Consider the following 54,319-nt stretch of genomic DNA (forward strand, 5'->3'; position numbering starts at 1 on the left):
CATTCAGGGCTCGGTTATCGACCGCCGCTCGAAGTCCTCGACGAATGGTTCGATAATCAGTCGGTTGCGTGATAGAGTCGACCATATAGTTCATTTGGGACGTGTCCGGAAAACGCCGGGCTCCTCACTACCGACCAGCGGACGCCGTTTCGCTTGGTCTTGGCCACGTCGAGGATGCGGCGCGCTTCCTCGCGTGACAGCGGCTCGATTTCCGTTTCCGCTGCCGTGGGTGCTTCCACGAGCGTGGTTACGTTCCGGGTGATCTTGCCACGGCGCACGGCTATCTTGAGCGCTCGCGAGAGGATCCGATGCACCTTCAGTACGGTGCTCGTGGATCGGCCCTTGGCCAGCATCGTCGTGTACGCCGCGTCGAGATGTTCGGGAGCGAGTCGGTTCAGCCGGTGTCGGCCGAGGAGGGGCACGATCCAGTGACGGTTCTTGGAGCGGTAGTCGGCCAGCGTACGCGGCGCCATCTTGCCTGAGGCGACCAGACGTTCACAGATCACATCGAGGTACTCGGTCATCCACTCGGCGACGGTCGGTACGCGACCAGGCTTGATGACTTGTCCGCTCTCGCGGTTGCCCTCCAGTTCGCTGACCTTCTGGGTTACTTCGGCCTCTGTCTTGGCCATCCGGTGACGACGATCAGGGGAACCATCGGGCTTGATACCCACGGTGACCCAGCCGTGCCAGTAGCCGTCCTTGCCCAGGTAGATGGAGGATCGCCCGTTCGGCTTCTTCGCCATCACGCCGCATCCTCCGTTCCGGCCAGGCCCGCCTTGGCCTCCAAGGCACGGGCGAATTCCCTCAGAGCCCACCGCGGCACGAGGCGGTAGCCGTTTTCCTTGATCGACTTGAGTTCACCGGTCTTGATGAGCCGGAAGACAGCCGTACGGCTCATGCCGAGAAGCACGGCCGCATCCTTGGGGCGATAGAACAGAGGGTCCATCACGCTGCCTCCTCTCGAATTGCCGAAAGATCTTGGCCCTCTGCTTCGGCTTGGAGTCGGGCCATGTGGGCGCGCCAGCGTCGTCGTTCGGCGACGGCGCGGAGAAGGCGTACGGCCAGTGGGGGCACGTTGGCGTCTCCGGCCGGGACGGGCTTCCAGACGTAGCGGTGTGGGTCGGTCGGTTGGTCTGTCTGGCCGAGGGCTTCCAGGACCCATGTGCGTCGGTCCTGCTTGTGTTCGGCGAGGGTCTTGTTGCTCCACTTGCGGGAGACCAGGACGCGACGGCCTGCGTAGCCGAGGTGTTCGGGCTTGTGGGCCTTGGAACGGCAGCGGCCCGGAGCCATGCCGGCCTTAGCGTCCTTGGGCTGCACGCCGTACCGCAGCCAGTTCGGGCATGTCGGCGAGCATGGCTCGTATCGAAGAGCTTCGACGAAGCGGGCTGCGTGGTCTCTCTGGGCTTGGCTGTCGAGGGCTTCGCCGAGGGACTTGGTCAGGTACTTGGACAGGTAGCGGATGCACTGGTCGGCGTCCGGGGTGCCGGCGAGCACGCCCTTGACGTCCACTTGTTCCCCGAAGCGGATCATGTGGAGTGGCCGAGCGTCCTCGTCGGCGTCGAGCTGGTCGAGAGCTTCGTCCCAGGTGGGCAGCACCTCTCCCGTGTCGGGGTCGAGGTAGCCGGTCCCTTGCTCCCATACCGGCAGATGCTCGCCCTCGAACGCCGCATGGTCGGCCTGAGGCCACCAAACCTGGTGGTAGGTGGCCGCCGCTATCTGCTTGATCTCGACGCGTGGGAGGGTGCCCCGGACGGCCATGTGCAGGTGCGGCGCGAGCCGCTTCTGAAACTCCACCGAGGCGAAGTACTGCACGTCATAGCCCGCGACACGGCGGAGGTTCTGCACGAAGCGATCCACCAGCTTGGAGAAGTGCAGCGCGTCCCGGGCAGCCCGCGCGTAGTCGTAGGTGCCGGGATCGATCGGTATCCCGTTCTTGATCTTGCCGTAAGAGGGCAGGGTGAGCGTGACGAAGAGCGAGGGCCGGTAGACCTTGCCGTTCCGAGCCTCGAAGGTTTGCCCCAGGGTCGTGGCCGTCATCTTCCGCTTGGGTAGGTCCGGGGCATCCTGTCGTCGCCTGGTCGAGCGGTTGCGCTTGGGCACCGCACCGCCCAGAACGTTGCCCCGCATGCCCGCCGCGTTGATCTCCTCATTAAGACCGGTGATGACCGCGTCCAGGTCGGTGGTGTCTTCGCCCGCCTGGAGGGCATGATCACGCTGGGCTTGCATGTCGGCGCGGAACTCGACGAGCCAGCGCTGCTCCTCGCTGGGTTCATCCGGCGTGATGGTCGGTTCGTGTTCGAGGTGCCAGCCTTCCCGGCATTGCGCCATGCGAAGCTGCCGGTTGCGCTTGGCACACGGCGGGCAGACGGCCTCCAGCGTTGCCCCGCACGGGACATCGATGATCTCGCTCTGTCCGGTGTGGATGTCGAGGCGCTTGAGCGCGACGGGCCGAATGCAGACGCCGTGCTCCTTAGCGACCTCTCGGGCCACGTCGCGTGCTCTGGGCATGCGCTGACGTTCGGCGCGAGGCAGGGAGCGGTCGTAGGTCACGGCTCCTCCCCATCGTCGTTGAGGATGAGCGCCCCTTGGCCGCATTCGCGGCACTCGACCAGGCCCGCCGCCAGGTCCATCCAGAGCGTGTTCTCGGTCAGGCAGGATGAGCAGCGCAGCCCATCGAGGAGGTAGGCGAGCTCACGCATGGTCGTTCACCTCTGTCTCGGTCAGGTCGGCGCACAGCCGGTAGCGCTCCTGGTAGGGGTGACGCAGCACGTGCGGGTGAAAGACCTCGAAGACCCTCAGTCGCGGCAGGTCGCGGGCGGTCAGCAGGACCAGCATGGGGCGGCCTGCGACGAGCGCGATCTCTTCGGCCGTGCCGTGGAAGCAGACCCGCATCACGCACCACCTTCGGAAGCGAAGGTGACGGCCATGGCGCGGATGTCGGCGTCGGAGACGTAGGCCGCGCGGACCCGGATCGGATCGGGACTGGTTTCCAGCCGGACGTAGCCGACGCCTGCGCCGAACTCGGGAACGGGGGAGATGTGATCGGCCAGCGCGCCGCGATCTCGTGCGCCGTCGCCGAGCACCATGTCCACCTGTTCGGACTCGTCGAGCCGGAGGGCGATCTTGTCGGGGAACAGGTTGCGGATGTTCATGACCTCCTTGCGGGGGTCTTGGAGCGCCGCCAGCACGCCGACGCCGACCGCGCGCCCCTGGGTAGTGAGCGTGGCCAGGGCAGCGGCGATGCGCCGCCTGAGGTCCTTGTCGGACTGGTAGGCGGTCAGGAACGCCACCTCGTCGACGACCACCAGGACGAACGGGTCATCGACGGTGGGCACGTGGGAGCGCTGGAGTCCGGCGAAGCGCGCCGCCCGTTCCTGCATGACCTGGACCGCCCGGTCGAGCAGGTCGGCGCAGTCTCCCGGGGTGGCCGCGTAGCGAGGGCCGAACAGAGCGCGGCCGTAGGACAGCTCCATCAGCTTGGGGTCGAGCGCCCACAGCTCGACGAGGCCCGCCCGCGCGGCCGGGAGGAGCCCACGGATGGTGGACCAGATGATCGAACCCTTGCCTGCCCCAGTGGCGCCGGCGACCAGGATGTGTGTGCCGTGCATCTTGAGCAGCCAGGGCCGCCCGTCCTCCTGCTTGCCGACCTCGACCGCGCCCACGCTCGGTTCATCGGGCAGGGGGCGGGCCGGGATCGGCACGGCCAGCGGATCGGTACGCGGGAACGTCAGCGTGATCCGGCCAGCCTGAGACAGCGCCACTCGGCAGGAGGTAGCGCCGAAGCCTTGGGCGAGGTGGTCGATGCGGTCGGCCCAGTCCTTGACCGCCTGCCCCTTGAGCATGCGCACGCTGACCAGGTCGGCCCAAGGCGTGCAGGTGACCTTGCCGAGGCGAGGCAAGTAGTCGCGGCCTCGGATGTGCCGGCCGAGCCCGGAGACGATCATGACGGGTTGCCAGTGCCGCCGGTAGACCCATACCAGCCGCCACCAGGCGAGCAATCGCCAGCCGATGAGGCGGGCGAAGGAGGCCCGGTTGGTGAGCGCGCAGGCGATCAGCCCGGTCGGGACCGGCGTGGACAGCAGGAGGGCGACGCGCCAGCCGTACAGAAGGGTGAGCACACCGGGCATAGCGATGGCGAGCATGGCGATGGGGTGCCGCCACGTCATCCGGATGAGTCCGGCCAGGATGCGTCCGGTGAGGATGATCAGGGTGAGGATGGCGGGGGTGGTGACGACGGCCGGGCGGAAGACGACGGCCGTGTCCGGCGTGGTGGTGACCAGGTCACGTGCCTGGTCACCGGGAAGCCGCCTGAACATAAGCTTGGAACCTCTCGTGATGTGGAAGTCAGGGGAGAAGAACGGGGGCCGCCGGAAGTTGGCGCTTCTGGCGGCCCCGCCTTACCTGTCAGGCCGCCGTGTCGTCGGCGTCCTTGCTGGTGGCCGACGGTTCGACGTGCAGGCGCTCGCAGTCGGCCAGGTAGCGAGCGGCGGCGTTGAAGATCTCGCGTGCGGTGGCCAGGTCGGCGTCGGTGACCGGTCCGGCGGCGGTGGTGGAGATGTGCACGTCGGCCTCACTGGAGCTGAACTCCAAGTACGGCCGCGGGTTGCTGAGCAGCATTCCGGCGCTCACCCGAAGTCCGGGCGTGTGGAACGAGACGCCCACATGCGGAGCGGAGTCCGGCCGCATGGACAGCGTGACGTAGGTGTAGGGGCCGGAGCTCATGCCGCGGCCTCTCGACCGGTGGGCGCCTGCTGCTTGGGACGGGCCGGGCGCATGCCGGTGGCCCGGTAGGAGTAGGCCAGCCGTCCGGCCGGGTTGACGTACGGGGTGACGGTCATGCCGGTGAACTCCACCGGAGCGATCGGCAGGCCGGCCAGCGGAGGCGGCGCGACGGGCGCGGTCTGGGACAGGAGCTTGACCGCGACCGTCTTCTGAGCGGCCTTGAGGGTGGTGTCGCCGTCCATGACGGGGACCTGCCAGATCGGCTCACCGGTGGTCTTGTCCTTGGCGTAGACGGTCTTGCCGTTGGTGGATGCCTCGAAGTTCTTGACCTGCTCGACCTGGCCGACCAGGTAGCAGCCGTGCGGGAACGCCTGCTCGAAGGTGATCGGGATGGGGCCTTGGAGTGCCATGGGGTTCCTCTCACTCGGGACGCGCTCTTCGTTCGCTCGTCCACTTGTCCGCATAAGTTGAGCGTAGATGACGGCAACTCGTCCGCACAAGTGGCTGAGCCGAAGGGGTCGGGTAAGAGTTAGCTCACCTTGAAGACATCCTCAAGCTCATGCAGGCTCCCCGGCAGAGCCACGCTCACGACCATCAGCACGGCGCCGGCCGGGTCGTGCACGGTGGCGAGCACGCCGAGCACCGGGTTGGACGAGCCGAGCAGCTCGGCTTCCTCCTTGGTCGGTTTGCGCGCGGTAACCCGTTCCGTGATGTGATCGAAGCGCAGTTGCTTGACCGCCTGGAGATGCTGCCGGATCCCGCGTCGCAATGGTTCGGGCTTGTCCAGGTCGGTGCCAAGCGCATACTCCAGCGGTACCCAGAACGTCTCCACCGCCGAGACCACATCTGCCTGCCGCGCCACCCGCTTGCGCATGATCACGGGGGTCCGCTCGGTGACACCCAACAGACGCGCCACGTGCCGGGGAGCCGGAACCCGTCCGGCTTCCACCACGGCATCAGGGCTCTCGCCCTGCTCGGCAGTCGTCTGACTGGGGCGCACCCGATCGGCCGCGCTCTCCGGCCGTCCCTTCACGAACGAGCCCCGTCCATGCTCGCGCTCGATCCAGCCCTGCATGGCCAACGTCTGCAAGGCTCGCACCACGGTGGTACGGCCGACGCCCAGCTCGCGCACCAACTGCGTCTCGGACGGCAGCATGTCGCCCGGGGCGTACTCACCCGACTCGATCCGTTCCTGAATGGCTCGCATCACCTGGGCGTATTTCGGTGGGGCGAAATCCATGCTCATCTCAACCGCCCGTTCACTCTTGCACTCGTGCGCATAAGTACAGTACCGGTTGAGAGCGCGCTTGTCAGGACCCACCCGGGCGCAGGCATAGCAGCCACAAGGCGGTTTCCATCAGGACCCGTCGACGAGCGTGACACAGTTGGGGCAAGCGTGAGCCGCGTTGGGCGAGAAAGGCAGCGACCAGCCGCAGAACGGCAACGGCCCGACTGGCGATGAGCACACGGCCGCCTCCGTTCCAGACAGCACGGCGTGCTGCTCCACCTTGCCGTCGCCTTTGGTGAAGCCTGCCACGTACATCGGGTCAGCCACATCGGACACGCGCGCCGGTTCTCCTACGTCAAGGTCGTCCCAGGCCACGGCCCATCGTCGCGCCCCCGCCGGCAGGTAATAGGAATCGTCGAGTTTCAGGAGGGCGAGATTGTCGTTGCGCAGCACGGCCACCACGACGCCTTCACGGCCGATCAGCAGCGAGCGGTAGGCGCGTGTGGAGGGTGGGCTGTGGTCCATGGTCATGATCGCGGCTCGGCATCCGATGCGCGCCCATGCCCAGCTCATTGCGGCTCCACTGAGGACGCCCCGTGTCGGCCCGCCGCACGAAAGTCGATGGCACGTTGCTGGGCGCGTACTTCGGCGTACCGCATGGCGATACGGCGAGCCGCCCGAAAAGGATCAGTCGCTGGGTGCCACGCATAAATGACGCGCCGACGATCGGCATTCCAGCCAGTACGCCACCAAAAGCGCCCGCCGTCACACCACACGACCAGGCCCACCCAGACCGATACCAACGCCAGCCCATAACCGTCATGGACATCGGTGTTGATTCCGTCCCGACGCAAAGCCTCCTGAAGAAGATTGGCCGACCCGCAGGGATCCACGGTGATCGTAATAGGGGAGATCATTTGACCACCCGCTCGAACCGCACCGATCCCGCCGGATCCAAGAACGCGCGGAAGATCTCGCGACTCGACCAGCCATCCGCAGCCGCGCCGAAGTCGAAGACCTTGTGCGCGATGCTGCCCCGGACCGCAGCTTCCTGCGGCATACCCCGCAGCGCCCTCCGCAGCTCATCCATCGCGGTGGCCTGGAACGCGCTGGATCCGCACGGCCCCAGCGCCTCACCCTGCCCTGAGTCGATCCGGACTTCCCACTCAAACCGCTCTTGGGGCGTCTCGGCCGGACCCGGGCAGTACAGGCATTCCTCTTGCGCAGATGCCGCCAGACCCAGCCCCGAAGCCGTCACGTGGCCGCGCCGCGTGACGATCTTCCAGCCCCGTCCATCGCACTCTGTGCATCTGACTGGCGTTGTCATGCCGGACAGCATGATTGCCGATACTTTTCTTACCTATCCCACGCTGATATAGCACGAGGGCATATATGCTCCGCGCGATGGCAATGCATCATCCCGGCATGAGAAAGCCGGAGGTCAGCAATGCAGAATGGCGCGTTTGACCCAATTGAGCTACCCGCTGCTGTCTGGGACCAAGAACAAAACCGGGAAATGCTCAGAGAGCGCGACATTGCCGGACTTTTCGCTCTTGCGGCCAAATACGGCGCCAGTCAGGTCCGCATCGGCACTGCCACCGGCCTCGGCCAACCCCGCGTCAACAAGATCCTTCACGGCGGCGGAACGATCAAAGAACTCGCCGTCATCGAACGCATCGCCACCGGCCTACGCCTCCCCGACCACGCGCGCATGCTCCTCGGCCTGGCCCCACTGGACATCGCCTCTCCCACAGGCGACCGCGAAGAGGAGCACGAAGAGCAGACCAGCGAACTGCTCACCCGCCTGGACGCCGCCGCGAGCATCGACCCGACCACGGTCATGATCCTTCACACCGACACCAACAACCTGCGTTTCTTGGACCGCAAGCTCGGCGGCCCAGCCATCGCCGACAAGATGCGCGCCCAGATAAACCAGATCGAACGCGCTCACCGCCATGCCATACGACATGGCATCCGCGCCCAACTCGCCCACCTACTCGCCGAAACCACCTCACTGGCCGGCTGGCAGGCCATCAACACCCTCGCCCTCAACGACGCCTGGACCCACTACGAACACGCCAAAGCAGCCGCCTACGAGGCCGAAGACCCTTCCTTACTCGCCTACGTGTCGGGCGAACAGGCCTACGTCCTGACGGAACTCGGCCGCCCCGCCGAAGCCACCGCCCTCATCCAACACGTCCACGCCCAACACCACGTCCGCCTACCGGCCCGCCTGCGCACCTGGCTCTCACTCGCCGAAGCAGACGCCGCCGCCATCCTCGGCGACGAACCCACCTGCCGCCGAGCCCTCGACCAAGCCGCCGCCCTCCTCCCCGAAGGCGATGCCGACCCAGACATGCCGTACGTCTTCATCAACGCCCACCACCTGGCCCGCTGGCGCGGCAACTGCCTCGTCCGCTTCGGCGACCCCGCCACCGCCGACGACCTCCGCTCAGCCCTGGCCGGCATGGACGGCACCCACAACAGAGCCGAATCGGGTGTCCGCTGCGACCTCGGCCACGCCCTCCTCGCCGCCGGCGACCCCGAAGCCGCCCAACCCCACATCCACCGCGCCCAGCAGCTCGCCACCATGACCGGCAGCCGCCGCCAACGCCGCCGCATCGACGAACTGTCGAAAGCCGTCAACCGCGCCCTCGGCCGTTGAGCCACACCTGAGCCTGAAGCAACCCGATCAACGTCCCCGACGTCCAGATATCCCCGCGGGCAATCATTCCGGGAATCTCCGCCATCGGAACCCACTCGATCCGATCGGCCTCCACCTCACCCTCAGGCGTGCCCATCAGTTCGGCCCCCCGCGCCACGAACAGAATGTGCTCCGAATCCACCATGCCGGCCATCGGCTGATAGCTCACCAGATGCTCAACGTTCTTCGGCCGATATCCGGTCTCCTCCTCCACCTCCCGAATAGCGGTCGCCATCGGATCCTCACCCGCATCGACCAGCCCACCGGGAAGCTCCCACCCCCACCGATCGAACACAAACCGATGTCTCCACATCAGCAAGACACGATCCTGCTCATCCAGCACAACCGCGATCGCCGCCCGATCCAGATGCACCACATGATGCTCGAACCGCTCCCCACCCGGGATCTCCACATCGGCCAGCCCCAACCGAATCCACCGGTTGTCGTAGATCAGCCGTTCCCCATGCAAAACCCATCGCGTCAGCTCAGCGTCATCAGCCACACCGCGAAGCTACCGTGTTGCACATCTGCGGTACACGGCTTCCAGCCGAGAGCCGAGAGCCGAGACAGCGACATCACACTGTGCCGGAGCCCAGAGCGTGAGTTTTCTCTGCACCATCACGGCGGCGCGCGCTCTCAGCTGCCAGGGAATCTTGGGAGCCTCGTGTCCTACAGCAGCTGATCGTTCCTTCCACGCCGGGTTGTCGGATGGAGCCCGTAACCTCGAAGATGATGTCGGCAACGGGAAGGCTCACCATGGAGACAACCGTATCGGCGGACCCCATCATTCTCGTCCTAGCCGAGGGCGACTCTCCGGGTGCTGTGCGGAACGCTAGGGGACACCTTTTTGAGGAGTTCGCTGGTCGCTTGCTGGAACTTCACGGCTATGAGGAGCCTCAACCTCAGCGACTGAACGTCACGTCGGACGGCATAGAGCTTGACCTTAGCGTTAGGCATCGACTAACCCGCCATCGGGCAGTCGTCGAGTGCAAGTGCTACTCGACGCCGGTCAAAGCACAAGCCGCGACATCGTTCTTTGGGAAACTGGCAAAGGAGCGACTCCGGGATAAGGACGTTCACGGCTTCCTCATTGTAACGCCTAGACTTTCACCGGACGCTGACGAGTTCGTCCGGGAAGTGCAAGAATATGACACGAGCTTGACCGTTCTTGCATCGCGAGAAATTGTCAAAATTCTTCGCGACAATGACCTAATCCCGGCAATCTCGCGCCGGAATGTCCTTGTTACCGACAATGCCTTGATTGTCACGGAACATGGCTTATTTGTTGCCGGTAAGGAAAATGACCCCAACACACGCACCGCAATACGCGTGTTGGTGAAGAGCGCTGCAGGCCCCGTTCCGAAGCCCACTATTGATCTTATAGCTGGCTCCCAATACTCGGAAGAACTGCCGGTCATCGACGAGGTCGGTCCACCAGAGCCCGTCACATCCTCAGTTGAAGAGCCGGTCATCGCATTAGTGCGAGGCAGCCGGTCCGATTTTGAGTATCAGTTCCCCGCATCGCCAGAGTTCTTCGTCGGTCGCAAGCTGGCACTCCAGGCTGTTAACAACGCTCTTTCGGAGGCACCCGGAGTTGTTGTACTGAACGCGCAATCAGGGTGGGGCAAGAGCTCCTTGGCTTTGAGAATGGCAAGCAGCGCCCATGAACGCGGCGGTCATGCTGTCGTGATCGATGCTCGCACCGCAACAAGCAGACGTTCCTTTGTCAGCGCAGCTCTTAGGCGAGCCGCTATCGAAGGCCAGGAGCGCGGTCTCCTGACATTGCCAGATAGCACGTCATGGGCAAGCCTGCCATCAGCTCTAGCCACGATAGCTGCGGCAACCTGGAGGCGCACCGCTCCGCTCCTCGTGTTCTTTGATCAGTTTGAGAATGTCTTCCGGGATGACGAGCTAACACGAGATTTCCGCGATCTGGCGCTGCTGGTTCTTGAGGCCAAGAATCCTCTAATCGTTGGCTTTGCATGGAAGACCGATTACATCGGCTGGACTGAGGATCATCCGTATAGGCTTCGGGACGAGATTCGCAGTGTTGCGAAGGTAGTTAATCTCGACCGCTTCGGCCCTCGCGAAGTTGATACACTAATGCGCCGGCTGGAACGAGAACTCGGAGAGCGACTCTCTCAGCAGCTACGTCGCGGACTGCGAGAGTACTCGCAAGGGTTGCCCTGGCTATTCAAGAAGCTAGCCGACCATCTGATCGCGGAAGTTAGAGGCGGTGCAACACAAGAGCACCTCCTCGCCGAGTCCTTAAACGTTCAGAGCCTTTTCGAGGCGGATCTGGCAGTGCTGAATGCCCAGGAGCAAGAGGCACTAAGGTTTGTTGCCCGCTTCGCTCCGGTCTTAGCGACCGAAATCATGGATCGGTATCCAGCTCAAATCGTCCGCGGCTTGATTGATCGTCGATTGATCGTTCAGATTTCCGAACGATTCGACACGTATTGGGACATCTTTAGGGACTTCCTTAACACTGGCCGCGTACCAATCGAGGACTCGTACATCATTCGGTATGCGCCCGTTTCCGTCTCCCGGGTGCTTCAGGAGCTTGAGCGCGACGGCGGAACTTCCAATGTTCAGGAGGTTGCGAGCCGTCTCCAAACCAGTGAGAACTCGATCTGGAACCGGACCCGAGAGTTGCGTGTCCTCGGTGTCTCATTGTACGAGCCTAACCATGTACGACTGATTGACGAGGTGTAGCACAGCGAAGACCGTGAAGAATCGCTCCGTCGCCACGTAACGGCAGCGTTGCGAAGACACCGGGCCTATTCCACCTTGCGTTCGCTGGCGGAACGGTCAAGCAATCAGGTAAGCTTAAGCCTATTTGCCCAGACCTTGCCGAACGCCTTTCCGGCGGTTGAAGTTGCGCCCCAGACCTGGCACTCTTACGCCCGGGCATTTGTTCAGTGGTTTGAGTACGCTGGCATTGCCCGATTCAAGGGACAGTCCATCCTGGTGCTTCCCGAAGGATCGGCGGGCATGGGAAGGCTATTTGGCGCACGACTGCCTATCAGGACGAAGGGCGTGTTTCCGCAGGAGCCGCCCGGGCCGTGCATCGCACTGCTAGTTAAGTTAGTCAATGGCCCGCTCAAAATATCAGCTCTCGATCGCTACGAACGCGATTCTCTTCGACAACTGCTTGCTTTGGGTGCGGTCGAGCCCGACTCTGCTGAGGCCTTCCGCCTTGCTCGGCCGGATTTAATCTCCGATGGCAAAGTTTTGCAGGCCGTCCTCATGGAGTTGCTGCGGAGGGTGCCCGGCGGTAGCGACGCCCTTGACTTGCTCATTCAGAATCCCGCAGCCAGTCCAGTGGACGTCGGTCGTATCTTCCACTCAGCTCATTCCGCCGACTGGAAACCAGCTACGACACAGTCGGTCGGCAAGCATTTTCGCGCCTGGGCGAGACATGCTGGCATATCAACGCGGGTGAGGCGGCAGCCCGACGCCGACATGATGAGTGCCACAACACGGTTAGACACGCTCTTCGACATCTAAAACCTGGTGTAGTTGCGGCGGGCCTAGGTCATGCCCATGGCTATCCAGCAGTCATGTACAGCAACGGCGGCTCTCAACTATCTGTGCCATCACCACGGCTGTAAGCTGCGTCCAGGGTCCTGCCGACAGTTTGCAAAGCCAGCCCAATAGCACTGGACGCTTGTGTGTAGTCAGCACACTGCCGAATAGTTCTTGTAGGTATCAAGCGGCGGCGCGGCGCGCCGCCGTACCCCGGCCCTCCGCCCGCCCGCCGTCCGGGCGTGCGGCCTGGGGGCCGGTCCCGGACTGCGGCGGGACACCGGGCCGGGCACCGCACGCCAGCCCCGCCGTACTTGCCGAACGCTCCGACCGGGGTTGCCACGCCGCCGCACAGATGCAGCCCTACGATCGCCACTGCATGGCCGGCCGCCGTAGATTGCTGGGGGCGATCGACGATCCGTGCTTCGTTCCTCAGCACGGCTCACTGAGCAGGGTTGTTGCGGTCCAGCTCCATGCCGAGGGCCGCTCCAGGGCCTGGGAACTACTTGGTGAGCTTGCGGTCAAGAGAGCCTCGGGGAGGCGGCGGTTCTACGGAGAGTCGCCTCGTACTGCTGTCTGTCGAAGACAAAAGGACCCAGTGCACTGAGATCCCAGTTGTGACGGCGGCCGTTACGGAACCCAGACCAGGTGACGGTCTGCTCGGTTACCTCGACCTGCGCGGTCAACGGCCAGCATTCCCACTCGCGGCATTCGCAGCCCAGCAGCACCGTATCTCCGTCGGAAAACCATTGGAGATGAGGTGCTCCGAGGAAATGGGTGCTTGGCCAGCAGATCAAGTCTCGCTCCAGTAGCCCCGCATAGGCGCCTGCGATGCTTGGGCTGGATTCCAGTGAGGCCAGTGGTAGTTCGACGACGCGCGCGAGTTCGATGAGATTGATGCCGTCGATCAGGATGTCCATATGCGGATAGACGATGGGGGCGACCGGCCCTTCAACGCGGAACTCGATCACATTCACGGGGACACCTTATGCCCTAAGTTAAGATGCTTCGCCACTTTCGGACGGTCACGAACGTCCCTGGGACACCAGGACAGGGCCGAGAGTCAAGGTCCGGGATATGCGCGGGATGAACAGCGGACTGTCGGTGCCGCAGCCGATCAGAAGTGCAGGTCGTAGAGTACTCAGCGTTCGAACCGTCAGCCCGCTGTAAACCCGCCATGCCTGCGGTGAGGGCACTCGGCTCCGGGGTGATCGCCAGCCTGGCGACAACTTCCCGTACTACGATCCCGGATCCGCCTTCGCCTCAAGCACCGTCCTTGCGAAATCGACGACCTTCCCTGCCAGCTCTCGAAGTTCGTCGTCGGTCGGCGGAGTACCGTGCAGATCTTCCCAGTCGTCGATAAGAAAGATCAGTTCCCGAATCTCCTGGGAAGTCAACCATCTGTCTCCGAGCTCAAGGAGCAGGAAGTCACCGCCCGTGCCGATGGGCAGTGTGCCGTCCACAATGCCCTGCGCCACACCCTTGGCGACCGCCCACGGCGTGCGCTGCAGATCGATAGGCGGGTAGCCACTTTCCACCAATACCTGGCGAACCAGCGGCTCGACGTCAGACATTGGCCCGACGGACAACGTGTGGCCCGCAAGCTCCCAGACCGCGGCCGTATCGAGACCGGCCTCGATGAGCTCACACGCCAACCATCCGGCGTCCGGGGCCGTCCCAGGAAGCCGGCCCCAGAGGAGTTCGCCTCTAAGTTCGGCTAGACGATTTCTGAGTGCCGGAAGCGGATCCACCGGGCCAGTATCCCGCGATCGATAGACAGGATGATCAGCAGGATGAGGTGTGCGCTCCGCTACAAGGCACGATCTCCTCGCTGAGGACCACGCACACGGTGGGGATACCGCTGTGCGTCTCTATTTGCAGGGCGACGGTGGCGGCCAGCCCGTCGCTACGCACGCCTAGTTGCAGTTCTAGTTGCAATCCAGCGCCGTACGGCGCCGTTCCAGGCGGACCGCCGAGCCCTGTTGGTCCAGGTTGAACCGATCGGGACGGGCAGGATCAGAGCTGCTAATGCGGTTTGGTGGCAACACCATCCGGGGTTCAAATCCCCGATCCTCCGCACGTGAAAGGCCCTCTTCCTTTGTTGGGAAGAGGGCCTGTGTGATCTCCGAGGGCATCAGGGTTGCAGTTGGCCCTCAGACCACTTCGATGCGTGGTCCGCGGCCCCAGTCTTGCGCAGTGAGATGACTGTCCTATCTGCAGAAACCCACGTCATGGGCGCGGGTAGGTGCGGTCAGAGGGTCTTGACCTGGCCGCCGTCTAGGGTGAACTCGGCGCCGGTGATATTGGCGGAGCGGACGGAGGCGAGGAACAGCACCAGGTCGGCGACCTCGCCGGGCTCGGTGATCCGGCCGGTGCTGATGCCCATGCTCTGCGGCACGACCTCGTCGAGCGCCTGCTGGGCGGTGACACCGGCGCCGGCGGCGACGGCGTGCGCGAAGCCGCCCGGGTCGGTCCAGAACGGGGTCCGCACCGGGCCGGGCGCGACGGCATTGACCCGCACGCCGCGCGGTGCGAACTCCTCCGACAGGGCCTTGGTCAGGTTGGCCACCGCGGCCTTCGCCGCGGAGTAGTCGACCACCATCGGGAACGGCAGCCGGGCGTTGATGCTGCTGATGTTGACGATCACTCCGCCGGTGTCCAGCAGAGCGGGCAGGGCCGCCCTGCTGGTGCGCACGGCGCTGAAGAACGTCACGTCGAACATCCGCGCCCACTCGGCGTCGTCGATGTCGAGGAAGCTCGACCGGACACCGCCGATGCCAACGTTGTTGACCAGCACATCCAGGCGCCCGTACGTCGACAGCGCGGCGTCGACGAGCCGCTGCGGGGTGCCCGCGTCCGTGATGTCGGCCAGCACCACGGTGGCGCCACGCGCGACCAAGGCGTCGAGCTCGGGGGTGCTCGTGCGGCTGCTCGCCACCACGTGCCCACCCTCCCCGATCAACGCCGCCGCGGTGGCCAGACCGATGCCTTTGCTCGCGCCGGTGACGACGGCGACCTTGCCCTGCAGTTCGAGATCCACTACAACTCCCCGTTGTTGACTGATCGGTTCCTAATTCGGGTAGCAAAAAGTCAGTCGAGCGCGCCCAGGGCGACCTCAACGGCGTTTTCGAGGAACGCGCGATCCGCGCGAGCCTTGCCCATCACCCGCAGACCCTGCAGGAACGTGGTGAGGAACTGGGCCAGCTCCCGTGGTTTCTTGTCCGCTGCGATGTCCCCGCGGACCCGGGCCCGCTCCAGGGCTCCGGCCAGGGCCGACTCAATCTGGCCCATCGTGTGGGAGACCCGCTGCACCGTGTCGGGGTGCGCCGAGCGCTCCGTGGCCGCATTGACCAGCAGGCACCCCCGCTCCGGATCGGCCAGGTCGGCCTCCACTAACTCCATGAGCACCGCCCGGATCGCCGGACGCACCTGCTCCGCCCGGTCCAACATCTCGATCAGCCCCACCGCGTGGCGCTCGCAGTAGCGGCGAAGCGCCATCGCATAGAGCTGCTCCTTGGAGCCGAACGCTTTGTAGAGGCTGCCCCGGGTGATTCCGAGACCCTCCACGAGATCCTCCGTCGAGGTCGCCTCGAACCCCTGACGCCAGAACAACTCCATCGCGCGGTCCACCGCCGCGTCGATGTCGAACGTCCTTGGCCTGCCCATACGACGACCCTAGCAGTAAGGAACTGATCAGTCCACAACTGTGAACTCACTTCGCAGGTATCCATGGAAGAGGGAGAACGGGCTGTATCTTGACTGCATGGAACGGCTGTCCCCTACCCCAAAACCCGGTACCGGGTCGCCGCCATCCTCGAAGAGGACGAGTCGTACCTTTGGCCGGATGCCGTTGACAAGGCGTCGCTCGTGGGAGCTGAGGTGGTCGCCTCCTATCCACGCCGCAGCGACGTGGCGTTCGCCGACCTGTTCCTGACGGAGGAACATCCCGACTGGCTGCCGACTCTGGCCGGCAAAGCGAAAGCGGGTGTGCGAGTGCGACTGCTGCTCGGCGACCCGCACGGGCCGCGGAACCGTACATCGGCTAGCGCCGGCCGAACCGACCGCGGACTCCTCCTTTGCGTCCGCAGCGCGGGCACGGGCGGTACGCCACGGCAGCACCCACGAGCGCAGCACCTCGCCACAGGCCCGTTGTAACCCCATTTCCTCACCACCTACGTTCGCTGGCCTGGCGTTTGCCTGACGGCGATGAGGTAGAGACCGATCTCTCGAACTGAGATAGGAATACGCCTCTAGCGGGCACTCCGGCTCCGGGATGATCACTAAGGCGCGTCAGGCCGCCTCAGGCTGCGCGCCTTGCGCCCAAGTAGATGCTTCCACACCCGCTATGGCCCATTACGATCAGCTGGCATGGGCCTTGAGGTGTTCCTTACTCGCTACATCGACGGCGAGGAGACGAAGATCGATAGTGATCGCCTTCAGGAGATGCTGCGAGAGTTCACGATCGAGGTGAACGGCAAGTTTCGGACACTGCGAGCACGGGATAGCAGCGAGGCGGAGGTCTACATCGGCGATGAAGGAGACTGCAGTTTCAACGACTCGACCGGCGGGGAGATCGACGAGTTCATGATCCGTGTCGCCCGTGAATTCAAATGTGCACTAGTCCCCTCGTATGGTCCCGTCATGGTCCTTGACGAAGCGCAGCGCCGTCACCTACCGGAGCGATTCTCCAGGGACGCCGTGGTGATCGAGTCGGCGGCAGACCTGGAAGAGATCATGGCCACCGAGTACGACGATGAGGACGAGTAGGCCGCTGACCGGTTGCCTCAGCGGCATGAACGGCGCTGAGCATTTGCATGTAAAATGAAGGCATGCCTAGGAACATGCAGATCCGCGATGTTCCCGACGACATCGCCGACGAAATCGCAGCGCGAGCCCGTGCGAAGGGGCAGTCCGCGCAGGCCTACATGCTGGGCCTTCTGGTGGCGGACGCGCACCGTTCCCGCAACATCGAACTCATCGCCCAGTTCGAGGGGCGTGACGACGGTATGCACAGCGCTCCGGGACAGACCGGGGAACTTGTTCGCCAGGCACGAAGCGAGCGGGAAGAGCAACTCGCTGAGACCACCGGAGACTGCCGGTGCTCGTGATCGACGCTTCTGTCATGATCAACGCTCTGGCTGACGACGGAGAAGCCGGCCAGGCCGCACGCAAGGCAATCATGACGGATCCTGCCTGGATCGCGCCTGGCCACATGCCGAGTGAAGTCGCCCACGTCATCACCCGCCTCGTCAGGCAAGAACTGATCACCCAAGCGCGTGGGCGGAGCGCCTTCGAAGCGCTGGCCCGGACCGAGATCGAGCTGGCAGACATCCGCCCTCTCCTACCTCGCATCTGGGAATTGCGCGGGAACATCAAGGCCTACGATGCCGCCTACGTCGCGCTGGCCGAGGCTGAAGCCTGCACCCTGGTAACCGGTGATGCGAAGCTCGCCAGCCTCCCGGTGGGCATCGGTTGCGACATTCGTTTGGTCTAGCGCCTCGAGCGAGGCGGCGTGGCGAAGGTCGGACGATCGCGGTGTCGGGGATGACCTTGATGGGGGTGGCCCCCGGCCCTGCCCCTCCGCGGGGGACAGGGCTCCCAGCGGTCGTCGGCATTTTCGCGATCGGCGTCCTGGGCCTGCCCGTGGGCCTTGGTTTCGCGGATGGGGTTCTTTGCGATAGGACTGGCGATCAAGGGTTGATCGGCCGGACTGGGTTGAGGGCGGGTGGGCTGTGGGAAAGGGAATCGCCCGATTAGAGATCGGGTTGATGGTGGCGGGACTGATCGCGATCGCAGTTCTTCGTCCGCACGGCCTGTGGGGTGACGGCGGGGGGCGCTACCTCAATCTCACCGAGTTGCTAACGACCGGCGAGGCGCCCGACGGAAAGTATTCGCTGATCGGTCCGTTGTTCTCAGCCCCGATGTGGCTGGTCGGTCAGTGGTGGAACGCTCGGGAGGCGTGGGTCGCGCACTACAACGGCGTTGTTTTCGCGCTGGGTCTGCTGGCGTTCTATTGGATGTTGCGCGACAGGATGCCTCGCGAGGTTCTGCGTACGTTCCTGCTGTTGCTGGTCTTCGCTTCGATGTTCGCCAAGCACCTCACCCTTTACTACGGTGAGGTGTTCACCGCTGTTCTGGTGGCAGTTGGCACCATCGCCGTGGTCACCGAGCATCGTGGTGGGTGGGTGGCGATCGTCGCGGGGGTGGCCAACACGCCAGCCTCCCTGGTCGGCTTGGGGTTTCTGGCCATCAGGCGAGCGTGGGACACCCGTCGGGCATGGTGTTTGCTGGCGGTCTTCGCGGCGGTCGCTGTCGTGATGGCCGAGGCGTGGATACGGCGCGGCAGCCCGCTTCTCACGGGTTACGAGAACGGAAACCGGGGCCACCGCACGATCATGCCGTATTCGGGACTGGCCGGCTTCAGCTATCCGCTGATCTTCGGGCTGCTGTCCCTCCTTCTGTCCTTCGGCAAGGGACTCGTCTTCTTCGCGCCTTCCTTCTTCTTGCCGGTCCGGGAGAGACTGAAGGACCTGCGAACCAGTGCCGACCTGGGCGCGCTCTACGGCATGTGGATGGCTTTCACCGTGGGGTTGCTCCTGCTCTACGCCAATTACTGGGCCTGGACCGGGGCGCACTTCTGGGGGCCGCGGTATCTCCTGTTCGCATCCCTTCCAGCCTGCCTGGTGCTGGCGGTGCGCATGCACCGTCCCTACGACGCCCTCCTCCCTAATGTGCTGACCTTGGCGGCTCTCGGGCTGTCGGTCTGGGTGGGGGTGAGTGGAGCCGTGTTCGGTGACAGCGCCGCCACGTCGGCCGGTTGTCTGGTCGAGGGGCCGAAGTACGAGGCACCGCTGTGCTACTACACCCCGGAGTTCAGCGCACTGTGGTACCCGTTCGTCGAGCCGCCACCCCTGGATGCGGCCCAGGTGGCCTACCTGATCTTCGGGCTGACCGCCGGTGCGTATTTGCTGGCACGCCCAGCACTCGTCGTGTTCCGCCAGTTGTACGACCGAATGACCCCTAGCGCAGGTGACGACGCCGCAGGCGACACGGGTCACCCCGCTGGATCCATATCTCTCGGTCCAAGACGTCGACGGTGATCGTGGGGCTCAACGGGCTGCGACTGCTGGCGTAGGTCGATCGGACCGCGTATCCGCGGTTCAAGCGGGTGGTGTCGGCGAGGGAGCCGGCGGAGGCGTTCAGCCTGACGGCGAACGAGCTGGGATGGGCGCGCTATTCGGTTCCCACCCCGGGGGAAGGACCTCGCGGTGTGCCGTTCAACGAGGAGACGCGGCAACCCGTACGCGGTGGCTCTCGTTGTCGGAGAGGAACGCCGCCAGTGCCCGCCCCTGCTCGGCGACGGTGGTGCGGTCGGCTCGGGAGAAGCGGCGCAGCGGGGTGACGATCACGGTGCCTGCCTCAACGTTCCAGGTCGCGGCGACCCGGCCGTCGACCAGCACCACGCGCGCGCCGGCGACCGACAGGCCGCGGTGGGCGTCGTCGATGATGCGGCTGCGGTCGTGGTAGCCGAGGATCGCGTTGTCGAACGCCGGCAGGAACCGCACCGGGGCGGGTGTGCCGGGGTCGGGGCGCGGCGCGTCGGGGAGGTCGAACAGCTCGCGGCCGCGTTCGTCGCGGAAGGTGACCAGCTCCTCGCGTATCGCGGTCACAGCGGCTGGCAATCCGGCCAGGCCACACCAGGCGCGCAGGTCGGCCGCGGCGGCGGGGCCGAACGCGGCTAGATAGCGCCGTACCAGCGCCTGGCCGACCGGATCGGCGCCCTCCGGGGCCGGCGGGTCGATCTCGCGACCCAGCCACGAGGAGAGCAGCACGTTGCGCACTCCTGCCCTCGTGCGCCACAGCCCGCGCGGTGGCAGCTGCGCCACCGGGACGAAGGCGGCGATCAGCATTTCACCCAGTGCCCGCGGTCCCGGCGCCGGCCAGCGCTGAGCGAGCGCCCGCCCGAGCTCGGTCATCGAGCGGGGCTTGCCGTCGGCCATCACCGCCCGGCCCGCCGCCGCGAGCTCGTCGAGAGCCACCCCGTCGAGCTCGCGGCGGTAGGTCCCGAGTACTCGCTGGCGCAGCATGGTGTCGTGGCGGGCCCGCCAGGCCAGGGCGTCCTCGGCGGTGAGGAGGTGAACGGTGCGGCGCATGAGGTGGGTCCGCACCACGCGCCGCCCGGTCAGCAGGTCAGAGAGCACCGCCGCGTCGAACGCGCGCAGCCGCGACCAGAGCCCGACGAACGGTTCCTGCGGTTCCTGCGCCTGCAGGCCGCCGAGATGCGCGACGGCGTCGAGGACCGGCACGTCGGCGCGATCGAGCAGCAACTGCCGGGCCAGCGTCGCGCGGTTGAGCGCCCGGGTGTCCAGAACGGTCATCGGGTCACGCCGCGGCACGCTCGTCGGCGTAGTGCCGTGCGGGTGATGGCCGGCGGGGCGTAGGACACGTCGAGCGGGCCGAGGTCGGTTCCGGGCGCCACGATCTGGTCGAGATCCGTCACCGCTCAGGTTGATTTCTGCCCGTCGAGCGTCTCGCGCAGGATGTCCGCGTGCCCGGCGTGCTGGGTGGTCTCGGCGATGACGTGCAGCAGCACTCGGCGCACGCTGCGCACCGCTCCCGGCTCGTGCCAGGGCGCCTCCGGCAATGGGTGCGTCGCCGACAGGTCGGGGAGGGCGGCGATGACCTCCTCGCTCCGGGCAGCGACCTGCTCGTAGCGCTCGACGACCCCGGCCAGCGTCTCACCGGGCAGCATCCGGAAGTCGTTCTGGTGGTCGATCGCCCACTGCGGGAACTCGCGTGCGGTACCGGCCATGAAGTCGGCCCAGGTGACACCCTCGGGCAGGTCGTAGTGCATCGCCGGCGGGCCCTCGACCACGAACCGCATCCACCCTTCCTCCATGGACGCCACGTGCTTGATCAGACCGCCCAGGCACAGCGCGCTGACCGTCGGGCGCTCGCCGACCTGCTCGTCGGCCAGCCCGCGCGTGGTGTTGGTCAGGGCCGATCGCGCGGTCGCGAGCTCGGCGAGCAGGTCGGCCCGCTCGGCGTCGAGAGTGGAGGGGGGCGTGGTGGTGGCGGTCACGGCGTTCGGGCCCTTCGGGTTGTTGTCGTTGACTGGCATGTGACAACAGTCGCAGGAGAAGCGGACAGGGACTGGCCGCTTCTCAGGGCAATATGGGGATCATGCCGAAGACTTCAGCGCGACTGCTGGCGTTGCTCTCGCTGCTCCAGGCGCGCCGGGACTGGCCGGGGGCGCTGCTGGCCGAGCGGCTGGACATCAGCCCGCGCACCGTGCGCCGTGATGTCGACCGCCTGCGCGAGCTCGGCTATCCCATAGTGGCCGTCAAAGGGCCCGACGGTGGGTACCGGCTCGACGCCGGCACGGAACTGCCCCCGTTGCTGTTCGACGACGACCAGGCCGTCGCCCTCGCCATCGCACTCCAGATCGCCACCACCACCGGTGCCGGCATCGAGGAAGCTGCGGCGCGCGCGCTGAACACCGTCCGACAGGTCATGCCCGCACGGCTGCGCCGCCGCATCGACACCCTCCAGGTCACCGCCGTCGAGCGGTCCGCGACCCGACCGAACCCACAGGTCGACAGCAGCGTGCTCATGACGCTCAGCACCGCTGTCCACGTCCGCGAAGTGCTGCGCTTCGACTACACCCCCGCATCCCCACCGGGAGCCGGCGACGACGACCCCGCCGCGACTCCACCGCGCCGGGTGCAGCCCCACCACCTCGTCACCTGGGGCGGGCGCTGGTACCTCGTCGCCTGGGACCTCGACCGCGACGACTGGCGCACCTTTCGCGCCGACCGGATCACCCCGCGCACCCCCACGGGGCCCCGCTTCACCCCGCGTGAACTGCCCGGAGGGAACGTGGCCGCCTTCGTGACCAGCAAGTTCCAAGGCTCCGTCGGCTGGCCCTGCCGCGGCGAGGTGATCCTCGATCTCCCCGCCGCCGTCGTGTCCTGCTACACCCGCGATGGAGTCGTCGAGGAACTCGGCCCGGACCGCTGCCGGCTCGTCCTGGGCTCGTGGTCATGGCCCGGCCTGGCCGCCACCATCGGCAGGTTCGACGCCGACATCGAGGTCATCGGGCCGACCGAACTCAAAGCCGCCTTCGCGCACCTGGCCCGCCGCTACGCCAACGCAGCGACCGACGGACCCACCACACTCACCACGCCACCCTCAAGCCGCTTCGGCGGGTTGCCGCGGGCAGAGTAGCGTCCGCCGGAAAATCCGTTCCGATCATTGCCGCGGTGCCTCTACTGTGGCGCGGTGGTGACTCAGGTGATTGTTCTCAATGGTGGCTCCAGTTCGGGGAAGTCCGGGATCGCCCGGTGTCTGCAGGCGGTCTTGCCGGAGCCTTGGCTGGCCTTCGGCGTTGACACACTGATCGAGGCGATGCCCTCGTCAATGCGGACATCGGATGCCGGAATCGTGTTCGCTGCGGATGGCGAAGTTATCGTAGGGCCGGAGTTCCGGACGCTGGACACCGCGTGGATCGAGGGGGTCGCCGCGATGGCGCGTGCTGGCGCTCGAATCATCGTCGATGAGGTCTTTCTCGGTGGAGCGGCGTCCCAGCAGCGGTGGCAGAAGGCTCTTGGCGGACTGCAGGTGCTGTGGGTGGGCGTCAGGTGCGAGAGCGCGATAGCCACAGGTCGGGAGGTCGCGCGAGGTGATCGGGTCACCGGGATGGCCGTGTCGCAGGCGGATGTGGTTCACCAGGGCGTGTTCTATGACCTGGAGGTGGACACGACGCATCGCGAGTCGATGGAGTGCGCGCGGACCATCGCCGATCATGTCACTTGATCGACAGCGTAACTTGGTCTCATGATCGACATCACCGCTGATCTCGTACGCAGCTTGGTCTCCGAGCAGTTTCGTCAGTGGAGCGACCTGCCGGTTAAGTCCGTTGCCCGGCAAGGGTGGGACAATCGGACCTTCAGGCTTGGCGATCAGTTGGCCGTACGCCTGCCCAGCGCCGAAGGCTACGTAGCCGGCATCGAGAAGGAAGACCGTTGTCTGCCTGTCCTGGCCAAGGATCTGCCGTTGCCCGTACCGGCGCCGGTGGCGACCGGACGCCCGGCGGCGGGTTACCCGTTTCCCTGGTCGGTACGACGCTGGCTCCCCGGAGACACTGTCGAAAGCGCCATGGACGTCGATCGGACCGAGCTGGCGCGCGATCTTGGGAGCTTTCTGACCGCGCTCCGGGAAGTTCCCCCGCTGCAAGGGATGGCAGCCGGGCGTCATTCCCATTTCCGAGGCTGTCACCCCAGCGTCTACAGCGACCAGGTCGAGTGCGCCCTCGACAAGCTGGGGGATGTCGTCGATGTCGCCGCCTGCGAGGCCGTCTGGGCCAGCGCGCTGACTTCGGCCTGGCCGTTCCCGTCGACGTGGTTCCATGGTGACGTCGCCGCCGGCAACCTGCTCGCCACAGGTGGAAAGCTGTCCGCGGTCATCGACTTCGGCACCTGCGGCATCGGCGACCCCGCCTGTGACCTCGTCATGGCCTGGACCTACTTCGTCGGCGACGAGCGGAAGGTCTTCCGGGAGGCCGTCGGCCTTTCCGATGACACCTGGCGACGAGCACGCGGGTGGGCGCTGTGGAAAGCCCTCGTGACCATGGCCGACCTGTCCAGCCCCGACCCCGAGAGCTTCCAGAACCGCGTCCTCGTTCAGGTCCTCGAGGACCCGGTCGCCCTCGGCTAACCTGGTGTTGACCAGCGTCGGCGTGGCGGGGAACAGTAGCGCGCAGGCGCGCGGGCCGGCCCGAAGGGCCCTTCCCACGAACGCGGGAAGGGCCCTTTCGCCTACTGCTCCTGCAGGACCGACAAGACGTTTCCCGCCGGGTCCGTGAACCAGGCGATCGGCGGGCCTTCCTCGCGGAAGACGCCTTTCTCGTCCGTCTTGAGGCTGTCGTACCGCTCGAAACGCACCCCCCGCGCCGCCAGCTCGTCCACCGCCTTGTCGATGTCGTCCACGGGGAAGTTGAGAATCGTGAACGTGGCCGGCGTGTGGTTCTCCTTCGGGTAGACCAGGATGTCGTTGCCGCCCGCTATGTGCAGCGTCAACATCCCGTGGTCCTCGGAGATCCGAAGTCCGAGGGTCTCGCCGTAGAACCGCTTCGCGGCCGCGATGTCGTTCACCGAGAAACCGCTGAATGCCTTTGTCTGGCTGAACATGATCGCCTCTCCGGTCACATGGCCGCTCGATGCGCCTCGCTGAGCTGGATGATCTGTACGTAGTTGCCGTCCGGGTCGATCGCGGTCGCGAACAGGCTGCCGTCACGGTCTTCGAGCTGGGCCAGCCACGAAACACCCGCGTTCTCCATGCGGGTCGCGATGGCGCGGGCGTCGGCCACGTCGAAGTTCAGTATCACCCTGCCGGGCTCGGGATTCTTGTCGGCCACGTCCGCCCGCGTGTCGATGAGCAGGTGGAAGTCGCCGAACTTGAGCACCCGGTACTCGTTGACGTCGGTGTTCTCCTCGGGATCGAGGGCGGCGGCGTACCAGGTACGCAGCCGTTCCGGGTCGGTGCTGGACAGCAGCAGGCTGCCCAGGATGGGTCGCTTCATCGCGAACTCCTCTGTCGTTCACGTGCTTTCAGAACGACAGACTCGACACAAGCGGAAAACTCATCGCCACGCGGAAAAATCAGGCGCCGCGGCCGATGACGGTGTCGAGGGCGGCACCGGCCGCCTGGAGCCGGGCGATCGCGGTGAAAGCCGCGCAGCGTGCCCGGCCGGTGGACACGCTGCGCGGGTTTGGGTCAGCCGGTACGGAGCGCGAGCCCGTAAACGCTCAAGATCTCGTTGACCGGCTGGTGGTACGTCGTGCCGCCGACGCTGCAGTTGCCCGAGCCGCCGGACGTCACACCCTGGGCCTGGTTGCCCGAGATGAACGAGCCGCCGGAGTCGCCCGGCTCGGCGCACGCGCTGGTGCGGGTCAGGCCGGAGACGGTGCCCTGCGGGTACGTGACGCTGGCGTTGTGCTGCTGGATGAGGCCGCAGCGCCAGCCGGTGGTCGAGCCGGAGCGGCAGATGGACGAGCCGACCCCGGCCTGGGTGGAGCCGCGGACGATCACGGTCGAGCCGCCCGAGCCGCGTACCCACGGCTGTGCGGTGTTGCCCGGGGCGGCGACCCAGGCGTAGTCGTTGCCGGGGAAGGACGAGCCCTGGAAGGTGCCCGTCGGGTTGGTGGTCCTGGAGCCGGCCCGGCCGCAGTGCCCGGCGGTGACGAAGCCGGGCGTGCTGCCCCTGGTGATGGAGAAGCCGACGCTGCAGCGGCTGGAGCCGATGTAGTAGGGGGCGCCGCCGACGATGTCGATGAACGTCATCGGCCGCTCGGCGGTCGCCGACACGGTGACCGCGCTCTTGTCCACGCCCGCGGCCGTGGCGAGGGCCTCGGCGGCCTCCACCGTGGGCGCCTGGACGGCGACGGTGTTCGACTTGACGTCCACGTACCAGAGGGCCGCCGCGGCCCTGGCCTGCTTCGGGGCCTGGTCGAGCTGCTGCATGACCGAGTTGAGCTGGGCCATCGAACGCGGGACGACCACGGGCTGCGCGCCCTGCGACTCGATGGTGGCGGTGGTGCCGGGGTCGGTGGTGGCGACCAGGAGCTTGGAGGCGTCGTCGTTCAGCCAGGCGCCGCCGAACGAGGCTCCTAACGAGGTGGTCAGGTTCGACTCGACGGCCGCCGCGCGTTCCTCGTTGGAGAGCCGGGTGACGACCTGCGCCTCGGAGAGGCCGAGGTCGCGTTCGAGCGCGTCGATCACCTGCGGGGGAGCCGTGGGGGCGGCCGCTTGAGGAGCCGGATCAGCTGCTGCGGGGCTCAGAGGGGTGGCCAGGCAGGCGGCCAGGATGACGGCACCTGCCACCGCCGAGCGTTTACTCAACATGTGCACTCCTCGTATGGGGGTGCTGTCAAGTTAACGGTTTGTGCGAATCCTGCTTAGATACCAAAGAACCCCTACTTCGGTGTTATGGCGCCGGTACGGCGGTGCCGGCCACGCCGTTGAGCGCGGCCGGCGTGTCCCGCTACTGACCTCTTGTCTTGGGGGCCGCCAGGACGGCGATGGCCACGTACGGCAGGACCAGGAGGGCGAACGTCATGCCGTGTGACAGGTGAGACGAGGCCGCCCCATAGGTGACATAGACCGCGAGCGTGACCAGGTTGACGCCCAGGCCGGCGACGGACGTCACGGTGGCCCGCGCCGCGCCGGTGATCCGCTCCTGGAGCCGCACGTCGGCCACCACCCCGGTCAGCTGGAACGCCCCGAAGGCCACGGCGATCAGCAGGAACCCGGCCGGGTGGCCGCTGATCGCCCCCGCGGCCATGGCCAGTGCCGCCAGCCCGATCGTCAGGGCGTACCAGCGGGCGGGCAGGCGTTGCGCGGCCCCTGACAGCAGGCCGCCCGCCGTGGCGCCGATCCATACCACGAGGATCAGCAAGGGGATCGCCGTCTTGGCCACCCCTGTCTCGGCCCCCAGGAAAGGGACGTACTCCTCCAACGCTCCCCAGATCGCCGTCACGAAGGAGACCAGCAGCAGCGCGTTCAGCACTCCGCGATCCGTGCGCGCCTCCCTGATTCCCGCCTTCAGGATCGCCAGGTAACCACCGTCCGTGCCGCCGCGCGTCCTGTGCTCGGGCAGCGCCAGCGCCGTGGCCGCGCACAGAACGCAGGCCAGTACGCTGGCCGCCCCGATGGCGAGGTAGCCGCCTGCCGCGAAGACGGGCACGGCCAGGCCGATCGCCGCCGCGTTGGCGACGAGGCCGACGGAGGTGGCCCGGCCCATGACCGTGGCGTAGCGGCCCTGCTCGCCGCGCCGCTCCAGCTCCTCGTAGGCGAGGGCCTCGTACGCGCCGGAGACCAGCGCCCCCTCGGCGCCCCAGAGCACGAAACCCAACGCGAACGCCCAGTAGGACGGGAAGGTCAGCCACAGCGCGTAGCCCAGGCCGGCCAGGAGCGGGCCCAGGCAGAGGATCAGGCGTCTGGACACCGCGTCGGCCCAGGCGCCCGACGGCACCTCCAGCACCATGCCCGTCACCGACCAGATGACGAACAGGGAAGAGGTCTCCGCGACCGATAATCCGGTGTCGATGAACAGCAGCGTGTAGACCGGATAGAGCAGGATGAATTCGCCGAGGAACGTGTAGACATACAGCGTCACGACCAGCATGTGAGGCCTTCCAGGGGGACGAGTAGGGGACTCCGAGTGCTGGTCGCCTCGGAGGCCCGCGCGTCCCGCGCCGGCCCCTGGTTATGGATCAATGTCGCCAGGTCATGCCGAGAAGTCTAACGATCCCGGGCTGCGTACTCTCCAGGTTTTCCACGCGCCGATCGCCCTGGCCAGGTCGCGGACGAGCCCGCCGCCACGAGTGAGCTAGGCGGACTTGGCCTCCGGCAGCGGGATCCACTTGTGCGCCCACGTCACCAGCTCGTCCAGCACCGGGCGCAGCTCCTTGCCCATCTCGGTCAGGTGGTATTCGACCCGCACCGGCGACGTGGCCAGCACGCGGCGCTCGATGAGCCCGGCGTCCTCCAGCTCGCGCAGGCGCCGGGCCAACATCGTGTCGTTGATGCCGGGAATGGCCGCCTTGAGGTCGGCGTAACGGTGGGCGCCCTTGAAGATCATGTGGATCACCGCTCCCGACCAGCGGGCGCCGATCAGCTCCAGGGCGGTGTGGAAGCGGACGCAGACGGAGGTGAGGCTCACGGGTCCGATCCTAGCATTTGCTAAGGAATGTTTAGTTACTCAATAATGTTGAGCAGCTACCTCACGAGCATCTAGGAGCAGTCATGGACAAGCCCGTTCTGCAGATCATCGTCGCCAGCACCCGTCCGGGTCGCGCGGGGCCTACCGTGGCCGACTGGTTCCACGGCAGGGCCGTGGAGGCGGGCGGCTTCCAGGTGGAGCTGATCGATCTGGCCGAGGTCGGGCTGCCGTTCCTCGACGAGCCCAACCACCCCAGGCTCAAGCAGTACGTGAACGCCCACACCAAGGAGTGGAGCACCACCATTGACCGGGGCGACGCGTACGTGTTCGTGACCCCCGAGTACAACCACAGCTTCAACGCCGTGCTGAAGAACGCCCTTGACTACCTGCACCAGGAGTGGCAGCACAAGGCGGCCGGCTTCGTCAGTTACGGCGGGGTCTCCGGCGGCACCCGCGCCACGCACAGCCTGCGCCAGGTCACCAGCACGCTGAAGATGATCCCGGTGCTGGAGGCGGTGAACATCCCGTTCTACGCGCAGTTCATCGGCGAGGACGGCACCCTGCAGCCCAACGACGTGATGAACTCCGCCGCCGACGCCATGCTCGCCGAACTGGCCAAACTCACCGGCGCGCTGCGTCCCCTGCGGGTCGCCTGAGTTGCGCTGCCGGACCCGGGCTAGCCGCTCTGACCGGGCCGGTCGTCGTCATCGTCGAGCGCGTGCATGACACGCTCGAACGCGTCGCTGACCGGGCGCAGCGCCTGCGAGAACGCGTTGACGAGCGGACCGAAGATCTCGGTCACCTCGGACATGAAATCGGGACTCTTGTGCTCGGGAGGCGCCCACCGCATGGCGTCGGCGCTCAGCGTCTCCCACTCGTCGACCACGCCGTCGATGGCGTCGAGCACGTGATCAGGATCGCTTGGCATGACCGTTCTCCGTGAAAGCTCTCCGTGGTGGTTTCCGTGGAAGCTTCTGCGTTTACAGCTTTTGCGTTGAAAGTCTCCGTGGAATAAAGAGCTACTGCCCACGGTACCTTCAGGCCGGGATCGACACGCCGACGCCGCCCCTGGTCTGGGCGCCGTACCTCTCCTTGTCGGCGGTCAGGTCGAGCGGGCGGATGCTGGACCGCGCGGCGAGGACCTCGTCGGTGAGCAGCGAGGCCGGCACCAGCCACGACACCTCGAACTCCAGCCCGTCGGGGTCCTTCGCGTACAGCGCCTTGGTCGTGCCGTGGTCGGAGGCGCCGACCAGCGCGCCGAGCTCGGTCAGCTTGGCCGCGACGCGCTCCAGCTCGTCCAGGGTGTCGACCTCCCACGCCAGGTGGTAAAGGCCGACGGAGGTGCGCCCGGCCGGCGAGGGAGCCGCGTTCGCGCCGATCTCGAACAGGCCCAGGTCGTGGTCGTTCGACGAGCCGGGAGCCTGCAGGAAGGCGGCGCCCCGCATGCCCATGACGACGTCGAAACCGAGGGCCTCGCGGTAAAAGGTGACGCTGCGCTCCACATCACGGACGTAAAGGACCGCGTGGTTGAGCCGCTGGACGGGCATGGCGTCCCCTTTCGACGGAGTCCCAGCTCAAGTATATGAGGGTTCAACTAATTTGCGGGGTTCGATCCGCTGACGCCTGAGCGGGTACGTCGATTTGCCCGGCGGTCAGGAACACGCTGGAGGGGTAGCGCGAAAACTGTCGGGCCGAGGCCGTAGCGTTCTCCGGGTACCCGAACAAGGAGATGCCGATGCACGACACCGAAGAGGCGCTGTTCAGGGCGGTCCACGGGATCGCGGGCCGGTTCGCGGGCCAGCCTGTGCCGGTGGTGATGGACGCGTTGCTGCGCCACCTGCCCAAGGCTCCCGGCCTCGAGGTGGCGGAGATCCGCAAGATCGCCGAGGAGATCAGCGTCGGGCGCGATCCCTCGGGCTTGTGAACAACTGATCACCAGGGGAGCATCAAGATATGTACGAGCCAACCCCTGACGATCGATTCACCTTCGGTCTGTGGACGGTCGGCTGGCAGGCGCGCGATCCTTTCGGGGACGCCGCTCGGGCGCCACTCGACCCCGTGGAGAGCGTGCATCGGCTGGCCGAGCTGGGGGCCTACGGCGTCACTTTCCACGACGACGACCTGCTGGCGGTCGAACCAGATCGCGACCGGGCCATCGCGGCGTTCAGGAAAGCGCTTGCCGAGACCGGGCTGAAAGTGCCCATGGCCACCACGAACCTGTTCACCCACCCCGTCTTCCGCGACGGGGCCTTCACCAGCAACGACCGTGACGTGCGGCGATACGCGCTGCGCAAGGTCATGCGCAACCTCGACCTGGCCGCCTCGCTGGGCGCCGGCACCTACGTGTGCTGGGGCGGCAGGGAGGGGGCCGAGTCCGACGCGGCCAAGGACGTCCGCTCGGCGCTCGGGCGCTACAAGGAGGCCATCGACCTGCTCTGCGGCTACGTGCGCGAGCGCGACTACGACATCCGCTTCGCCATCGAGCCCAAGCCCAACGAGCCCCGTGGTGACATCCTGCTGCCCACGATCGGGCACGCGCTGGCCTTCATCGGCGAGCTGGAACATCCGGAAATGGTGGGACTCAACCCCGAGGTGGGCCACGAGCAGATGGCCGGGCTCAACTTCGTGCACGGCATCGCGCAGGCGTTGTGGCACGGCAAGTTGTTCCACATCGACCTCAACGGGCAGCACGGGCCCCGGTTCGACCAGGACCTGGTGTTCGGGCACGGCGACGTGCTGAGCGCCTTCTTCCTGGTGGACCTGCTGGAGCACGGCGGTTACGACGGGCCGCGGCACTTCGACTACAAGCCGTCGCGCACGGAGGACCCCGCCGATGTGTGGGTGTCCGCCGCCGCTAATATGCGGACATACCTGATTCTTCGCGATAAAGCACGAAATTTCCGGGCTGATCCGGAGGTTCGGGAGGCGCTGCGTGCCTCCCGCGTCGACGAGCTCGGCCTGCCCACGCTCAACCGCGGCGAGACCCTGGCCGACCTCGCCGGAGACGACTTCGATCCTGAGGTGGCGGCCCGGCGCGGCTACCACTTCACCCATCTCAACCAGCTGGCGCTGGAGCACGTGTTAGGAGTTCGTGGGTGACGCTGGTCGCTGGGGTCGATTCCTCGACGCAGAGTTGCAAGGTCGTCATTCGGGACGCGGAGACGGGCGCGCTGGTGCGCCAGGGCCGGGCCGCGCATCCCGACGGCACGGAGGTGCACCCGTCGCACTGGTGGGCCGCGTTTCTGCGAGCCCTCGAAGAGGCCGGCGGCCTGGACGACGTGGCGGTCATCAGCGTGGCCGGCCAGCAACACGGCATGGTCTGCCTGGACGAGGCCGGAAACGTCGTACGCGAGGCCCTGCTCTGGAACGACACCCGCTCCGCCCAGGCCGCACTCGACCTGACAGCGGAGCTGGGCGGGCCGCAGGCGTGGGCCGACGCGGTGGGCCTGGTGCCCGTGGCGTCGTTCACGGTGACGAAGTTGCGCTGGCTGGCCGAGCACGAGCCGGAGAACGCCCGGCGCACGGCGGCGGTGTGCCTGCCCCACGACTGGCTCACGTGGCGCCTGGCGGGCGCGCTGGGTTCGGGATCCCCGGATGCGTCGTCCTGGGTAGACGCGCCGCTGCCACCGCTCGACCACCTCACCACGGACCGGGGCGACGCCTCGGGCACGGGCTACTGGTCCCCGGCGACGGGCGCCTATCGCACGGACATCCTCAAGGCCGCGTTCGGGTCGGTCCCGCTGCTGCCCCGGGTGCTGGGACCGGCGGACGAGGTCGGCGCCGCCACCGGGGGTGCCGGGCGGGTGCTGATCGCGCCGGGGACGGGCGACAACATGGCCGCCGCGCTCGGCGTGGGCGCGCGGCCGGGTGACGTCGTGGTTTCGCTGGGCACGTCCGGCACCGTGTTCGCGGTCACCGAGTCGCCCAGCACCGACCCCACGGGCGCGGTCGCCGGTTTCGCCGACGCCACGGGGCGCTTCCTGCCGCTGGTGGCCACGCTCAACGCCGCCAGGGTCATGGACGCCGCCGCCCGCATCGCCGGGGTCGGACTCGACGAGCTGAGCGACCTCGCGCTCCAGGCGCCGCCGGGTGCGGACGGGCTGACGCTGGTGCCGTACCTGGAGGGCGAGCGCACTCCCAACCGGCCCACCGCGACGGGCTCGATCCACGGGCTCACGCTGGCCACCTCGACCCCGGCCCACCTGGCCCGGGCGGCCATCGAAGGCATGCTGTGCGGCCTCGCCGATGGCCTGGACGCGATGGGGACGCGACCGGAACGGGTGCTGCTGATCGGCGGCGCGGCCCGCTCGGAGGCGGTCCGCCGCATCGCTCCCACGATCTTCGGCGTCCCGATCACGGTGCCACCCCCGGCCGAATACGTCGCCAACGGCGCCGCCCACCAGGCCGCCACCCTCCTCACGACACCGGACTGGCGCTCGGAGGACACGAAGACGTACGAGGGCGAGGCCCTCCCCGAAATCCGCACCCGCTACGCCCGGGCCACGACACACATACTCGACTGACACGTCCCTCGCCCTGAAACCGGCTTCAGGGCGGGTCGGCGTGCGGCGGGGCGCGGGTGGTGCCTGACTCGTGCGAAGTGGTCGGTGCCCGGGCGCCGTTACGGCGGGGTGGCGGTGATGTCGGTAAGTGTCTCCCTGGAATGCGGGTCACGCGCGTCGGTGGGTGGTGCCCACCGTGCTCCGCCGTACAAGAAAAAAGCGCCCGAGCCCGGCGAGGGCGGAGAGAAGCGGAGAGAAGAGGGCACGGACTCAGGGTGGGATCAGGGATGAGTCGGGGGTGGGCCGGATGTGGGGGACGGGGTGGGGGCGGGAGAGTGGGTGTCATGACGCCCAAGAGCTCCGTGAACCCCCTGGAAGCGGCTAAGAGGCTCTATCCCCTGATCGCCTGTGCCTCGATCGTGTTCTCGGTGGTCGCGATAGTGGTCGGCCAGTTCGGCCCCGACCCCTACCTCGACCCCATGAACGTGACCGTGAGCGAGTACGCCGTGTCCGACCGCGGGGGCGTCACGGAGGTCGCGATGGCGGTGCTCGGGATCGGGTCCCTGGCGTTGCTGGCGGGGTTGCGGACCGCGGGGGCGCCCATCAGGGGCCTGCCCGAGCGGTTGCTGATGGTGTGGTCGGGAGCGCTGGTGGTGGCCGCGGTCATCCCGACCACACCCATCGGCGAGGACCTCACCTTGGCGGCCCAGATCCACAGGTACGTGTCCATAGCGGCCTTCGTCAGCCTCCCGGCCGCCGGCGCGCTGCTGGTTCCCCGGCTGGCCGCGGACGCCCGGTGGAAGCCCGTGGCGAGGGTCGTGGAGTGGGTGGCGCTGGCCGGCGGGTTCGGGCTGCTGGCGATCACGTACGTGGCCATGCCGGGCGACGGGGTGATGATCGGGCTCGTCGAGCGGCTGTTGCTGGGCGCCGAAGTGGCGTTGCTGGCGGTGCTTGCGGGGTGGCTGGCGCGGCTCGCCTGGCTCCCAAGACGGGCCAAGGCTGTAAATTTCCCGACATACCACAGATTTCTCGCTAGTCGATCTTAAAACCATCTGTTTCGGTGCTATTCTCTCCCGCGATCTTCTATCCGGGAGCAGGTGTCATGGCATCGGGCAGATCCATCAGATTCAAGATCTCGACGCTGCTCGTCATCCCCCTGGTCTCCCTGATCGCGCTCTGGGGCTTCGCCGCGAGCACCACGTCGGGTGAGGCTCTCAACCTGCTGAAGGTCGAGACCATCTGGTCAGGGGTCATCGTCCAGACCGACAATCTGGTCTCCGACCTCCAGGCCGAGCGCCTGGCCTCGGCCGAGCGGCTCGCGGGCACGGTCCAGGACCCGGACATCCTGACCAAGGCCAGGGCCAAGGTCGACACCGGCAGGAAGACGCTGCGCGAGCGGGCGCTGTCCGAGGACACGCAGTCGGCGCTCACGCCGGACATGCGGACCCAGCTCCAGACATTGATCGGCACGATCGACCAGTTGCCGGACATCAGGCGAAAGGTGGACGAGCGCAGGCTCACCCCCGGCGGCCTCGTCACCGAGTACGCGAAGATCTCCGACGAGGTCCACCTCCTGTACTCCAGGCTGACGGTCAGCACCGACCTCGAGCTCGCGCTCCAGGCGCAGGGCCTGATCGCCGCCGACGAGGTACGCGAGCTGCTCAACCGCGAGAACGCCCTGCTCGTCGCCTCGAACGGCAGGGCGAGCATGCACGACGTCCACCTGCTGGCCGGGATCGACGGCTCCAGGACGTACCTGTTCCCGAAGGCGCTGGCCAACCTCGACACCGAACTGCGGGCCCCGTTCGAGAAGCTGTACTACTCGCCCCGGTACGTCACCATGGAGAACCTCCTGGAGAGCTACGTCGCGGGCCAGCCGGTGGACGTCCAACTCTGGCGGGGCATCGCCGACCAGGTGGAGAAGGAGTTCACCCAGGGCGTCAGGAACACCGGCGAGAAGTTGCGGGCCAGGATGGAGCCCGCGGGCATGGGCGTGCTGGTGCGGGCCGTCGTCGCGGGCGCGCTCGGCCTGATCGCGGTCGTGTTCTCCGTCTTCATCTCGGTCCGGGTCGGCCGCAGGATCACCCGTGAGCTGGCGACGCTCCGCCGTACCGCGCTGGACCTGGCGGAGATCAGGCTGCCCGACGTCGTGGCGAAGCTGCGCAAGGGCGAGAACGTGGACATCGGGGCCGAGGCGCCGCCCATCAAGGTGGGCCACAACGCCACCAGCGAGGTCAGCGACCTGGCCTCGGCGTTCGACAGCGTGCAGAGCACGGCCGTGGACGCGGCCGTCGAGCAGGCCAGGCTGCGCGAGGGCGTGTCCGAGGCGCTGCGCAACCTGGCCAGGCGCAGCCAGTCGCTGCTGCAGCGCCAGCTCAGGCTGCTGGATGAGATGCAGCGGCAGACCGAGGAGCCGGAGGCCCTGGAGCGGCTGTTCAAGCTCGACCACCTGACCACCCGCATGCGCCGCCACGCCGAGGGCCTGGTACTGCTCTCGGGTGGCGCGGCGGGCCGCAGGTGGCGCGGCGTCATCCCGATGGAGGACGTGCTGAGCGGCGCCGCCGCCCAGGTCGAGGAGTACACCCGGGTACGCGTCTACCCGATGCCCGAGTGCGGCGTCTCCGGCGCGGCGGTGGCCGACCTCATGCACCTGTTCGCCGAGCTGATCGAGAACGCCACCACCTTCTCCTCCCCGGGGAACGAGGTCTCCGTGCGCGGCGAGATGGTCGGCAGGGGCTTCGCCGTCGAGGTCGAGGACCGCGGCCTGGGCATGGACGAGCCCACTCGCAGGGCCATCAACGACCGCCTGGCCAGCCCGCCGGAGTTCGACCCCGCGCAGACGGAACGGCTGGGGTTCGCGGTGGTCGGCATGCTCGCGTCCAGGCACGGCATCAAGGTGACGCTCAAGCCCTCCCCGTACGGCGGCACGACGGCCATCGTGCTCGTGCCGGGATCGCTGGTCGAACCCATGGTGACCCCGGTGCAGCCGCTGGAGTTCGAGTCCGTCTCGGTGTCGGTCATCAGGCAGGAGCCGCCCACGGGTACGGACGAGCTGCCGCGCCGGGTGCGTACCAGCAAGCGCAACACCGGCACCCACGCGTTGCCGCAGCAGGACCCGGAGCCGCCCCGCCGCGAGCGGCAGCCGGGCCTGCCGCAGCGCGAACGGCAGGCGAATCTCCCGCCGCGGCTCAAGCAGGCGCCGCCCCCCGCGCCGCCGGCCGAGGAACGCTCACCCGAGGAGACCAGGGCGTTGCTCTCCTCGCTCCAGTCCGGCTGGCAGCGCGGGCGGCAGGACAGTGATCAGGACGGGGGATCTCGATCGTGAGCCGCGAGCACGAGTGGGTCGACGAGGAGGCGGGGCCCGTCGTGCGGCCGTACGCGGTCGCCCGCGGGCGTACCAAGCCCACGTCCGCGGCGCTCGACCTGCTGGCGACCGTCGTCTCGACGGGGTTGCCGGCTCCGGCCAAGGCCGAGCTGGGCGTCCAGCACCGGCGGCTGCTGAGCTACGTGGCGGGACAGACCAGGCCGGTCGCCGAGGTCGCCTCGGAGCTGGGCCTGCCCGTCGGCGTGGTCAGGGTGCTGCTGGGGGACCTGCTCGAGCACGGCCTGGTCACGGTGCGCCCGCCGCGCGACAAGGCCGCCACACCGACGGAGAGCCTGCTCCAAGAGGTGATCCAGGGCCTCAGAGCGCTCTGAGCGCTCTGAGATGGACCGTTAGTTGGCGGACGTGAGCGTCCTCAGGGAGTGCTCGACCAGCGCGATCATGACCTCCTTGGCCGAGGCCCGCCGCCGCACGTCGCAGAGCAGCACCGGGACGTTGTCGTCCAGGTCCAGCGCGATGCGCACCTCCTCGACGCTGTGCCGGCTCGCGCCGTCGAAGCAGTTGACGGCCACCACGAACGGCGTGCCGCGCTGCTCGAAGTAGTCGACGGACGGGAAGCAGTCGGTCAGCCGCCGGGTGTCGGCGATCACGACCGCGCCCAGCGCGCCGTAGGACAACTCATCCCACATGAACCAGAACCGCTCCTGCCCGGGCGTCCCGAACAGGTACACCACCAGCCCGTCGCGGATCGTGATGCGGCCGAAGTCCATCGCCACGGTCGTGGTGGTCTTGGAGTCCACGCCGTCGAGGTCGTCGACGCCGATCCCGCGGTCGGACAGCACCTCCTCCGTGCGCAGCGGCTTGATCTCGCTGACCGACCCGACCAGTGTGGTCTTGCCGACGCCGAACCCCCCTGCGATGAGAATCTTCAGCGCGACGGGGTCCTCAGAGAGCACGGAGTCCATTGATCACTTCCTTGAGAATGCGCTCGTTCGAGCGCGACCCTCCAGCCGAGGGCGACGTCACCGAGATGAGGCCGTGGTCACGCAGATCGCCGAGCAGGACCCGGACGACGCCGACGGGCAGGTCGAGTTCGACGGCCAGGTCGGCCACCGAGATCGGGCTACGAGCCGCCCGCAGGATGAGTTGCTGTTCAGGACCGAGCTCGCCAGACGGGTCGCCGATGGCGCGCACGGTTGCCACGAGGTCGTACGCGTCCCCTGAGGAGTGCGTGCGGCCGCGGATGAGAGCATAAGGCCGGACAACGGGCCCCGCCTCCTCATCGAACCACTGCGGGCCATCGCTCATGACGCTCCAGCGCGCGGGTTGGTGGTTATGTGCTGACCCACCCGCTTGACCAGCATCGCCATCTCGTAGGCGATGTGGCCGACGTCCACGTTCGCCTCGGCGATCACGGCCAGGCAGGTGCCCTGTCCCGCCGCGGTGACGAACAGGAACGCCGACTCCATCTCCACAATGGTCTGCCGCACGTCGCCGCCGCCGAAATGGCGTCCGGTGCCCCGGGCCAGGCTCTGGAACCCGGCCGCCACCGCCGACAGGTGCTCGGCGTCCTCCCGGATCAATCCCTTGGAGTAACCGATCGCGAGGCCGTCGGTCGACAAGATGACCGCCTGGCGCACCGCGGCGACCCTGGTGTCGAGGTCGTCCAGCAGCCAGTTCAGCTCACCGGTGTTGGTGGTCGGCACACTCATGCATCCCCCTTAGTCATGGCCCCTCCTCAGAGGCGTCTTCTCGGGCGCGTTGGGCTCCCCGCTGGAAGGCGGAGAACAGGTCGCGTACCTCTTCGGGAGAGCGTTCGGCCTGCTCCTCCGGCTCGGGTGGCGCCGCCTCGGGCTGCTCCGGCTCCGAGGGCGCCTCCTTGAGCTGCGGCGCCAGATTGGCCTGACGCACGCGCCTGGGCAGCCCGGCGTGGGTGCCCGAGGTGACCACCGCGAGCGCTTTCTTCCTCGTACGGCTGGGCAGCGCGGTCTTGTCGTCGCCGTCGCCGGCCGCCAGCGCCGCCTGGTCGCTCACCAGGGTGCGCGGCACGAGCACGATGGCCGTCGTGCCGCCGAAGGGCGAGCGCCGCAGCAGCACCTTGATCCCGTGCCGTTCGGCCAGCCTGGCCACCACGAACAGGCCCAGCCTGTCGCTGTCGGCCAGGTCGAACTCGGGCGGAGCGGTCAGCAGCGCGTTGTACCCGGCGTACTCGCCGTCCGGCAACCCGAGCCCTCTGTCCTCCACCTCGATGGCGTAGCCGTTGCTCACCAGGTCGCCGCGCACCTGGACCATGGTGTCCGGCGGCGAGTAGATGGTGGCGTTCTCGACCAGTTCGGCCACCAGGTGGGTGAGGTCGGCCGCGGCGGTCCCGTCGAACGCGCTGACCGGCATCGCCTCGACGGCGACCCTGGTGTAGTCCTCGACCTCGGCGACCGCGGCCCGGACGATGTCGATCACGGGCACCGGCTTGCGCCACGCACGGCCGGGCGCGGAGCCGGAAAGGATCATCAGGCTCTCGGCGTGCCGCCGCATGCGGGTGGTCAGGTGGTCCAGGCGGAAGAGCTCCTCCAGCCGGTCGGGATCGTGCGTACGGCGCTGCATGCCGTCCAGCAGCGCGAGCTGGCGGTGCAGCAGGCCCTGCTTGCGCCGGGCGAGGTTGAGGAAGACCTGGCCGACCCCGCGCCGCAGCGCGGCCTGCCCGACGGCGGCCGTCACGGCGGTGCGCTGCACGGAGCCGAAGGCCCTGGCCACGTCGATGATCTCGGCGGAACCGCTCACCTTGATCGCCTTGGCCTCCTTCCGCACGTCGACGTCCTCGCCCCTGCGCAGCCGCCGCACGATGTCGGGCAGCCGCTGCTGCGACAGCTCGACCGCGGCGGAGCGCAGCCCGGCCAGCTCTGCGGCCAGGCGACGACCGAAGCGTACAGAGATGATGATCGACGCGAGCACCGCGATCAAGCCGAGGCCGCCCGCGACGGAGATCTCGACCACGGTGGAGGTGGCGGCCTCCGACGTACGCGTGGCCAGGGCCTCGGACTCGCTGACGCCGAGCTGGTCGAGCCGGGAGGTGAGCTTGTCCACGGCGTCGTGCCAGCCGTCGGCCTCGGGAGGCGGCGCGCCGGTCTTGACGATCCGCGACTCCATGGTGACGAAGGTCAGGAACGGCTCGGTGGCGAAGACCTGCTCGTACGGCCTGCGCAGCTGCACGTCGAGCCCGGCGAGCCCGCGCGCGTGCAGGAACTTCCTGGAGGCCGCGTACTCGGTGAAGGCCGCCGTCTCAGGCTCGGTGAGCCGCTGGTCGGTCAGCGCGCCGATGACGAGGGCGTGCTCCCTGGCGATGTACTCCCTGGCCATGCCCATGGCCTGCAGCGAGGACGCCTGCTGGAAGATCGCCAGGTCGGAGACGGAGACCAGGTGGTCGTAGAGGAGGAAGATCGAGTCGAGGATGTGGTTGTACTCGTTCAGTCCGGCCAGGCGGGAGCTGATGCCGCCGTCGATGTCGGCTCTGATCGGGCCGAGCCGGTCGAGGGCGGCGTTCAGGGCGTCGAGCGGGACGCGGAGATCGTCGCCGACCGCGTCGCCGGCCTCCGTGACGGCCTGCCGGAAGTCGCCCACCGACCGGTCGGTGCGGGCGCGCTGGCCGCCGAGCGCCTCGGTGAGCTCACGCGTTGTGAGCGCCTCCGCGGAGCGCACGCGTTCGGCCTGCAACTGTAATCCCAGGTCGGTGGAGGTGACACCGAGAGTCTGGTACAGCGTGTTCGCGCGGAGCAGTGACTGGGCGTCGCCCATGGTGAGGTTGAGGACGAAACCCCAGAGCGCGCTCAGAGACAGGAGGGGTAGCAGTAGCAATAGGAAGATCTTGAACCGAATTGACCGGTTTCGCGAGCCCATGTCCCAACCTCGAGTCGGGGGCATTTCCACACCTTGTGTAAATACACCTCCGGAAGATCGCACAGGAGACTAGCACCGATTATGCGTCTGGCGCAGTGGGAGGAACACGTTCATTACCGTGATTATTGGTGCAAGATCTCGGGCTTGCGACGGCCCGCAACGATGATCGTCCACAGCCAGAGCAGCGCTACCAGCGAGATCGCGATGAGTCCCGCCCAGTTGATCAGCGTGTACACGTGCACCTGCCACGCGCTCACGTGCGGCACCCGGCCGATCCGCAGCAACTCGAACTGCCACCGCTGGCCCGTCAGCACCAGCGTGATCGCGATCGCGATGGCCGACATCGAGTCCCACAGCGCGTGCAGCAGCGAGACGCCCAGATAGCTCAGCACGACGGGAGCCGTGAGCCGGCCGCCCGCGCCGAACAACACGCCGCCGAGTATCGCTGTCCACAGGCCGTGCCCGACGGGGGTCAGGATGCCGCGCAGCACCTCGGTCTCGACGACCTGGGTCAGCGACAGGCCCTCCGCCGTGAACAGGGCGTTGAAGGCGTACCCGGCGCTCTCGAAGGCGGCGAAGCCGAATCCGACGGTCGCACCCAGCACGATGCCGTCCCTGATCGTGCGGCTGGTCAGGCGTCTGGTGACGAACAGCAGGGCGGCCAGCTTGGCGCCCTCCTCGATCAGGCCGACCAGCACGTACATCACGATCGACGGCCGGATCAGCAGGCTCTCCAGCACCGAGGCGCCCAGCACGCCCAGCACGCCGCCCACCACGAACGCGATGAACAGCAACTCGACCGTGACCTGCGGTGAGCGGCCCCGCCCGTACGCCCAGACCACGAACGTCACGGGGACCAGGAAGCTGCCGAACAACACCACGGTCGGCACCAGGTTGGAGTTCCCGGTCCCGGCCGTGACGATCACGGTTGCCAGCCACAGGACGAATCCGATCAGGAAGATCCGCGACCACGGTCTCATCGCGCCCGCCCCGCGTACCGGCGGAAGCGGCTGTCCCGCGGCGCGTGCGGCCCGCTGAGCGTCTCAGGGGCGCCGCCCCGCACATTGAACGGCATGGGCGGGTACGCGGCGTCCTGAGGCGTCTCAGCCGCCCCTTGAGCGAACATGCTCCCCAGAGTGCTCATGGCCGAGTCGCGGCGGTGAATGGCCGGGCTCATCCCTGGGTCGCATGGAGTCGAGCACATGGCGCGATCATCATCAGTCCGGCTAAAAGCCGCGCAGGGGCGCGCAGCGCTTCGGGAAACATTTTGCGCGGCCTATTACCGCGAATGCCCCGTTGGAGTAGCGTCCGGAATATCACGACGGGGGGAGTCCGGTGGTCGGCAAGCAGGGCAGGGTCACAGGAAAGATCGGCCCGGGGCTCGTCGGCGAGGTCATGATCCCCATCAGAGGCGGCGTCGAGGCGTTCTACGCTCACCCCAGCGTGCCCGACGAGGAGTTCACCACCGGATCCATCGTGATCGTGGTCGAGTACTTCCCCCCGCGAACCGTGTACGTGGCCAGAGCGCTCGTCTAAGGAGACCCTCCGATGTCCCCCGAGCTCTACCTCGCCGGCGGCGGCATCATCGTCGCGGCCATCGTTCTGATCCTGCTGTTCAAGGCCGTCTGGCGGGTCGCCGAGCCCAACGAGGCGCTGATCATCTCCGGCCTGGCCGCCCGCCGCCGCACCGACGGCGTCGACAGCCTCGGCTTCAAGATCATTACCGGCAAGGGCGCGGCGGTGCTGCCCGGGTTCCAGGCGGCCAGGCGGCTGCGGCTGGACACCAGGGCCGCGAACCTCCAGGTCTCCTGCGTCACCCAGCAGGGCATCCCCGTGCACATCCGCGGCGTGGTGATCTACAAGGTCGGCGACGACCTGTCCTCCATCGCCAACGCCGCTCGCCGCTTCCTCGACCAGCAGGACTTCATGACCAGCGCGATCCACGAGCTGTTCACCGGGCACCTGCGCTCGATCATCGGCAACCTCACCATCGAGGACCTCATCCTCAACCGCGAGCGCCTGACCAGCGAGACCAGGGCCTCGGCCGCCGACGAGATGAGCAAGCTGGGCCTGATCGTGGACTCGCTGCAGATCCAGGAGATCGACGACGAGACCGGCTACATCGTCAACCTCGGCAAGCCGCATGCCGCCAAGGTCGCCTCCACCGCCCGCATCGCGCAGGCGCAGCGCGACCAGGAGGCCACCGAGGCCGAGCAGATCGCCGCCGCCAACATGGCCGCCGCCCGGCGGGACTCCCAGATCAAGGAGGCCTCCTACCGGGCCGAGATCGACCGCGCCCAGGCCACCGCCCGCCAGGCGGGGCCGCTGTCGGAGGCGACCGCCCGCCAGGAGGTGGTGGTCCAGGAGACCAGGGCCGCCGAGCTGGAGGCCCAGCTCGCCGAGCAGCGGCTCCAGTCGCAGGTACGCAAGCCCGCCGACGCCAAGGCGTACGAGACCGTGACGCTCTCCCAGGCCGAGCGGGACGCCCGCATCGCCCAGGCGGAGGCCGAGGCCAGGGAGACCGAGCTGCGCGCCGCCGCGCAGGCCAGCCAGGTCAAGCTGGCCGCCGCCGCGGAGGCGGAGTCGGTACGGCTGCGCGGCGAGGCGGCCGGAGCGGCCACGAAGATAGCCGGTGAGGCGGAGGCCCAGGCCGCCCAGGCCCGCGGGCTGGCCGGCGCCGCGGCGGCCAAGGCGCTGGGCCTGGCCGAGGCCGAGGCGTCGCAGGCCAAGGGCCTGGCGGAGGCGCAGGCGATCAGGGCGCGGGCCCAGGCGCTGAAGGAGAACCAGGAGGCGGTCATCGCCCAGCAGCTCGCCGAGCACTGGCCGGAGATCGTCGAGGCGGGCGCGAAGGCGTTCGGGAACGTGGACCACATGGTGGTGCTGAACGGCGCGCAAGGTGTCGAAGAGCTACTGGCCAAGGCGCTCACGCTCGGCGGCACCGGACTGGGCCTGGCCCGGGCACTGCTCAACGGCGGAACCCCTAATGGGGTCGAACCAGAAGTCATTCGTAAAACCACTGAATCCCGCGAATAGCGACGTTACTCGGCTGCTTACTCTCCACTTCCTCTAGCGTTTCGTGAGGGGCTTGCCCCTCGCGAAATTCCTCCATCGTTTCTGGCTTTTGGGTTATGCCTTGTGGGGGGTCGCGGGGGCTTGCCCCCGCGTGAATGACGCCAGAGTGAATTGGAGAACTCATGTTTAAAGCTGTTTTTCGTATATGTCTGGCCATGGATCTGGGCATGCTGGCCATGACCGGCTGTTCGTCCAGCGAGGAGGTCTCGGCGCCCGCCCGCTCGGCGCCGCCGTCGCCGTCGTCCACCGAGTCGGCCAGGCTGCGCGCCGCCCTGCTGCCGACGCCGAAGGGCATGCGCGTCGCGTACGGACCGGAGTTGGGCGCGTTCGGCTCGCTCAAGTCCACCCAGCAGGGCCTGGCGGCGGTCCGCCAGGCCAAGCTGCAGCGGCCGGAGTGCGCGGGGGCCGCGCAGCTCGACGCCGCCGAGCCGGACGTCGCCAAGGCGCCCGCCGCGGTGATCGCGTTCGCCGCGGAGCGCGGCTCCATCACCCAGGCGGTGGTGTCGATGCCGTCGGCCGCCTTCCCCGCGGTGCTGCCGCGGCGGTGCGCCGCCTACACCGCGAACGTGTCGGGCACCCAGGTCGCTTACCGGACGCGGACCCTGGCCATGCCGGCCAAGGGCGACCAGTCGCGGGCCTACCTCACCACGGCGACGGGCGGCAAGCAGAACGCCCAGATCGGCTCGATCATGATCAGGCGGGACACCCTGATCATGAGCATGCTCGTGGTCGGCCGGCGGGTGCGGCCGCAGGGGCTGTACCAACTGGCCCACCTCGCCGACCAGAATTTGGCACGGGCCACCAAATAACCCCGCGGGGGGCAAGCCCCCCCCAAAAAAAAGCGTGGTGCTTCGCCCGTCTTTCCACTGCGGGACGCAAGCGTCCCGCAGTCCAGCGCCGGACGCGGGGGCAAGCCCCTGCGCCCGGCGCTGGCGTTAGATAAGTACGTGTGAGTCTGGGCGGCCGACGAAGGAGAACTGGGCGTTGCGGGTCAGCTTGATGTGGTCGGCCTGCCAGGTGTGCATCGACGTGTCGGCGCTGCGCCAGTAGACGAAGTTGAAGCGGTCCGCCGAGTAGATCTTGACGGAGTCCTCCTTCAGCCGTCGTACGAGGTGGGTGTCCTCGCCGCGGGTGAGGTCGGGGAAGCCGTACGAGCGGAACATGTCCGCCTTGCCGAGGAACGTGCCCCCCTGGACCAGGAACGAGTAGCGGTGCTCCAGCCCCGGCAGGCGCAACATGGTCGTGTTGCCGCCCTCGAAGTACGCGTAGTGCGCGCCCTTGCCGACCAGCTCCGCGTCCGAGTAGTCGAACGCGCGCACCAGGTCTGACAGGTAGTGGTCCCCGTACAGGTTGTCGTCGTCCATCTTGGCGATCAGGTCGCCTTCCGCGGCGGCGATGCCCAGGTTCATGCAGGCGCCGAGCGACAGCGAGGCGTCGGCGGGGAGCACCACGACGTCCGAGATGCCCGCCATGCGGGCCTTGTCCGCCACCACCACCGGGTCGATGTCCAGGCCGTGCAGCACCATGACGAGCTGCAGCGGACGGTGGAGCTGGCGGGCCACCGAGGAGATCGCGTGCTCGATCTGGGAGGCGCGGTTGGTGGGCAGCACGACCGAGATCGAGCGCGACCTGGGCGCCACCTGGTGCCCGAGGTTCTGCAGGATCTGGTCCACGCGGTGCGAGAACAGGTGCTTGTCGAAGACCTCGCGCATCGCCAGGTGCCCCATCCTGGCCCGCAGCTCGGGGCTGTTGATCAGGTGTAGGACCTGGTTGTACGACTCGATCGGCTCGCGGGCGATGGGCACCAGCTCGCCGAACGTCTCCTCGATCGCCCGCGACCACCCCGACACCACAGGCGTGGCGCAGGCGGACAGCTCGAACACCCGCCGGGCGCACATGGTCGGCGAGTCGAGCACCGAGTTGACGTTGAGAAAGACCTTGTACATCCGGTACGCGGCCAGCATCTGGTCGTAGGGCAGCTCGCCCACGATGTGCGGCCGGTACTTCTCCGGCCAGGCGTACTTCTCGTCCACCTCGCCGTTGCGCGCGAAGATGTGCAGGCCGAGCTCCCTGACCGGGTCGAGCACGGTCTCCATCTGCTCGCGGCGCTCGGGGTGCTTGTCGCGGAAGTACATCCCGGCGAAGACCACGTCGTGCAGGCGGCCCTGCTTCTGCTGGATCGGGTTGTGCACGCGGGGCTGGGCGGCGAACTGCAGCACGTCCACCCTGTCGTGTCCCAAAATTTCGCGATATTTCGGCAGCATGTCACCGTCGCAGGTGAACACGTAGTCGAACAGCTTGGCCGTGTCGATGAAGAAGTCGAAGTTCGGCGGGTCCTCCTTGTTCCAGAAGACCGTCGGGATGCCCTCGCTCCTGCACCAGGCGACCAGGTCCCTGAGCGGCTCCTTGGGCGCGTTCGTGCCGGTCATCTGGTACCGCCAGCGACCCTGGTTGCCATGCCAGGCGGACTCGCAGAACAGCAGGTCAGGCCGCTTGTCCGCGAAGATCTCCGGCCAGTCCTTGAGCCCGAACTCGATCTGGTCCCACTCGTACCGGAAGGCCATTCTGGAGAAGTCGTCAAGGATCACCGCGACCTTCAGGTCCGGCCTGTTGACCGGCCCGGCGGGCCACTTCACCGGCGGCACCTCGACCAGCGGCGGCCGGTTGTTCGCGACCTCGGCCGCCTCGGTGACCGGGACGGGCGGCTTCGGCGCCTTCTCCTTCGACCTGACCGCCTCGACGATCTTCCCCGGGCTCTTCGAGCCCAGCGCCTCGCCCAGCTTGAACGTGCGCTTGGCCTGAGTGGCCTCCAGCTTCCAGCTCGCGTACGCGGCCTTGGCCTCGGCGATCTCCAGCCGCCGCCGCAGCTCCCTGAGCTCCGCCTCGTACCGCTCGACGAGCTTGCGCTCCTCGGGCAGCCAGTTGACTGGGCCGAGCCGCTGGTAAGTGGGCTCTTCGGGGACTTGGGCCATGGTGGTACGCCTATCGCTCAGCGGAGGTACGTCATGCTACGGCGGAAACGGCCGCTATTCGGGGCGTTTGCCCTGAGAGGCAGGGGCGAGGTTGTCCCCCTTGAGCCACGCGGAGATCACCGTGGCGATCCGCGGCCCGGCCTTGCCGTCCCACAAAACCGGCAGCTCACCGGCCGGCGTGGCGGCCCCGTCGGCCAGCGCCTTCTCCGCGGCGGCGGGCAGCAAGGCAGGCGTGACCAGGCGGTTCGTGCCGTGCGTGATCGTGATCGGCCGCTCGGTGTTGGGCCTGACGGTCAGGCAGGGAACGCCCAGCACGGTCGTCTCCTCCTGCACGCCGCCGGAGTCCGTGACGACCAGCGCGGCACCGCGTACGAGTGAGAGGAAGTCCACATAACCCAGCGGGTCGACGACCCTGATCGACTCCCCGTCCACCAGCCCCGCCTCGGCCAGCCGTACCTTTCCGCGCGGGTGGATCGGCACCACGATCGGGAGCTGCCGGGAGACCTCCAGTACGGCGTCGACCAGCTCCTTGGCGGCCTCGGGGGTGTCCACGTTCGCGGGGCGGTGCAGGGTCGCCACGGCATAACGAGCCGGTATGCCCAGCCGCGCCACCACGGGCGCCGGGTCCAGCGACGGCAGCGCCGAGAACAAACTGTCGATCATGGGGTTGCCCACCAGGTGCACCTTGGACGCGGGCACACCCTCGTTCGCCAGGTACGCCAGGGCTTCGGGCGAGGTGGCGAAGAGCAGGTCGGCCAGCGCGTCGGTGACGACCCGGTTGACCTCCTCCGGCATGCCCCGGTCGAACGAGCGCAGCCCCGCCTCCACGTGCGCGGTCCTGACGCCGAGCTTGGCGCACACCAGGATCGCGGCCAGCGTCGAGTTCACGTCGCCGTAGACCACGACCAGGTCGGGCTCCTGCGCGACGACCACGTCCTCCAGCCCGACGAGCAGGGCCGCGGTCTGCTTGGCGTGGGTGCCCGAGCCGACCCCCAGGTTCGCCACCGGCTCCGGCAGGCCGAGGTCGGCGAAGAAGACGTCCGACATCAGGGCGTCGTAGTGCTGACCAGTGTGGATGATGCCCTGCCGCACGCCGAGTTCACCGAGTGCCCGCACCACCGGGGCCGCTTTCACGAAATTGGGACGAGCACCCAAAACGTGCAGGACCAGGGGGTTCTCCCTCATTGACCTCGCCTTTCATAGCGGAAGGGAAAAAACGCTGCCTATGGTACGGTCCCTGCGTGGCATCCGACGCCAGTCGTCAAGACTCCTCTAAGGTTTCCGCGAAGTCCGCCCGTGCCGGCGTCGGTGGACTTCTCAAGGGCTTCGTCCAGCACCCGATCATCGTCTCCCGCGTCGTCGTGACGAAGGTCAAGTCCGATCCCGTCCGCGTGGCCCAGGCCGCCGCCGACGCCCTCCCGCCCCGGCTGCGTCCCGTGGTGGGCACCATAGCGTGGCCCGCCGCGCGCCAGGCCCGGCGCTTCGTGCGCAAGATCGGCATGCGCATGATCAAGGCGCCGTGGAACGAGGCCAAGGAGCACTGGGAGGCCGGCCGGGTCAGTGAGGCCGCCGCCGTGCTCGACGCGCACGCCAAATACCCCTTCGTCAAGCGCAGGGCCGCCTACTACCGGGGCGAGCTGGCCGCGATCGGCCCCGACCCGATCCCGCCCGCGCCCAAGGTGGCCGTCACCGAGCGGGTCGAGGGCCGGGTGCTGCACCTGGTCACGAACGCGCTGCCGTACACGCAGGCCGGCTACACCGTGCGCACCCACCGCATCGTCACCTCGCAAAAGGCCGCCGGGCTCGACCCGCACGTGGTCACGAGCTGGGGCTGGCCGATGTTGCAGGGGCACGCGGACGCGCCGCCGTTCGAGGAGATCGACGGCATCCCCTACTACCGGCTGCTGCCCGACGGGCACGGCGAGATGCCGTTCGAGATGCGCGGGCGCATGATCAAGGGCGCCGAGGCGGTCACCAAACTCGTCACCCAGCTCAAGCCGCAGGTCCTGCACGCCGCCACCGACCACCGCAACGGCTCCGTGGCGCACGCGGTACGCGACAGGACGGGCACGCCGTTCGTCTACGAGGTACGCGGCTTCCTGGAGGAGACCTGGGCCTCGCGCGACCCGCTCAGGGTCGGCAGCCAGCGGCACGTGCTCCAGCGCGACCGCGAGGCGTTCCTCATGCGGGAGGCGGACGCGGTCGTCACGCTGGCCGAGACGATGGCCACCGAGATCGTCGATCGGGGCGTGCCCAGGGAGAAGATCCACCTGGCGCCCAACGCGGTGGACGACTCGCTGCTGACCGCCCACTACGACGGGGCCTCGTTCCGGACCGCGTACGGCATCGAGCCCAAGGAGATCGTGGTCGGGTCGGTGTCCAGCATCGTGGCCTACGAGGGGTTCGCCACCCTGCTGCGGGCCGCCGCGCTGCTGCGTGACGTCGGCACCCCCGTCCGCGTGCTCATCGTGGGCGACGGCACCGAGCGCGACAACCTCCTCGAACTGGTCGCCGAGCTGGGCCTTCGCGACGCCATCCTGCCGGGCCGGGTCGGGCCGGACGAGGCGCTGCAGGCGCAGGACGCCATCGACGTGTTCGCCTGCCCGCGCGAGGACCTGCGGGTCTGCCGGCTCGTCACGCCGTTGAAACCCGTCGAGGCGATGGCGCTCGGCAAGCCCGTCGTGCTCAGCGACCTGCCCGCGCTGTCCGAGCTCGTCGGCTCCGACGGCGCGGGGCTGCTGGTGCCGCCGGGCGATCCGGCGGAGCTGGCCAAGGCCATCGCCGGGCTCAGAGAGGACCCGGACAGGCGCGCTGAGATGGGCAAGGCAGGACGGGCGGAAGTCGCCGCGAAGCGGACTTGGAGCCGCGTTGCCGAGACTTATCAAGCCCTATACCGATCCTTGGCCGAATGATGACCTTCGAGTTGGCTGTCTCTTGTGACGGGTTCGGTCGCATTAGGCGTGAGCTAGGTGGACTTGAGATAACCTTTGCCACCATGAAGTGTTGTTTCCGGCTCCCAAAGGCACAGCTGTGACAGAAATCGACTTGGCTGTCATCGGCCTGGGCTACGTCGGCATGCCCCTCGCCAAGGAGGCGGTGGCCGCCGGCCTGCGGGTCGTGGGCGTGGACGTCGACCCGGCCAAGGTCGACGCGCTCAACGCCGGACAGTCCTACATCGATGACCTGACGGACGCGGACCTCGAGCACATGCTGACCAACGGCTTCAGCGCCACGCTCGACGCGTCCGTGCTGGCCAGGAGCAACACGATCGTCATATGCGTGCCCACCCCGCTGGACGAGGACCACCGCCCGGACCTCTCCGCCGTGGAGGGCGCGACCAGTACCGTCGCCCGCAACCTGAGCAGGGGCACGCTCGTCGTGCTCGAATCCACCACCTGGCCCGGCACCACCGACGAGGTGGCCCGGCCGCTGCTGGAGAGCTCGGGGCTGGTCGCGGGCGAGGACTTCCACCTGGCCTTCTCGCCCGAGCGCATCGACCCGGGCAATCCCAAGTTCGGCCTGCGGAACACGCCCAAGGTCGTGGGCGGCTACACGCCGACCTGCCGCGACCGGGCGACGGCGTTCTACGGGCAGTTCATCGAGCAGGTGGTGCCGGTCAGCGGCACCCGCGAGGCCGAGATGGCCAAGCTGCTGGAGAACACCTACCGGCACGTCAACATCGCCCTCGTCAACGAGATGGCGATCTTCTGTGACGAGCTCGGGATCGACCTGTGGGAGTCGATCGAGGCCGCGGCCACCAAGCCGTTCGGCTTCCAGAAGTTCCTGCCGGGTCCGGGGGTGGGCGGGCACTGCATCCCCGTCGACCCCTCGTACCTGTCGTACACCGTGCGCAAGCTCGGTTACCCGTTTCGGTTCGTGGAGCTGGCGCAGGAGATCAACGAGCGGATGCCGTCGTACGTGGTGGCCCGCGTCCAGCGCTTGCTGAACAGGCATAAGAAGCCCGTCAACGGCGCCAGAGTCGTTATGCTCGGCGTCACCTACAAACCGGATATCGCCGACGAGCGCGAGACTCCGGCTCTCCCGGTGGCGCGTGCGCTGCTGGAGCTGGGGGCCGAGCTCACGTTCGCGGACCCGTACGTCAAGGAGTGGTCGGTAGACGGCACACCCGTGCCGCGTGAAGAGGATCTGGCCGAGGCCGTGATCAACGCGGACGTGACGCTGCTCATGCAGCAACACGCCGCGTTCGACCTCGACATGGTCGAGGCGAAGGCCAGACTCGTGCTCGACACCCGCGGCGTTCTCGCCGAGGGTGAACGCGTCGAGCGGCTGTAGCGACGGAGGGCTGCGCGCAGTGCACGTGCTCGTCATGACGGTGGTGCATAACCCCGAGGACGCTCGGATCCTGCACAGGCAGATTCGTGCCCTCGTGGATGCCGGTCATGAGGTCACGTACGCCGCGTCGTTCACCGCGCACGGCGTCGTGCCCAGACCGTGGGTCACCGGAGTCGATCTTCCCAGGGCCGCCCAGCGTAATCGGTTGTCGGCGGTGTGGGCCGCGCGCCGGCTGTTCAAGCGCATGCGCGACAAGGTCGACGTCGTCCTCATCCACGACCCGGAGCTGCTGTTCGCGGTGTGGGGCGTGCGCAACAGGCCGCCCGTGGTGTGGGACGTGCACGAGGACACCCCCGCCACTCTCTCCCTCAAGCCGTGGTTGCCGTCGCTGTTACGACCTCCCGTACGTTTCCTGGCCCGCATGCTCGAAGGCACCGCGGAACGTCACCTGCACCTGCTGCTGGCCGAGACGGCGTACGCGGGCAGGTTCAAGGACGCGCACCTGATCGTGCCGAACGAGACCTGGGTACCCGACTCCGTGACGCCTCCAGGCGACGACCGGGTGGTCTATCTCGGCTGGTTGTCCAGGGCCCGGGGCGTGGCGGAGGCCGTCGAGGTGGCCAAGCTGCTGCAGCCGTACCGGGTGGCCGTGGAGCTGATCGGGTACGCCGACCCGCAGAGCCGTCCCGTGCTCAACCAGGCCGTCACCGAGGGCCTGCTGGAGTGGCGCGACTTCATGCCCAACGACGAGGCGCTCAAGCGGCTCGACGGGGCGCTGGCGGGGCTCTCACTGCTGCACGACGAGCCGAACTACCGGCACTCGATGCCCACCAAGATCGTGGAGTACATGGCGCACGGCATCCCCGTCATCACGACGCCGTCGCCGCGCGCCGTCGAGCTGGTGGAGCGCTACGACAGCGGCATCGTGGTGCCCTGGGAGGACCCCAAGGCGGTCGCGCAGGCGGTGCTGACGTTGCGGGACGACATACGCGAGCGGCGGGCGCAGGGCGCACGCGGCTACGCGGCGGCCCGAGCGAACCACCACTGGCCCAACTCGGCCAAGCGGTTCGTGTCCCAGCTGGAGTCGTGGGCCGGCGTCAAGCCGTAATTCTCGAGGGCGGGTAGGTTCCTGAACGTGCGCTGGCTCTTCCTGGTCGTGGGCGCAGCCATCGTGGCCGTGGTCGCCGCTGTGATCATCGTCATTCCGTCGTCCTCCGACAAGCCGGCCACCACGGCGCGCTCTTCGACCCCCAAACCCTCCCATACCGAGCCGACGCCCAAGGTGAGCGAGTTCACCGACTCGTGTGGAACGTTCGAGACCAACGAGCGGGCCCCTTACGCCGTCACCGGCTACTGGATCACCCCCAAGTCGAACGCCTGCACCTGGCGTTCGCAACTGGAGGAGATCCACAACGTCGGCGGGGACACGATCATCAGGATCGGGTACGGCCTGCAGTTCCGCTCCGTCTCCGACACCGGCGAGGTCCTGGCCAAGGACGGCACCCTCGACTCGCTCTACAAGCCGTGCCAGGAGGACGGGCTGTCCTGCCACGACGCGGCCGAACGGGACTTACGGCAGGCCAACCCGGGCAACAGGATCGGCCGGACCTACGTCTACCGGACGGACGAGTCGTTCGGGCCCGACCTGTTCCGCTGCCCCGAGATGGAACGCAGCATCGAGGTGGGCAACCGGATCTACTACCGGCTCATCACCCAGGTGGACGGCTCGGACGACGCCACCTGCGACTTCTCGAGCAAGGCCACGTCGTACGACATGATCCTGGTGGCCGGCTCGGACAAGGACAGCCTGAGTGAGCTGCTCGACCTGGCCGACCAGTTCGGCATGCGGGTCTTCCCCGCGCTGCCGCTCGCACCCCGCGACCCGGACGCGCCGACCAGGGCCAACAGGAAGCACATCGGCACGCTCACCACGCTGACGCGGCGCATCCTGCAGGACTACGGCGTGCGCTTCGCGAACCGGGACTCGCTGGGCGGGGTGTACCAGCCGTTCGAGGTGCAGATGGCCGCCACGCTGGCCACGAACCCGACGCTGGAGGTGTACGCCGACCAGCACACGATCGTGGAGCAGGAGCTGCCCGGCAAGCCCATCCTGATCAGCCCCTATCTGGACGCGCGCAAGAGGGTGGGCTTCGGCCAGACGCCCAAGCAGGTGGCCGAGGCGTTCAAGGCGCTGGCGAAGACGGGGGTCGGCATCATCGCGCCGCAGGACAGCCGGGGCACGGGCAAGGTGGGCCTGTTCTGGCCGGACGAGCGTGACACCGAGGTGGACGAACGCCTGCGGCCGGTGGTGGGGGAGTCCACGTACGGGACGGCGTACCACGGGTCGACCCGCGACTACTACCGCGAGATGTCGATGGCCCGGGAGGACATGCTCGAAGCCGGGTTCGAGGTGCAGCTGTGGGCGAACGTGGAGGCGTTCGAGCCGTCGGGCAAGGAGGCGTGCGCGCCGCAGGGCACGCGTGGCAAGACGGACAAGAAACGCCTGGACCAGGCGGTGACGATGACCGGGCGGTATGTCCAGAAGGTGGTCTCCTATATGTGGAGCGACTTCATGACATGCGGCACTCCGTCCCTCGAAAAGGAGATAACCACCGACTGGCGGCGGCCGATCGCGGTGGACGCGATCAGGCGCCCGCGGGACGTCCAGGACGGAGTGGAGGTACGCGGCTACAACTTCCAGGACAGCACGATCACCATTCAGTGGTCTGGGGGGACCAACGATCAGGTGGTGTCCGCGGTGGGGTGGCTGGACAAGGATCCGCTGGAGGAGCTGCCGGAGGGGATGCAGACCGCCTGGGTGCCGTTCGACTGGAGCCAGGTGCCGGTGGGGGAGTGGGTCAGGATCACCGTCAAGGCGCCTTCCGGGCAGTCGACGACGGAGCCGTTACACGTACGCATCGTCACGTAGGTTGTTGCCCTTGAGGATGTACGGTCACCGGCAGCCACGAGATGTACCGTTCACTCGTTACTCACGACTGCGTGTAACGTGCCCTCCATGGTCCCGAGCATCCCGGTCAGCGTCGACCTGGTCGTGCTCACCGTACGCAACCAGGCCCTGAGCGCGTTGGTATGGCGCCGCGACAATCCACCGTTCCTCAGGCGCTGGTCGTTGTCGGGCGGCTTCATCCAACTCGACGAGGACCTCCCGGCGGCCGCCCACCGCATCCTCTCGGAACGAGCCGGCCTCCCGGGGGCACCGGTGCACCTGGAGCAGTTGCAGACGTACGGCTACCCGGACCGGGACCCCCGGCAACGAGTCCTGAGCGTCGCCTACCTGGGCCTGGCACCAGACCTCCCGGCCTCGGAAAAGGCCCACATGAGCTGGCAGCCGGTGGACTCCCTCCTGGTCATGGCCTTCGACCACCGCCGCATCATGCTGGACGGAGTAGAACGAGCCAGGGCAAAACTGGAGTACACGTCGCTGGGAGCGGCCTTCTGCCCTCCAGAGTTCACGGTGGCAGACTTGCGCCGCGTGTACGAAATCGTCTGGGGCCGCCCCCTGGACCCCCGAAACTTCCACAGAAAGGTAACCAAGGCGGAGGGCTTCCTGGTGGAAACAGGCGAGACAACAACAAGGGATGGGGGCCGCCCAGCCAAGCTCTACCGCCGAGGCCCCGCCGAGCTCCTCCACCCACCTATGCTCCGCAGCCTCAAGGAGTAACCGCCCAAGGGAGCGCGGGCCCGCGCAGTGACGTGATCGCGTCCGGTACGGCCACCGGCCAGGAGTGGGTGGGACCCGGGTGACCTGGTTGATGCTTCACCCGGCCACGCCTCCTAAAGTTAGGCCATGCCTCGTTTCCGCCAGATCCTGGACACCATGCCCGCCTACAAGCCGGGCAAGGCCGTCGCCGCCCCCGACGGACGGTCGTACAAGCTCTCCTCCAACGAATCCCCGTACGACCCGCTCCCGTCCGTGGTCGAGGCGATCGCGGAGGGGGCGCGGCAGATCAACCGGTACCCCGACCCGGGCTCCGTCAAGCTGACCGAGGCCATCGCGGAGCGGTTCGGCGTGCCGGGTGAGCACATCGCGCTCGGCGCCGGTTCTGTCACGGTGGCGCAGCAGTTGTTCGAGTCGGTGGGGGAGCCAGGAGTCGAGGTCGTGTACGCGTGGCGGTCGTTCGAGGCGTACCCGCTGCTGGCCGACCTGGCCGGGGTGACGTCCGTCATGGTGCCGCTGGCGGGCGAGGACCACGATCTGGATGCCATGGCGGAGGCGATCAACGAGCGGACGCGCATGGTGTTCGTGTGCAACCCGAACAATCCCACGGGCACCGCCATCCGGCGACGAGAGCTCGAGTCGTTCCTGGACCGGGTGCCCGAGCACGTGCTGGTGGTGCTGG

60 protein-coding genes (1 of these 60 cut by a window edge) are annotated in these 54,319 nt (G+C 67.5%); 26 read left to right on the forward strand and 34 right to left on the reverse strand.

The features are described from left to right. Positions 1 to 56: 56 nt before the first annotated feature. The 11 genes from ACFLIM_RS36375 to ACFLIM_RS36425 form a co-directional block, all read right to left on the reverse strand. A complete protein-coding gene (locus tag ACFLIM_RS36375; protein WP_393172919.1) occupies positions 57 to 749 on the reverse strand; it encodes a site-specific integrase in 693 nt (230 codons plus the stop codon). After that, positions 746 to 949, reverse strand: coding sequence for a helix-turn-helix domain-containing protein (locus tag ACFLIM_RS36380; RefSeq protein ID WP_393173035.1), 204 nt, complete (start codon positions 947 to 949; stop codon positions 746 to 748). The genes ACFLIM_RS36375 and ACFLIM_RS36380 overlap by 4 nt, the downstream gene beginning before the upstream one ends. Further along, positions 949 to 2,511: a replication initiator gene (locus ACFLIM_RS36385; RefSeq protein WP_393173036.1), complete on the reverse strand. Its 1,563-nt coding sequence runs from the start codon at positions 2,509 to 2,511 to the stop codon at positions 949 to 951. Before ACFLIM_RS36385 ends, ACFLIM_RS36380 begins: the two co-directional genes overlap by 1 nt. 38 nt (positions 2,512 to 2,549) lie before the next feature. Then, a complete protein-coding gene (locus tag ACFLIM_RS36390; protein ID WP_393172920.1) occupies positions 2,550 to 2,702 on the reverse strand; it encodes a hypothetical protein in 153 nt (50 codons plus the stop codon). Next, positions 2,695 to 2,895 carry a hypothetical protein gene (locus ACFLIM_RS36395; RefSeq protein WP_393172921.1) on the reverse strand — a complete coding sequence of 67 codons (201 nt, stop codon included), beginning with the start codon at positions 2,893 to 2,895 and terminating at the stop codon, positions 2,695 to 2,697. The genes ACFLIM_RS36390 and ACFLIM_RS36395 overlap by 8 nt, the downstream gene beginning before the upstream one ends. After that, complete coding sequence (locus ACFLIM_RS36400; RefSeq protein ID WP_393172922.1) at positions 2,895 to 4,319, reverse strand: FtsK/SpoIIIE domain-containing protein; 1,425 nt, start codon at positions 4,317 to 4,319, stop codon at positions 2,895 to 2,897. The genes ACFLIM_RS36395 and ACFLIM_RS36400 overlap by 1 nt, the downstream gene beginning before the upstream one ends. Positions 4,320 to 4,407: 88 nt before the next feature. Further along, a complete protein-coding gene (locus ACFLIM_RS36405) occupies positions 4,408 to 4,725 on the reverse strand; it encodes a hypothetical protein (protein WP_393172923.1) in 318 nt (105 codons plus the stop codon). After that, positions 4,722 to 5,135 carry a plasmid replication, integration and excision activator gene (locus tag ACFLIM_RS36410; RefSeq protein WP_393172924.1) on the reverse strand — a complete coding sequence of 138 codons (414 nt, stop codon included), beginning with the start codon at positions 5,133 to 5,135 and terminating at the stop codon, positions 4,722 to 4,724. The genes ACFLIM_RS36405 and ACFLIM_RS36410 overlap by 4 nt, the downstream gene beginning before the upstream one ends. Positions 5,136 to 5,254: 119 nt before the next feature. Continuing rightward, the gene (locus ACFLIM_RS36415) at positions 5,255 to 5,971 is read right to left on the reverse strand and encodes a GntR family transcriptional regulator (protein WP_393172925.1); all 717 of its coding nucleotides are present in this window, start codon (positions 5,969 to 5,971) and stop codon (positions 5,255 to 5,257) included. A gap of 111 nt (positions 5,972 to 6,082) precedes the next feature. Continuing rightward, positions 6,083 to 6,526: a hypothetical protein gene (locus ACFLIM_RS36420; RefSeq protein WP_393172926.1), complete on the reverse strand. Its 444-nt coding sequence runs from the start codon at positions 6,524 to 6,526 to the stop codon at positions 6,083 to 6,085. Between the two features lie 340 nt (positions 6,527 to 6,866). Continuing rightward, positions 6,867 to 7,280: a hypothetical protein gene (locus tag ACFLIM_RS36425; protein WP_393172927.1), complete on the reverse strand. Its 414-nt coding sequence runs from the start codon at positions 7,278 to 7,280 to the stop codon at positions 6,867 to 6,869. Between the two features lie 120 nt (positions 7,281 to 7,400). On the opposite strand from ACFLIM_RS36425, the gene ACFLIM_RS36430 reads away from it, so the two are divergent. After that, complete coding sequence (locus tag ACFLIM_RS36430) at positions 7,401 to 8,618, forward strand: XRE family transcriptional regulator (protein ID WP_393172928.1); 1,218 nt, start codon at positions 7,401 to 7,403, stop codon at positions 8,616 to 8,618. Here ACFLIM_RS36430 and ACFLIM_RS36435 read toward each other — a convergent pair. Further along, a complete protein-coding gene (locus ACFLIM_RS36435) occupies positions 8,596 to 9,159 on the reverse strand; it encodes an NUDIX hydrolase (protein WP_393172929.1) in 564 nt (187 codons plus the stop codon). The two genes, ACFLIM_RS36430 and ACFLIM_RS36435, sit on opposite strands and share 23 nt — an antisense overlap. A 206-nt stretch (positions 9,160 to 9,365) precedes the next feature. Here ACFLIM_RS36435 and ACFLIM_RS36440 point away from each other — a divergent pair, with 206 nt between their 5' ends. Further along, on the forward strand, positions 9,366 to 11,372 hold the full coding sequence (locus ACFLIM_RS36440; protein ID WP_393172930.1) for an nSTAND1 domain-containing NTPase: 2,007 nt from the start codon (positions 9,366 to 9,368) through the stop codon (positions 11,370 to 11,372). Between the two features lie 75 nt (positions 11,373 to 11,447). Then, positions 11,448 to 12,167, forward strand: coding sequence for a hypothetical protein (locus ACFLIM_RS36445; protein ID WP_393172931.1), 720 nt, complete (start codon positions 11,448 to 11,450; stop codon positions 12,165 to 12,167). A gap of 539 nt (positions 12,168 to 12,706) precedes the next feature. On the opposite strand, the gene ACFLIM_RS36450 is transcribed toward ACFLIM_RS36445, so the two are convergent. The 4 genes from ACFLIM_RS36450 to ACFLIM_RS36465 all read right to left on the reverse strand — a co-directional run bounded on the left by ACFLIM_RS36450 (position 12,707) and on the right by ACFLIM_RS36465 (position 15,851). After that, positions 12,707 to 13,162, reverse strand: coding sequence for a hypothetical protein (locus ACFLIM_RS36450; RefSeq protein WP_393172932.1), 456 nt, complete (start codon positions 13,160 to 13,162; stop codon positions 12,707 to 12,709). A 261-nt stretch (positions 13,163 to 13,423) separates the two neighbouring features. Next, positions 13,424 to 13,759 (reverse strand): hypothetical protein, encoded by a 336-nt coding sequence (locus ACFLIM_RS36455; protein ID WP_393172933.1) that lies wholly within the window; start codon positions 13,757 to 13,759, stop codon positions 13,424 to 13,426. Positions 13,760 to 14,436: 677 nt separating this feature from the next. Continuing rightward, entirely contained in the window at positions 14,437 to 15,225 is a 789-nt protein-coding gene (locus tag ACFLIM_RS36460) for an SDR family NAD(P)-dependent oxidoreductase (protein ID WP_393172934.1), read from the reverse strand. Between the two features lie 50 nt (positions 15,226 to 15,275). Next, positions 15,276 to 15,851, reverse strand: coding sequence for a TetR/AcrR family transcriptional regulator (locus tag ACFLIM_RS36465; RefSeq protein ID WP_393172935.1), 576 nt, complete (start codon positions 15,849 to 15,851; stop codon positions 15,276 to 15,278). 702 nt (positions 15,852 to 16,553) lie between these two features. Between ACFLIM_RS36465 and ACFLIM_RS36470 the strand changes: the two genes are divergently transcribed. The 4 genes from ACFLIM_RS36470 (at position 16,554) to ACFLIM_RS36485 (ending at position 19,285) form a co-directional block, all read left to right on the forward strand. Next, positions 16,554 to 16,952: a hypothetical protein gene (locus ACFLIM_RS36470; RefSeq protein ID WP_393172936.1), complete on the forward strand. Its 399-nt coding sequence runs from the start codon at positions 16,554 to 16,556 to the stop codon at positions 16,950 to 16,952. A 62-nt stretch (positions 16,953 to 17,014) separates the two neighbouring features. Beyond that, positions 17,015 to 17,293: a hypothetical protein gene (locus ACFLIM_RS36475; RefSeq protein ID WP_393172937.1), complete on the forward strand. Its 279-nt coding sequence runs from the start codon at positions 17,015 to 17,017 to the stop codon at positions 17,291 to 17,293. After that, entirely contained in the window at positions 17,284 to 17,679 is a 396-nt protein-coding gene (locus ACFLIM_RS36480) for a type II toxin-antitoxin system VapC family toxin (RefSeq protein WP_393172938.1), read from the forward strand. Before ACFLIM_RS36475 ends, ACFLIM_RS36480 begins: the two co-directional genes overlap by 10 nt. A gap of 274 nt (positions 17,680 to 17,953) precedes the next feature. Beyond that, positions 17,954 to 19,285, forward strand: a complete 1,332-nt coding sequence (locus ACFLIM_RS36485) for a hypothetical protein (RefSeq protein ID WP_393172939.1) — start codon at positions 17,954 to 17,956, stop codon at positions 19,283 to 19,285. 177 nt (positions 19,286 to 19,462) lie between these two features. Here ACFLIM_RS36485 and ACFLIM_RS36490 read toward each other — a convergent pair whose 3' ends face one another. From ACFLIM_RS36490 to ACFLIM_RS36500, 3 genes are read right to left on the reverse strand one after another with little or no spacing between them, the layout of a single operon-like run. Then, the gene (locus ACFLIM_RS36490) at positions 19,463 to 20,563 is read right to left on the reverse strand and encodes a winged helix DNA-binding domain-containing protein (protein WP_393172940.1); all 1,101 of its coding nucleotides are present in this window, start codon (positions 20,561 to 20,563) and stop codon (positions 19,463 to 19,465) included. Continuing rightward, a complete protein-coding gene (locus ACFLIM_RS36495; protein ID WP_393172941.1) occupies positions 20,560 to 20,685 on the reverse strand; it encodes a hypothetical protein in 126 nt (41 codons plus the stop codon). The genes ACFLIM_RS36490 and ACFLIM_RS36495 overlap by 4 nt, the downstream gene beginning before the upstream one ends. Positions 20,686 to 20,688: 3 nt before the next feature. After that, entirely contained in the window at positions 20,689 to 21,306 is a 618-nt protein-coding gene (locus tag ACFLIM_RS36500; RefSeq protein WP_393172942.1) for a DinB family protein, read from the reverse strand. 62 nt (positions 21,307 to 21,368) lie between these two features. On the opposite strand from ACFLIM_RS36500, the gene ACFLIM_RS36505 reads away from it, so the two are divergent. The 3 genes from ACFLIM_RS36505 to ACFLIM_RS36515 are packed head-to-tail and all read left to right on the forward strand — an operon-like array spanning position 21,369 to position 23,900. After that, on the forward strand, positions 21,369 to 22,412 hold the full coding sequence (locus tag ACFLIM_RS36505; protein WP_393172943.1) for a helix-turn-helix transcriptional regulator: 1,044 nt from the start codon (positions 21,369 to 21,371) through the stop codon (positions 22,410 to 22,412). A 54-nt stretch (positions 22,413 to 22,466) separates the two neighbouring features. Continuing rightward, complete coding sequence (gene cpt / locus ACFLIM_RS36510; protein WP_393172944.1) at positions 22,467 to 23,000, forward strand: chloramphenicol phosphotransferase CPT; 534 nt, start codon at positions 22,467 to 22,469, stop codon at positions 22,998 to 23,000. A gap of 21 nt (positions 23,001 to 23,021) precedes the next feature. Further along, a complete protein-coding gene (locus ACFLIM_RS36515) occupies positions 23,022 to 23,900 on the forward strand; it encodes an aminoglycoside phosphotransferase family protein (protein WP_393172945.1) in 879 nt (292 codons plus the stop codon). A gap of 101 nt (positions 23,901 to 24,001) precedes the next feature. On the opposite strand, the gene ACFLIM_RS36520 is transcribed toward ACFLIM_RS36515, so the two are convergent. The 5 genes from ACFLIM_RS36520 to ACFLIM_RS36540 all read right to left on the reverse strand — a co-directional run bounded on the left by ACFLIM_RS36520 (position 24,002) and on the right by ACFLIM_RS36540 (position 27,906). Continuing rightward, complete coding sequence (locus tag ACFLIM_RS36520) at positions 24,002 to 24,373, reverse strand: VOC family protein (RefSeq protein ID WP_393172946.1); 372 nt, start codon at positions 24,371 to 24,373, stop codon at positions 24,002 to 24,004. A gap of 14 nt (positions 24,374 to 24,387) precedes the next feature. Beyond that, the gene (locus tag ACFLIM_RS36525) at positions 24,388 to 24,765 is read right to left on the reverse strand and encodes a VOC family protein (protein WP_393172947.1); all 378 of its coding nucleotides are present in this window, start codon (positions 24,763 to 24,765) and stop codon (positions 24,388 to 24,390) included. Positions 24,766 to 24,959: 194 nt separating this feature from the next. Then, a complete protein-coding gene (locus tag ACFLIM_RS36530; protein ID WP_393172948.1) occupies positions 24,960 to 26,087 on the reverse strand; it encodes a S1 family peptidase in 1,128 nt (375 codons plus the stop codon). Positions 26,088 to 26,226: 139 nt separating this feature from the next. Next, positions 26,227 to 27,369 carry an MFS transporter gene (locus ACFLIM_RS36535; RefSeq protein ID WP_393172949.1) on the reverse strand — a complete coding sequence of 381 codons (1,143 nt, stop codon included), beginning with the start codon at positions 27,367 to 27,369 and terminating at the stop codon, positions 26,227 to 26,229. Between the two features lie 204 nt (positions 27,370 to 27,573). Then, complete coding sequence (locus ACFLIM_RS36540; RefSeq protein ID WP_393172950.1) at positions 27,574 to 27,906, reverse strand: winged helix-turn-helix transcriptional regulator; 333 nt, start codon at positions 27,904 to 27,906, stop codon at positions 27,574 to 27,576. Between the two features lie 83 nt (positions 27,907 to 27,989). Here ACFLIM_RS36540 and ACFLIM_RS36545 point away from each other — a divergent pair, with 83 nt between their 5' ends. Further along, positions 27,990 to 28,562, forward strand: a complete 573-nt coding sequence (locus ACFLIM_RS36545) for an NADPH-dependent FMN reductase (RefSeq protein ID WP_393172951.1) — start codon at positions 27,990 to 27,992, stop codon at positions 28,560 to 28,562. Positions 28,563 to 28,582: 20 nt separating this feature from the next. Here the strand turns inward: ACFLIM_RS36545 and ACFLIM_RS36550 are convergent, their stop codons facing one another. Continuing rightward, the gene (locus tag ACFLIM_RS36550) at positions 28,583 to 28,834 is read right to left on the reverse strand and encodes a hypothetical protein (protein ID WP_393172952.1); all 252 of its coding nucleotides are present in this window, start codon (positions 28,832 to 28,834) and stop codon (positions 28,583 to 28,585) included. A gap of 109 nt (positions 28,835 to 28,943) precedes the next feature. Then, entirely contained in the window at positions 28,944 to 29,453 is a 510-nt protein-coding gene (locus ACFLIM_RS36555) for a VOC family protein (protein ID WP_393172953.1), read from the reverse strand. Between the two features lie 188 nt (positions 29,454 to 29,641). Here ACFLIM_RS36555 and ACFLIM_RS36560 point away from each other — a divergent pair, with 188 nt between their 5' ends. From ACFLIM_RS36560 to ACFLIM_RS36585, 6 genes are all read left to right on the forward strand, one after another. Further along, complete coding sequence (locus ACFLIM_RS36560) at positions 29,642 to 29,830, forward strand: hypothetical protein (RefSeq protein WP_043619667.1); 189 nt, start codon at positions 29,642 to 29,644, stop codon at positions 29,828 to 29,830. A 29-nt stretch (positions 29,831 to 29,859) separates the two neighbouring features. Further along, the gene (xylA, locus tag ACFLIM_RS36565; protein WP_393172954.1) at positions 29,860 to 31,005 is read left to right on the forward strand and encodes a xylose isomerase; all 1,146 of its coding nucleotides are present in this window, start codon (positions 29,860 to 29,862) and stop codon (positions 31,003 to 31,005) included. Next, positions 31,002 to 32,429 (forward strand): xylulokinase, encoded by a 1,428-nt coding sequence (locus ACFLIM_RS36570; protein WP_393172955.1) that lies wholly within the window; start codon positions 31,002 to 31,004, stop codon positions 32,427 to 32,429. The genes xylA and ACFLIM_RS36570 overlap by 4 nt, the downstream gene beginning before the upstream one ends. Before the next feature lie 323 nt (positions 32,430 to 32,752). Continuing rightward, a complete protein-coding gene (locus tag ACFLIM_RS36575) occupies positions 32,753 to 33,454 on the forward strand; it encodes a DUF998 domain-containing protein (RefSeq protein WP_393172956.1) in 702 nt (233 codons plus the stop codon). A 56-nt stretch (positions 33,455 to 33,510) separates the two neighbouring features. Then, positions 33,511 to 35,733 (forward strand): sensor histidine kinase, encoded by a 2,223-nt coding sequence (locus ACFLIM_RS36580; RefSeq protein WP_393172957.1) that lies wholly within the window; start codon positions 33,511 to 33,513, stop codon positions 35,731 to 35,733. Then, on the forward strand, positions 35,730 to 36,104 hold the full coding sequence (locus ACFLIM_RS36585) for a DUF742 domain-containing protein (protein WP_393172958.1): 375 nt from the start codon (positions 35,730 to 35,732) through the stop codon (positions 36,102 to 36,104). The genes ACFLIM_RS36580 and ACFLIM_RS36585 overlap by 4 nt, the downstream gene beginning before the upstream one ends. Positions 36,105 to 36,122: 18 nt before the next feature. Here the strand turns inward: ACFLIM_RS36585 and ACFLIM_RS36590 are convergent, their stop codons facing one another. The 6 genes from ACFLIM_RS36590 to ACFLIM_RS36615 form a co-directional block, all read right to left on the reverse strand. Further along, positions 36,123 to 36,695: a GTP-binding protein gene (locus ACFLIM_RS36590; protein WP_393172959.1), complete on the reverse strand. Its 573-nt coding sequence runs from the start codon at positions 36,693 to 36,695 to the stop codon at positions 36,123 to 36,125. Further along, positions 36,676 to 37,038: a DUF742 domain-containing protein gene (locus ACFLIM_RS36595; RefSeq protein WP_393172960.1), complete on the reverse strand. Its 363-nt coding sequence runs from the start codon at positions 37,036 to 37,038 to the stop codon at positions 36,676 to 36,678. The genes ACFLIM_RS36590 and ACFLIM_RS36595 overlap by 20 nt, the downstream gene beginning before the upstream one ends. Continuing rightward, a complete protein-coding gene (locus tag ACFLIM_RS36600) occupies positions 37,035 to 37,442 on the reverse strand; it encodes a roadblock/LC7 domain-containing protein (RefSeq protein ID WP_393172961.1) in 408 nt (135 codons plus the stop codon). The genes ACFLIM_RS36595 and ACFLIM_RS36600 overlap by 4 nt, the downstream gene beginning before the upstream one ends. 13 nt (positions 37,443 to 37,455) lie before the next feature. Next, positions 37,456 to 39,579 (reverse strand): sensor histidine kinase, encoded by a 2,124-nt coding sequence (locus ACFLIM_RS36605; RefSeq protein WP_393172962.1) that lies wholly within the window; start codon positions 39,577 to 39,579, stop codon positions 37,456 to 37,458. Between the two features lie 164 nt (positions 39,580 to 39,743). After that, positions 39,744 to 40,601 (reverse strand): PrsW family intramembrane metalloprotease, encoded by an 858-nt coding sequence (locus ACFLIM_RS36610; protein WP_393172963.1) that lies wholly within the window; start codon positions 40,599 to 40,601, stop codon positions 39,744 to 39,746. Next, positions 40,598 to 40,747, reverse strand: a complete 150-nt coding sequence (locus tag ACFLIM_RS36615; RefSeq protein WP_393172964.1) for a hypothetical protein — start codon at positions 40,745 to 40,747, stop codon at positions 40,598 to 40,600. Before ACFLIM_RS36615 ends, ACFLIM_RS36610 begins: the two co-directional genes overlap by 4 nt. Before the next feature lie 209 nt (positions 40,748 to 40,956). On the opposite strand from ACFLIM_RS36615, the gene ACFLIM_RS36620 reads away from it, so the two are divergent. The 3 genes from ACFLIM_RS36620 (at position 40,957) to ACFLIM_RS36630 (ending at position 43,502) form a co-directional block, all read left to right on the forward strand. Next, positions 40,957 to 41,157, forward strand: coding sequence for a hypothetical protein (locus ACFLIM_RS36620; protein WP_393172965.1), 201 nt, complete (start codon positions 40,957 to 40,959; stop codon positions 41,155 to 41,157). Positions 41,158 to 41,169: 12 nt separating this feature from the next. Then, on the forward strand, positions 41,170 to 42,654 hold the full coding sequence (locus tag ACFLIM_RS36625; protein ID WP_393172966.1) for an SPFH domain-containing protein: 1,485 nt from the start codon (positions 41,170 to 41,172) through the stop codon (positions 42,652 to 42,654). Positions 42,655 to 42,848: 194 nt separating this feature from the next. Beyond that, a complete protein-coding gene (locus ACFLIM_RS36630; RefSeq protein WP_393172967.1) occupies positions 42,849 to 43,502 on the forward strand; it encodes a hypothetical protein in 654 nt (217 codons plus the stop codon). A gap of 126 nt (positions 43,503 to 43,628) precedes the next feature. Here ACFLIM_RS36630 and ACFLIM_RS36635 read toward each other — a convergent pair whose 3' ends face one another. Both ACFLIM_RS36635 and wecB read right to left on the reverse strand, forming a co-directional pair. After that, positions 43,629 to 45,665, reverse strand: coding sequence for a glycosyltransferase family protein (locus tag ACFLIM_RS36635; RefSeq protein ID WP_393172968.1), 2,037 nt, complete (start codon positions 45,663 to 45,665; stop codon positions 43,629 to 43,631). Positions 45,666 to 45,719: 54 nt separating this feature from the next. Then, positions 45,720 to 46,850, reverse strand: coding sequence for a non-hydrolyzing UDP-N-acetylglucosamine 2-epimerase (gene wecB, locus ACFLIM_RS36640; protein ID WP_393172969.1), 1,131 nt, complete (start codon positions 46,848 to 46,850; stop codon positions 45,720 to 45,722). Between the two features lie 56 nt (positions 46,851 to 46,906). Here wecB and ACFLIM_RS36645 point away from each other — a divergent pair, with 56 nt between their 5' ends. The 6 genes from ACFLIM_RS36645 to hisC form a co-directional block, all read left to right on the forward strand. Further along, complete coding sequence (locus ACFLIM_RS36645) at positions 46,907 to 48,577, forward strand: glycosyltransferase family 4 protein (RefSeq protein ID WP_393172970.1); 1,671 nt, start codon at positions 46,907 to 46,909, stop codon at positions 48,575 to 48,577. Between the two features lie 118 nt (positions 48,578 to 48,695). After that, positions 48,696 to 49,958 carry a nucleotide sugar dehydrogenase gene (locus ACFLIM_RS36650; protein WP_393172971.1) on the forward strand — a complete coding sequence of 421 codons (1,263 nt, stop codon included), beginning with the start codon at positions 48,696 to 48,698 and terminating at the stop codon, positions 49,956 to 49,958. Between the two features lie 19 nt (positions 49,959 to 49,977). Further along, on the forward strand, positions 49,978 to 51,066 hold the full coding sequence (locus ACFLIM_RS36655; RefSeq protein WP_393172972.1) for a glycosyltransferase: 1,089 nt from the start codon (positions 49,978 to 49,980) through the stop codon (positions 51,064 to 51,066). A gap of 27 nt (positions 51,067 to 51,093) precedes the next feature. Further along, positions 51,094 to 52,887 carry a DUF4434 domain-containing protein gene (locus ACFLIM_RS36660; protein WP_393172973.1) on the forward strand — a complete coding sequence of 598 codons (1,794 nt, stop codon included), beginning with the start codon at positions 51,094 to 51,096 and terminating at the stop codon, positions 52,885 to 52,887. A gap of 87 nt (positions 52,888 to 52,974) precedes the next feature. Next, a complete protein-coding gene (locus tag ACFLIM_RS36665; RefSeq protein WP_393172974.1) occupies positions 52,975 to 53,640 on the forward strand; it encodes an NUDIX hydrolase in 666 nt (221 codons plus the stop codon). 126 nt (positions 53,641 to 53,766) lie between these two features. Further along, a protein-coding gene (hisC, locus tag ACFLIM_RS36670; protein ID WP_393172975.1) for a histidinol-phosphate transaminase crosses the window boundary here: on the forward strand, positions 53,767 to 54,319 show its 5' portion. It continues 503 nt past the right edge of the window; the window shows 553 of its 1,056 coding nt (coding positions 1-553); the start codon lies at positions 53,767 to 53,769; its stop codon lies off the right edge, out of view.

This window comes from Nonomuraea marmarensis, assembly GCF_043197025.1.
Classification (GTDB): Bacteria; Actinomycetota; Actinomycetes; order Streptosporangiales; family Streptosporangiaceae; genus Nonomuraea; species Nonomuraea marmarensis.

Excerpts from the sequence above, each read along its gene's own strand:
- ACFLIM_RS36635 (WP_393172968.1), bottom strand. The coding sequence starts at position 45,665 with ATGGCCCAAGTCCCCGAAGAGCCCACTTACCAGCGGCTCGGCCCAGTC.
- ACFLIM_RS36515 (WP_393172945.1), top strand. The coding sequence starts at position 23,022 with ATGATCGACATCACCGCTGATCTCGTACGCAGCTTGGTCTCCGAGCAG.
- ACFLIM_RS36600 (WP_393172961.1), bottom strand. The coding sequence starts at position 37,442 with ATGAGTGTGCCGACCACCAACACCGGTGAGCTGAACTGGCTGCTGGAC.
- ACFLIM_RS36595 (WP_393172960.1), bottom strand. The coding sequence starts at position 37,038 with ATGAGCGATGGCCCGCAGTGGTTCGATGAGGAGGCGGGGCCCGTTGTC.
- ACFLIM_RS36545 (WP_393172951.1), top strand. The coding sequence starts at position 27,990 with ATGGACAAGCCCGTTCTGCAGATCATCGTCGCCAGCACCCGTCCGGGT.
- wecB (WP_393172969.1), bottom strand. The coding sequence starts at position 46,850 with ATGAGGGAGAACCCCCTGGTCCTGCACGTTTTGGGTGCTCGTCCCAAT.
- ACFLIM_RS36530 (WP_393172948.1), bottom strand. The coding sequence starts at position 26,087 with ATGTTGAGTAAACGCTCGGCGGTGGCAGGTGCCGTCATCCTGGCCGCC.
- ACFLIM_RS36455 (WP_393172933.1), bottom strand. The coding sequence starts at position 13,759 with ATGTCTGACGTCGAGCCGCTGGTTCGCCAGGTATTGGTGGAAAGTGGC.
- ACFLIM_RS36425 (WP_393172927.1), bottom strand. The coding sequence starts at position 7,280 with ATGACAACGCCAGTCAGATGCACAGAGTGCGATGGACGGGGCTGGAAG.
- ACFLIM_RS36500 (WP_393172942.1), bottom strand. The coding sequence starts at position 21,306 with ATGCCAGTCAACGACAACAACCCGAAGGGCCCGAACGCCGTGACCGCC.
- ACFLIM_RS36520 (WP_393172946.1), bottom strand. The coding sequence starts at position 24,373 with ATGTTCAGCCAGACAAAGGCATTCAGCGGTTTCTCGGTGAACGACATC.
- ACFLIM_RS36550 (WP_393172952.1), bottom strand. The coding sequence starts at position 28,834 with ATGCCAAGCGATCCTGATCACGTGCTCGACGCCATCGACGGCGTGGTC.
- ACFLIM_RS36385 (WP_393173036.1), bottom strand. The coding sequence starts at position 2,511 with ATGCCCAGAGCACGCGACGTGGCCCGAGAGGTCGCTAAGGAGCACGGC.
- ACFLIM_RS36535 (WP_393172949.1), bottom strand. The coding sequence starts at position 27,369 with ATGCTGGTCGTGACGCTGTATGTCTACACGTTCCTCGGCGAATTCATC.
- ACFLIM_RS36625 (WP_393172966.1), top strand. The coding sequence starts at position 41,170 with ATGTCCCCCGAGCTCTACCTCGCCGGCGGCGGCATCATCGTCGCGGCC.
- ACFLIM_RS36415 (WP_393172925.1), bottom strand. The coding sequence starts at position 5,971 with ATGAGCATGGATTTCGCCCCACCGAAATACGCCCAGGTGATGCGAGCC.
- ACFLIM_RS36420 (WP_393172926.1), bottom strand. The coding sequence starts at position 6,526 with ATGAGCTGGGCATGGGCGCGCATCGGATGCCGAGCCGCGATCATGACC.
- ACFLIM_RS36440 (WP_393172930.1), top strand. The coding sequence starts at position 9,366 with ATGGAGCCCGTAACCTCGAAGATGATGTCGGCAACGGGAAGGCTCACC.
- ACFLIM_RS36380 (WP_393173035.1), bottom strand. The coding sequence starts at position 949 with ATGGACCCTCTGTTCTATCGCCCCAAGGATGCGGCCGTGCTTCTCGGC.
- ACFLIM_RS36555 (WP_393172953.1), bottom strand. The coding sequence starts at position 29,453 with ATGCCCGTCCAGCGGCTCAACCACGCGGTCCTTTACGTCCGTGATGTG.
- ACFLIM_RS36395 (WP_393172921.1), bottom strand. The coding sequence starts at position 2,895 with ATGCGGGTCTGCTTCCACGGCACGGCCGAAGAGATCGCGCTCGTCGCA.
- ACFLIM_RS36580 (WP_393172957.1), top strand. The coding sequence starts at position 33,511 with ATGGCATCGGGCAGATCCATCAGATTCAAGATCTCGACGCTGCTCGTC.
- ACFLIM_RS36575 (WP_393172956.1), top strand. The coding sequence starts at position 32,753 with ATGACGCCCAAGAGCTCCGTGAACCCCCTGGAAGCGGCTAAGAGGCTC.
- ACFLIM_RS36665 (WP_393172974.1), top strand. The coding sequence starts at position 52,975 with ATGGTCCCGAGCATCCCGGTCAGCGTCGACCTGGTCGTGCTCACCGTA.
- ACFLIM_RS36615 (WP_393172964.1), bottom strand. The coding sequence starts at position 40,747 with ATGTTCGCTCAAGGGGCGGCTGAGACGCCTCAGGACGCCGCGTACCCG.
- ACFLIM_RS36590 (WP_393172959.1), bottom strand. The coding sequence starts at position 36,695 with ATGGACTCCGTGCTCTCTGAGGACCCCGTCGCGCTGAAGATTCTCATC.
- ACFLIM_RS36485 (WP_393172939.1), top strand. The coding sequence starts at position 17,954 with ATGGTGGCGGGACTGATCGCGATCGCAGTTCTTCGTCCGCACGGCCTG.
- ACFLIM_RS36475 (WP_393172937.1), top strand. The coding sequence starts at position 17,015 with ATGCCTAGGAACATGCAGATCCGCGATGTTCCCGACGACATCGCCGAC.
- ACFLIM_RS36465 (WP_393172935.1), bottom strand. The coding sequence starts at position 15,851 with ATGGGCAGGCCAAGGACGTTCGACATCGACGCGGCGGTGGACCGCGCG.
- ACFLIM_RS36410 (WP_393172924.1), bottom strand. The coding sequence starts at position 5,135 with ATGGCACTCCAAGGCCCCATCCCGATCACCTTCGAGCAGGCGTTCCCG.
- ACFLIM_RS36405 (WP_393172923.1), bottom strand. The coding sequence starts at position 4,725 with ATGAGCTCCGGCCCCTACACCTACGTCACGCTGTCCATGCGGCCGGAC.
- ACFLIM_RS36560 (WP_043619667.1), top strand. The coding sequence starts at position 29,642 with ATGCACGACACCGAAGAGGCGCTGTTCAGGGCGGTCCACGGGATCGCG.
- xylA (WP_393172954.1), top strand. The coding sequence starts at position 29,860 with ATGTACGAGCCAACCCCTGACGATCGATTCACCTTCGGTCTGTGGACG.
- ACFLIM_RS36610 (WP_393172963.1), bottom strand. The coding sequence starts at position 40,601 with ATGAGACCGTGGTCGCGGATCTTCCTGATCGGATTCGTCCTGTGGCTG.
- ACFLIM_RS36390 (WP_393172920.1), bottom strand. The coding sequence starts at position 2,702 with ATGCGTGAGCTCGCCTACCTCCTCGATGGGCTGCGCTGCTCATCCTGC.
- ACFLIM_RS36400 (WP_393172922.1), bottom strand. The coding sequence starts at position 4,319 with ATGTTCAGGCGGCTTCCCGGTGACCAGGCACGTGACCTGGTCACCACC.
- ACFLIM_RS36630 (WP_393172967.1), top strand. The coding sequence starts at position 42,849 with ATGGATCTGGGCATGCTGGCCATGACCGGCTGTTCGTCCAGCGAGGAG.
- ACFLIM_RS36505 (WP_393172943.1), top strand. The coding sequence starts at position 21,369 with ATGCCGAAGACTTCAGCGCGACTGCTGGCGTTGCTCTCGCTGCTCCAG.
- ACFLIM_RS36525 (WP_393172947.1), bottom strand. The coding sequence starts at position 24,765 with ATGAAGCGACCCATCCTGGGCAGCCTGCTGCTGTCCAGCACCGACCCG.
- ACFLIM_RS36470 (WP_393172936.1), top strand. The coding sequence starts at position 16,554 with ATGGGCCTTGAGGTGTTCCTTACTCGCTACATCGACGGCGAGGAGACG.
- ACFLIM_RS36430 (WP_393172928.1), top strand. The coding sequence starts at position 7,401 with ATGCAGAATGGCGCGTTTGACCCAATTGAGCTACCCGCTGCTGTCTGG.
- ACFLIM_RS36490 (WP_393172940.1), bottom strand. The coding sequence starts at position 20,563 with ATGACCGTTCTGGACACCCGGGCGCTCAACCGCGCGACGCTGGCCCGG.